The sequence below is a fragment of the Flavobacterium macrobrachii genome, from assembly GCF_014486675.1.
Classification (GTDB): Bacteria; Bacteroidota; Bacteroidia; order Flavobacteriales; family Flavobacteriaceae; genus Flavobacterium; species Flavobacterium macrobrachii.
Window position 1 is genome coordinate 57672 of sequence record NZ_JACTAC010000002.1, and the last position, 57671, is coordinate 115342.

60 protein-coding genes (2 of these 60 cut by a window edge) are annotated in these 57671 nt (G+C 31.7%); 48 read left to right on the forward strand and 12 right to left on the reverse strand.

Annotated elements, in window-relative coordinates; translation table 11 throughout:
* The 20 genes from IAI56_RS00910 to IAI56_RS01005 form a co-directional block, all read left to right on the forward strand.
* On the forward strand, window positions 1–582 hold the 3' portion of the coding sequence (locus tag IAI56_RS00910; protein ID WP_187656083.1) for a DUF6909 family protein. The gene continues 1110 nt to the left of window position 1, outside the view; the window shows 582 of its 1692 coding nt (coding positions 1111–1692); the start codon falls outside the window, past its left edge; its stop codon occupies window positions 580–582.
* A 2-nt stretch (window positions 583–584) separates the two neighbouring features.
* Window positions 585–1565: a hypothetical protein gene (locus tag IAI56_RS00915; RefSeq protein ID WP_187656084.1), complete on the forward strand. Its 981-nt coding sequence runs from the start codon at window positions 585–587 to the stop codon at window positions 1563–1565.
* Between the two features lie 3 nt (window positions 1566–1568).
* Window positions 1569–2426, forward strand: coding sequence for a glucose-1-phosphate thymidylyltransferase RfbA (gene rfbA, locus IAI56_RS00920; RefSeq protein ID WP_187656085.1), 858 nt, complete (start codon window positions 1569–1571; stop codon window positions 2424–2426).
* Complete coding sequence (rfbC, locus tag IAI56_RS00925; RefSeq protein ID WP_187656086.1) at window positions 2427–2978, forward strand: dTDP-4-dehydrorhamnose 3,5-epimerase; 552 nt, start codon at window positions 2427–2429, stop codon at window positions 2976–2978.
* Window positions 2972–3823, forward strand: a complete 852-nt coding sequence (rfbD, locus tag IAI56_RS00930) for a dTDP-4-dehydrorhamnose reductase (RefSeq protein ID WP_187656087.1) — start codon at window positions 2972–2974, stop codon at window positions 3821–3823. The genes rfbC and rfbD overlap by 7 nt, the downstream gene beginning before the upstream one ends.
* On the forward strand, window positions 3820–4926 hold the full coding sequence (locus IAI56_RS00935; protein ID WP_239107008.1) for an ATP-grasp domain-containing protein: 1107 nt from the start codon (window positions 3820–3822) through the stop codon (window positions 4924–4926). The genes rfbD and IAI56_RS00935 overlap by 4 nt, the downstream gene beginning before the upstream one ends.
* Window positions 4926–5852, forward strand: a complete 927-nt coding sequence (locus tag IAI56_RS00940) for a glycosyltransferase family 2 protein (RefSeq protein WP_187656088.1) — start codon at window positions 4926–4928, stop codon at window positions 5850–5852. The genes IAI56_RS00935 and IAI56_RS00940 overlap by 1 nt, the downstream gene beginning before the upstream one ends.
* A complete protein-coding gene (locus IAI56_RS00945; RefSeq protein ID WP_187656089.1) occupies window positions 5845–6462 on the forward strand; it encodes an acetyltransferase in 618 nt (205 codons plus the stop codon). The genes IAI56_RS00940 and IAI56_RS00945 overlap by 8 nt, the downstream gene beginning before the upstream one ends.
* Before the next feature lie 2 nt (window positions 6463–6464).
* The gene (rffA, locus tag IAI56_RS00950; RefSeq protein WP_187656090.1) at window positions 6465–7586 is read left to right on the forward strand and encodes a dTDP-4-amino-4,6-dideoxygalactose transaminase; all 1122 of its coding nucleotides are present in this window, start codon (window positions 6465–6467) and stop codon (window positions 7584–7586) included.
* Window positions 7586–8413 (forward strand): class I SAM-dependent methyltransferase, encoded by an 828-nt coding sequence (locus tag IAI56_RS00955; RefSeq protein WP_187656091.1) that lies wholly within the window; start codon window positions 7586–7588, stop codon window positions 8411–8413. Before rffA ends, IAI56_RS00955 begins: the two co-directional genes overlap by 1 nt.
* 2 nt (window positions 8414–8415) lie before the next feature.
* Window positions 8416–10284, forward strand: a complete 1869-nt coding sequence (locus IAI56_RS00960; RefSeq protein WP_187656092.1) for a glycosyltransferase family 39 protein — start codon at window positions 8416–8418, stop codon at window positions 10282–10284.
* A 36-nt stretch (window positions 10285–10320) separates the two neighbouring features.
* A complete protein-coding gene (locus IAI56_RS00965; RefSeq protein ID WP_187656093.1) occupies window positions 10321–10872 on the forward strand; it encodes a hypothetical protein in 552 nt (183 codons plus the stop codon).
* 122 nt (window positions 10873–10994) lie between these two features.
* Window positions 10995–12266: an oligosaccharide flippase family protein gene (locus tag IAI56_RS00970; RefSeq protein ID WP_187656094.1), complete on the forward strand. Its 1272-nt coding sequence runs from the start codon at window positions 10995–10997 to the stop codon at window positions 12264–12266.
* On the forward strand, window positions 12259–12936 hold the full coding sequence (locus IAI56_RS16340; protein ID WP_280527434.1) for an acyltransferase: 678 nt from the start codon (window positions 12259–12261) through the stop codon (window positions 12934–12936). Before IAI56_RS00970 ends, IAI56_RS16340 begins: the two co-directional genes overlap by 8 nt.
* Complete coding sequence (locus IAI56_RS00980; RefSeq protein WP_187656095.1) at window positions 12936–14159, forward strand: hypothetical protein; 1224 nt, start codon at window positions 12936–12938, stop codon at window positions 14157–14159. The genes IAI56_RS16340 and IAI56_RS00980 overlap by 1 nt, the downstream gene beginning before the upstream one ends.
* Window positions 14159–15325, forward strand: a complete 1167-nt coding sequence (locus IAI56_RS00985; RefSeq protein WP_187656096.1) for a glycosyltransferase family 4 protein — start codon at window positions 14159–14161, stop codon at window positions 15323–15325. The genes IAI56_RS00980 and IAI56_RS00985 overlap by 1 nt, the downstream gene beginning before the upstream one ends.
* 78 nt (window positions 15326–15403) lie before the next feature.
* The gene (locus tag IAI56_RS00990; protein ID WP_187656097.1) at window positions 15404–16513 is read left to right on the forward strand and encodes a DUF1972 domain-containing protein; all 1110 of its coding nucleotides are present in this window, start codon (window positions 15404–15406) and stop codon (window positions 16511–16513) included.
* Window positions 16452–17801 (forward strand): O-antigen ligase family protein, encoded by a 1350-nt coding sequence (locus tag IAI56_RS00995; protein WP_187656098.1) that lies wholly within the window; start codon window positions 16452–16454, stop codon window positions 17799–17801. The genes IAI56_RS00990 and IAI56_RS00995 overlap by 62 nt, the downstream gene beginning before the upstream one ends.
* Window positions 17802–17809: 8 nt before the next feature.
* A complete protein-coding gene (locus tag IAI56_RS01000) occupies window positions 17810–18793 on the forward strand; it encodes a UDP-glucuronic acid decarboxylase family protein (protein ID WP_187656099.1) in 984 nt (327 codons plus the stop codon).
* 5 nt (window positions 18794–18798) lie between these two features.
* A complete protein-coding gene (locus IAI56_RS01005) occupies window positions 18799–20166 on the forward strand; it encodes an undecaprenyl-phosphate glucose phosphotransferase (protein ID WP_187656100.1) in 1368 nt (455 codons plus the stop codon).
* On the opposite strand, the gene IAI56_RS01010 is transcribed toward IAI56_RS01005, so the two are convergent.
* From IAI56_RS01010 to IAI56_RS01020, 3 genes are read right to left on the reverse strand one after another with little or no spacing between them, the layout of a single operon-like run.
* The gene (locus IAI56_RS01010; protein WP_187656101.1) at window positions 20163–21347 is read right to left on the reverse strand and encodes a glycosyltransferase family 4 protein; all 1185 of its coding nucleotides are present in this window, start codon (window positions 21345–21347) and stop codon (window positions 20163–20165) included. The two genes, IAI56_RS01005 and IAI56_RS01010, sit on opposite strands and share 4 nt — an antisense overlap.
* Window positions 21340–22434 carry a non-hydrolyzing UDP-N-acetylglucosamine 2-epimerase gene (gene wecB / locus IAI56_RS01015; RefSeq protein ID WP_187656102.1) on the reverse strand — a complete coding sequence of 365 codons (1095 nt, stop codon included), beginning with the start codon at window positions 22432–22434 and terminating at the stop codon, window positions 21340–21342. Before wecB ends, IAI56_RS01010 begins: the two co-directional genes overlap by 8 nt.
* A gap of 1 nt (window position 22435) precedes the next feature.
* Window positions 22436–23752, reverse strand: coding sequence for a phenylacetate--CoA ligase family protein (locus IAI56_RS01020; protein ID WP_187656103.1), 1317 nt, complete (start codon window positions 23750–23752; stop codon window positions 22436–22438).
* A gap of 110 nt (window positions 23753–23862) precedes the next feature.
* On the opposite strand from IAI56_RS01020, the gene purD reads away from it, so the two are divergent.
* On the forward strand, window positions 23863–25134 hold the full coding sequence (gene purD / locus IAI56_RS01025; RefSeq protein WP_187656104.1) for a phosphoribosylamine--glycine ligase: 1272 nt from the start codon (window positions 23863–23865) through the stop codon (window positions 25132–25134).
* A 44-nt stretch (window positions 25135–25178) separates the two neighbouring features.
* Here the strand turns inward: purD and IAI56_RS01030 are convergent, their stop codons facing one another.
* Window positions 25179–25409 (reverse strand): DUF6341 family protein, encoded by a 231-nt coding sequence (locus IAI56_RS01030; protein ID WP_187656105.1) that lies wholly within the window; start codon window positions 25407–25409, stop codon window positions 25179–25181.
* A gap of 45 nt (window positions 25410–25454) precedes the next feature.
* Between IAI56_RS01030 and IAI56_RS01035 the strand changes: the two genes are divergently transcribed.
* Entirely contained in the window at window positions 25455–26384 is a 930-nt protein-coding gene (locus tag IAI56_RS01035; RefSeq protein ID WP_187656106.1) for a DUF6427 family protein, read from the forward strand.
* On the opposite strand, the gene upp is transcribed toward IAI56_RS01035, so the two are convergent.
* On the reverse strand, window positions 26379–27032 hold the full coding sequence (gene upp, locus IAI56_RS01040) for a uracil phosphoribosyltransferase (RefSeq protein ID WP_133532314.1): 654 nt from the start codon (window positions 27030–27032) through the stop codon (window positions 26379–26381). The two genes, IAI56_RS01035 and upp, sit on opposite strands and share 6 nt — an antisense overlap.
* 67 nt (window positions 27033–27099) lie before the next feature.
* Between upp and IAI56_RS01045 the strand changes: the two genes are divergently transcribed.
* The 3 genes from IAI56_RS01045 to IAI56_RS01055 all read left to right on the forward strand — a co-directional run bounded on the left by IAI56_RS01045 (window position 27100) and on the right by IAI56_RS01055 (window position 29630).
* The gene (locus IAI56_RS01045) at window positions 27100–27705 is read left to right on the forward strand and encodes a DUF4254 domain-containing protein (RefSeq protein WP_187656107.1); all 606 of its coding nucleotides are present in this window, start codon (window positions 27100–27102) and stop codon (window positions 27703–27705) included.
* A gap of 151 nt (window positions 27706–27856) precedes the next feature.
* Window positions 27857–28564: an NYN domain-containing protein gene (locus tag IAI56_RS01050; RefSeq protein ID WP_204158783.1), complete on the forward strand. Its 708-nt coding sequence runs from the start codon at window positions 27857–27859 to the stop codon at window positions 28562–28564.
* A 52-nt stretch (window positions 28565–28616) separates the two neighbouring features.
* Window positions 28617–29630, forward strand: a complete 1014-nt coding sequence (locus tag IAI56_RS01055) for a glycosyltransferase family 9 protein (protein ID WP_187656153.1) — start codon at window positions 28617–28619, stop codon at window positions 29628–29630.
* Between the two features lie 60 nt (window positions 29631–29690).
* Here IAI56_RS01055 and IAI56_RS01060 read toward each other — a convergent pair whose 3' ends face one another.
* Both IAI56_RS01060 and IAI56_RS01065 read right to left on the reverse strand, forming a co-directional pair.
* A complete protein-coding gene (locus IAI56_RS01060) occupies window positions 29691–29999 on the reverse strand; it encodes a hypothetical protein (RefSeq protein WP_169524473.1) in 309 nt (102 codons plus the stop codon).
* A 74-nt stretch (window positions 30000–30073) separates the two neighbouring features.
* Window positions 30074–31123, reverse strand: a complete 1050-nt coding sequence (locus IAI56_RS01065; protein WP_187656108.1) for a ferredoxin--NADP reductase — start codon at window positions 31121–31123, stop codon at window positions 30074–30076.
* Window positions 31124–31320: 197 nt separating this feature from the next.
* On the opposite strand from IAI56_RS01065, the gene IAI56_RS01070 reads away from it, so the two are divergent.
* The 21 genes from IAI56_RS01070 (at window position 31321) to IAI56_RS01170 (ending at window position 51061) form a co-directional block, all read left to right on the forward strand.
* The gene (locus IAI56_RS01070; protein WP_187656109.1) at window positions 31321–31653 is read left to right on the forward strand and encodes a PadR family transcriptional regulator; all 333 of its coding nucleotides are present in this window, start codon (window positions 31321–31323) and stop codon (window positions 31651–31653) included.
* Window positions 31654–31656: 3 nt separating this feature from the next.
* A complete protein-coding gene (locus IAI56_RS01075) occupies window positions 31657–32283 on the forward strand; it encodes a hypothetical protein (RefSeq protein WP_187656110.1) in 627 nt (208 codons plus the stop codon).
* Window positions 32280–32972, forward strand: coding sequence for a hypothetical protein (locus IAI56_RS01080; RefSeq protein WP_187656111.1), 693 nt, complete (start codon window positions 32280–32282; stop codon window positions 32970–32972). Before IAI56_RS01075 ends, IAI56_RS01080 begins: the two co-directional genes overlap by 4 nt.
* Window positions 32973–33138: 166 nt before the next feature.
* The gene (locus tag IAI56_RS01085; protein ID WP_187656112.1) at window positions 33139–34605 is read left to right on the forward strand and encodes a DUF5687 family protein; all 1467 of its coding nucleotides are present in this window, start codon (window positions 33139–33141) and stop codon (window positions 34603–34605) included.
* Window positions 34606–34659: 54 nt separating this feature from the next.
* Window positions 34660–35358, forward strand: coding sequence for an ABC transporter ATP-binding protein (locus tag IAI56_RS01090; protein ID WP_187656113.1), 699 nt, complete (start codon window positions 34660–34662; stop codon window positions 35356–35358).
* A gap of 142 nt (window positions 35359–35500) precedes the next feature.
* Window positions 35501–38353, forward strand: a complete 2853-nt coding sequence (gene porW / locus IAI56_RS01095) for a type IX secretion system periplasmic lipoprotein PorW/SprE (RefSeq protein ID WP_483400929.1) — start codon at window positions 35501–35503, stop codon at window positions 38351–38353.
* 1 nt (window position 38354) lies between these two features.
* Window positions 38355–38759, forward strand: coding sequence for a bactofilin family protein (locus IAI56_RS01100; RefSeq protein WP_187656115.1), 405 nt, complete (start codon window positions 38355–38357; stop codon window positions 38757–38759).
* Window positions 38728–38955: an AtpZ/AtpI family protein gene (locus IAI56_RS01105; RefSeq protein WP_187656116.1), complete on the forward strand. Its 228-nt coding sequence runs from the start codon at window positions 38728–38730 to the stop codon at window positions 38953–38955. The genes IAI56_RS01100 and IAI56_RS01105 overlap by 32 nt, the downstream gene beginning before the upstream one ends.
* A 16-nt stretch (window positions 38956–38971) precedes the next feature.
* The gene (locus IAI56_RS01110; RefSeq protein ID WP_187656117.1) at window positions 38972–39361 is read left to right on the forward strand and encodes a DUF6168 family protein; all 390 of its coding nucleotides are present in this window, start codon (window positions 38972–38974) and stop codon (window positions 39359–39361) included.
* Between the two features lie 115 nt (window positions 39362–39476).
* The gene (gene atpB, locus IAI56_RS01115; RefSeq protein ID WP_187656118.1) at window positions 39477–40628 is read left to right on the forward strand and encodes a F0F1 ATP synthase subunit A; all 1152 of its coding nucleotides are present in this window, start codon (window positions 39477–39479) and stop codon (window positions 40626–40628) included.
* A 33-nt stretch (window positions 40629–40661) separates the two neighbouring features.
* Window positions 40662–40853, forward strand: coding sequence for an ATP synthase F0 subunit C (atpE, locus tag IAI56_RS01120; protein WP_078212011.1), 192 nt, complete (start codon window positions 40662–40664; stop codon window positions 40851–40853).
* An 83-nt stretch (window positions 40854–40936) separates the two neighbouring features.
* Window positions 40937–41437 (forward strand): F0F1 ATP synthase subunit B, encoded by a 501-nt coding sequence (locus IAI56_RS01125; protein ID WP_187656119.1) that lies wholly within the window; start codon window positions 40937–40939, stop codon window positions 41435–41437.
* Window positions 41437–41970: an ATP synthase F1 subunit delta gene (atpH, locus tag IAI56_RS01130; RefSeq protein WP_187656154.1), complete on the forward strand. Its 534-nt coding sequence runs from the start codon at window positions 41437–41439 to the stop codon at window positions 41968–41970. The genes IAI56_RS01125 and atpH overlap by 1 nt, the downstream gene beginning before the upstream one ends.
* A gap of 22 nt (window positions 41971–41992) precedes the next feature.
* Complete coding sequence (gene atpA, locus IAI56_RS01135; RefSeq protein ID WP_187656120.1) at window positions 41993–43570, forward strand: F0F1 ATP synthase subunit alpha; 1578 nt, start codon at window positions 41993–41995, stop codon at window positions 43568–43570.
* 92 nt (window positions 43571–43662) lie between these two features.
* Window positions 43663–44523, forward strand: coding sequence for an ATP synthase F1 subunit gamma (gene atpG / locus IAI56_RS01140; RefSeq protein ID WP_187656121.1), 861 nt, complete (start codon window positions 43663–43665; stop codon window positions 44521–44523).
* A 99-nt stretch (window positions 44524–44622) separates the two neighbouring features.
* On the forward strand, window positions 44623–46083 hold the full coding sequence (locus IAI56_RS01145) for a lipopolysaccharide biosynthesis protein (protein ID WP_187656122.1): 1461 nt from the start codon (window positions 44623–44625) through the stop codon (window positions 46081–46083).
* Window positions 46084–46088: 5 nt separating this feature from the next.
* On the forward strand, window positions 46089–46523 hold the full coding sequence (gene dut, locus IAI56_RS01150; protein ID WP_187656123.1) for a dUTP diphosphatase: 435 nt from the start codon (window positions 46089–46091) through the stop codon (window positions 46521–46523).
* A gap of 97 nt (window positions 46524–46620) precedes the next feature.
* Window positions 46621–47631 carry a sugar phosphate nucleotidyltransferase gene (locus IAI56_RS01155; protein WP_187656124.1) on the forward strand — a complete coding sequence of 337 codons (1011 nt, stop codon included), beginning with the start codon at window positions 46621–46623 and terminating at the stop codon, window positions 47629–47631.
* A gap of 43 nt (window positions 47632–47674) precedes the next feature.
* Window positions 47675–49024 carry a tetratricopeptide repeat protein gene (locus IAI56_RS01160; protein WP_187656125.1) on the forward strand — a complete coding sequence of 450 codons (1350 nt, stop codon included), beginning with the start codon at window positions 47675–47677 and terminating at the stop codon, window positions 49022–49024.
* A complete protein-coding gene (lolB1, locus tag IAI56_RS01165; protein ID WP_187656126.1) occupies window positions 49024–49791 on the forward strand; it encodes a lipoprotein insertase outer membrane protein LolB1 in 768 nt (255 codons plus the stop codon). Before IAI56_RS01160 ends, lolB1 begins: the two co-directional genes overlap by 1 nt.
* Before the next feature lie 16 nt (window positions 49792–49807).
* Window positions 49808–51061 (forward strand): murein hydrolase activator EnvC family protein, encoded by a 1254-nt coding sequence (locus IAI56_RS01170; RefSeq protein ID WP_187656127.1) that lies wholly within the window; start codon window positions 49808–49810, stop codon window positions 51059–51061.
* A gap of 35 nt (window positions 51062–51096) precedes the next feature.
* Here IAI56_RS01170 and IAI56_RS01175 read toward each other — a convergent pair whose 3' ends face one another.
* A complete protein-coding gene (locus IAI56_RS01175) occupies window positions 51097–51606 on the reverse strand; it encodes an acyl-CoA thioesterase (protein WP_187656128.1) in 510 nt (169 codons plus the stop codon).
* A 59-nt stretch (window positions 51607–51665) separates the two neighbouring features.
* A complete protein-coding gene (locus IAI56_RS01180) occupies window positions 51666–52628 on the reverse strand; it encodes an HU domain-containing protein (protein WP_187656129.1) in 963 nt (320 codons plus the stop codon).
* Window positions 52629–52731: 103 nt separating this feature from the next.
* Here IAI56_RS01180 and dprA point away from each other — a divergent pair, with 103 nt between their 5' ends.
* On the forward strand, window positions 52732–53835 hold the full coding sequence (gene dprA / locus IAI56_RS01185; protein ID WP_187656130.1) for a DNA-processing protein DprA: 1104 nt from the start codon (window positions 52732–52734) through the stop codon (window positions 53833–53835).
* Here dprA and trpS read toward each other — a convergent pair.
* A complete protein-coding gene (trpS, locus tag IAI56_RS01190; protein WP_187656131.1) occupies window positions 53832–54815 on the reverse strand; it encodes a tryptophan--tRNA ligase in 984 nt (327 codons plus the stop codon). The genes dprA and trpS overlap by 4 nt on opposite strands.
* Before the next feature lie 69 nt (window positions 54816–54884).
* Here trpS and IAI56_RS01195 point away from each other — a divergent pair, with 69 nt between their 5' ends.
* Window positions 54885–55622, forward strand: a complete 738-nt coding sequence (locus tag IAI56_RS01195; RefSeq protein WP_187656132.1) for a lysophospholipid acyltransferase family protein — start codon at window positions 54885–54887, stop codon at window positions 55620–55622.
* Between the two features lie 85 nt (window positions 55623–55707).
* Here the strand turns inward: IAI56_RS01195 and IAI56_RS01200 are convergent, their stop codons facing one another.
* Both IAI56_RS01200 and IAI56_RS01205 read right to left on the reverse strand, forming a co-directional pair.
* Window positions 55708–57258 (reverse strand): outer membrane beta-barrel protein, encoded by a 1551-nt coding sequence (locus IAI56_RS01200; RefSeq protein WP_187656133.1) that lies wholly within the window; start codon window positions 57256–57258, stop codon window positions 55708–55710.
* Window positions 57255–57671, reverse strand: the 3' portion of a protein-coding gene (locus IAI56_RS01205) for an RNA polymerase sigma factor (protein WP_169524446.1). It continues 132 nt past the right edge of the window; only the last 417 of its 549 coding nucleotides appear in the window; its start codon lies beyond the right edge, outside the window; it ends in the stop codon at window positions 57255–57257. Before IAI56_RS01205 ends, IAI56_RS01200 begins: the two co-directional genes overlap by 4 nt.

The following is a 57671-nucleotide window of genomic DNA, read 5'->3' on the forward strand; positions in this document are numbered from 1 at the left end:
GCTCCGGTTTTAATTGTTATGGATTATGCATTTGGAGAGCAAGCTTTTGAAACTATCGATGAATTGTTAAAACCTTTCAAAGATGGAAAAAACAGAACGTTTTTAAATGTAGAATCGGTTTCAATCATGGGTAAAGCAGGAATTCTTGAAGGTGGAAAAGGTGATATTATGATACCATCAGCGCACATCAATGAAGGAACGGCTGATAATTATCCGTTTGAAAATGAGTTGACAGCTTCAATGTTTGAAGGACATGATATTCCCGTTTTTGCTGGACCAATGGTCACAGTTCTTGGAACATCGCTTCAAAATAAAGATTTATTGAAGTTTTTCCACGAATCAACATGGGAAGTTATTGGACTAGAAATGGAAGGTGCTTATTATCAAAAGGCAATTCAATCGGCATCAAAAATCAGAAAAAGCATTCCGCAAAATGTAAAAGTTCGTTATGCGTATTATGCTTCAGATAATCCATTGGAAACCGGAAGTACGTTAGCTTCTGGAGGTTTAGGAACTACTGGAGTAAAACCTACTTATTTGATTACGATTAAAATATTAGAACAAATTTTTAACACCAAATAATTATGAGTACAAACACTCAAAATGACGACAATCAAGAAATTGATTTATCACAGATTTCAAGAAAAATTGGCGATTTTTTTGAAGGAATAGCAACTAAAATTTTCAGAGTAATTTTATTCTTTAAAAGAAATATTATTTGGGTTGGAATATTGTTTGTTCTTGGAGCTGGACTTGGTTTTTATCTAGATAAAACAACTAAAGTATATGAACATCAGATAGTTGTTACACCAAATTTTGGTAGCGTTGACTATCTATATGCAAAGATTGAACTTTTAGAATCAAAGATAAAAGACAGTGACACAATTTTCTTGAAGGAAGTTGTTGGTATAAAAGACACAAAGAAATTCAAGGATATTGAAATTGAACCTATTGCAGATGTTTATAAGTTTATAGAGAACAAGGAACAAAACTTTGAATTAATTAAATTGATGTCAGAAGATGGAGATATTAAAAAGGTTCTAAGTGAAAGTTTAACGAGTAAAAATTATCCTTATCATTTGTTAAAATTCGTTACTTTAAATGAGACTGATTATGAAAAAACTGTATCGCCAATATTGAATTATTTAAATAAATCCGACTATTATTCACTTATTCAAAAAGAATACCTGAATAATGTTAAGATCAAAATGGCTGAGAATGATTCTATTATTGGACAAATAAATGGTGTGTTAAATGCCTTTTCTTCTAATGTAAACGGTTCACAAAAAAGTGATAAACTGGTTTATTACAATGAAAATTCTCAGTTGAATGATGTAATTAAAACAAAGGATCAGCTTGTGTATGAACAAGGTCAACATAGAATTTCGCTAGTAAATTTAGACAAAATAGTCAAAAATAATTCAGAAGTATTGAACATTAAAAATACAGAATCAATAAACGGAAAAATGAAATTAATACTACCGATACTTTTCATATCAATTTTTGTATTAGTTGGATATTTCAAATCTTTCTACAAAAAACAAATGGCAAAACATAACGCATAATTTATGAAAGGAATTATATTAGCTGGTGGATCGGGAACACGATTACATCCATTGACTTTGGCAGTAAGTAAACAGCTTATGCCAATTTATGACAAACCGATGATTTATTATCCATTGTCAACCTTGATATGGTCAGGAATTAGAGAAATTTTGATTATTTCTACACCACATGATTTACCATTATTTAGACAATTGCTTGGCGATGGTTCTAACTTAGGTTGTCGATTTGAATATGCTGTTCAAGAACATCCAAACGGATTAGCTGAAGCTTTTATTATTGGAAAGGAATTTATTGGAAATGATAAAGTAGCCTTGGTTTTGGGTGACAATATTTTCTACGGAACAGGACTTTCCGACTTGTTATTAGCCAATAATAATCCTGAAGGTGGAATTATTTATGCGTATCATGTTCACGATCCAGAAAGATATGGTGTAGTTGATTTTGATGATAATGGAAATGTTTTATCTATCGAAGAAAAGCCAGAAACACCAAAGTCAAATTTTGCTGTTCCAGGAATATATTTTTATGATAATGATGTAGTTGAAATTGCTGCCAATATACAACCAAGTCATCGTGGTGAACTTGAAATTACTGATGTAAATAAAGAATATCTACGTCGTGGAAAACTAAAAGTAAGCATACTTGATAGAGGAACAGCATGGCTTGATACAGGAACATTCAACTCGTTGATGCAAGCAGGTCAATTTGTTCAAGTAATTGAAGAACGCCAAGGATTAAAAATTGGAGCCATTGAAGAAGCTGCTTTCAAAATGGGTTTCATTGATGCCGAACAATTAAAAAAATTAGCCCAACCACTATTAAAAAGTGGTTATGGAAATCACTTATTAAGTTTAATATAAATGAATTTTGTTCCAACAAAATTAGCAGGTTGTTATGTAATTGAGCCAAAAATCATTCAGGATGAACGCGGTTATTTCATGGAAAGTTTCAATGAAAAAACATTTCAAGAAGGTGTAGAACAAGCGGTTCATTTTGTTCAAGACAATCAATCGTTTTCAACAAAAGGCGTTTTGCGCGGATTGCATTATCAAACAGGCGAACATGCGCAAGCCAAATTAGTTCGTGTATTACAAGGCGAAGTTTTGGATGTAGCCGTTGATATTCGTCCAGATTCACCAACATTTGGTCAATATGAAGCTGTGCTTTTATCAGATGAAAATAAAAAGCAATTTTTTGTTCCAAGAGGTTTTGCTCACGGATTTTTGGTTTTGAGCGAAACGGCAACTTTTTTCTACAAATGTGATAATTTTTATAACAAAGAAAGTGAAGGCGGAATAGCTTATAACGATAAAACTATCAATATTGATTGGCAATTTTCATTTGAAAATTTGATAATTTCTGAAAAAGATAAAGTACAACCTACAATAGAAAATGCCAAGAAAGCATGGTAGTTTTAGTTACAGGAAGTTCAGGACAATTAGGTCAAAGTTTGCAGTTTATTGCGCCAAATTATCCGCAAATAGACTTTGTTTTTTGTGATTCAAAAACTCTAGATATTACTAATCTTGAAAACTGTAATCAGGTTTTTGATCAATACAAACCCAATTTTTGCATAAATGCCGCAGCATATACTGCCGTAGACAAAGCCGAAAGCGAATTTGAAAAAGCTTTTGCTATTAATGTAACGGGTGTAAAAAACTTAGCCCAAGTTTCAAAAAAACACGACACTATTTTACTTCATATTTCTACTGATTTTGTTTTTGATGGAAGCAAAACTAAACCATATATTGAAACCGATATTCCAAATCCAACAGGAGTTTATGGACAAACTAAATTGGATGGTGAAAAAGTAATTCAGCAAATTTGGGAGAAACATTTTATCATTAGAACATCATGGGTTTATTCTCAATTTGGGAATAATTTTATGAAAACCATGTTGCGATTAGCTTCAGAAAGAGATACTATTTCAGTGGTAAACGACCAAATTGGAACACCAACAAATGCGGTAGATTTGGCTGAAATTTTGGTGAAAATTATACTAACCGACAACCGACAACCGACAACCGATAACTTCGGAATTTATAATTTCAGTCATGAAGGACAATGTTCATGGTATGATTTTGCTAAAAAAATATTTGAAATTAATAATATAAGTATAAATTTACTTCCTATACCAACAACAAGTTTTCCAACGCCAGCAAAAAGACCAGCTTACAGCGTTTTGGATAAAAGTAAAATTAAAAGTATTTTTGGATTGGAAATTAATAATTGGGAAGAGAGTTTAAAAACAATTTGAAAAAATTAGCAATAATTGGCGCTAGCTATTTACAACTTCCATTAGTAGAAAAGGCAAAAAAAATGGGTATTGAAACTCATTGTTTTGCTTGGTCTGATGGCGCAGTTTGTAAAGAAATTGCAGATTATTTTTATCCAATTTCAATTTTAGAAAAAGACGATATTTTACAAAAATGTATTGAAAACAATATTGATGGGATTACCACAATTGCTACAGATATGGCGGTTCCAACGATATGTTATGTTGCCGAAAAAATGAATTTAGTTTCTAATAGTTCTATTTCATCGTTTGCATCTACAAATAAAAGCGAAATGAGAAATGCTTTTAAAAAAGGAAATTGTTCCATGCCTAAATTTATAGAAGCAGATAATATTGATGTAAATACTAAAGATTTTAAATTTCCAGTTATAGTAAAACCTGTAGATAGATCTGGAAGTAGAGGTGTAACAAAAGTTTTGTTTGAGAACCAATTGCCAGAAGCAATACAGTATGCAATAACCGAATCGTTTTGTAAAAAAGCAATAATAGAAGAATATATTGATGGAGATGAAGTAAGTGTAGAAACTATTTCTTATGATGGCGAACACACTATTTTAGCTATTACAGATAAGGTTACAACAGGTGAACCACATTTTGTAGAATTAGCACACCATCAACCATCGAGTTTATCAAATGAAATCCAAGAAAAGATAAAATCAGAAACTATAAAATGTTTAAATGCTTTAGCAGTTAATTTTGGTGCAGGACATTCTGAATTTAAAATTACTCCTAATGGAGAAGTTTTTATTATAGAAGTTGGCGCTAGAATGGGCGGCGATTTTATAGGTTCGCATTTGGTAGAACTATCAACAGGTTATGATTTTTTAGAAGGTGTAATTAATATTGCTTTGGGTAAATATGAAAAACCAGTTTTAAAAAGCAATGCTTTTTCTGGAGTTTATTTTTTATGTAAAGAAACTGAACAAATTTTACCTTATTTTTACCAAAATAATAGTTTTGATATTCTTAAAGAAATTCAAAATATTGCATTGCAAGAAGTCATGAATAGTAATGAAAGATCAGGATACTTAATTTACCAGTCTAATGAAAGAATAAAGCTATAATGAAATTATCAATAGTTACTACTTTATATAAATCTAAAGGTTTTCTTGAAATTTTCTTGAAAGAAATTATTTCTGCTATTGAAATTATTAATGTTAAAGAGTACGAATTAATCTTTGTAAATGATGGTTCTCCAGACAATTCTGTAGAATATTTATTAGATAGAAAAAAAGAAATTTCACAAATAAAAATTATAGACTTATCTAGAAATTTTGGACATCATTATGCAATTCAAGCAGGTTTAAATTATTCTTCTGGTGAATATGTCTTTTTAATTGATAACGATTTAGAAACTCCTCCGAGTATTTTGGTTGATTATTATAAAGAAATTAAAAACGATACAAATTTAGATGTTGTTTATGGTTATCAAGAAGCCAGAAAAGGCAATTTTATTGAGAAAAAAGCAGGAAGTGTTTTTTGGGTTTTAATCAATAAGTTATCAGATACAAAAATACCACATAATATACTTACAGAAAGATTAATGACCAGACAATACGTAAATGAATTATTGCGATTGCAAGATGCAAATTTATTTATTGGCGGAATGTTTTATTGGGTTGGATTTAATCAAAAAGGAATTCCGGTAAAGAAAGGAATCCGAGAAGGAGCAAGCACTTATACTATAAAAAGAAGAGCCGAATTAATGCTTCAGGCTATTACTTCATTTTCAGGCAAACCTTTAGAATGGTTATTTTATATAGGAATATCAATCTCATCTTTTAGCTTTCTTTTTTTAATGTATTTAGCCGTTCAAAAAGTAATTCATCAAGATGATGTACAACTTGGTTGGACATCAATTGTAGCAATTAATGTACTAATTTTAGGAATTATTTCTACTTTTTTAGGTTTAATAGGTATTTACATTTTTAAAATATTTAAGCAAGTACAAGGACGACCAAATGCTATTATAAAAAAGGTATATGAATAAAATTTTAGCAATTTTAGGAGCTGGAGAACTTGGACAACAAATTGCCAATTTTGCTATTAATGACAATCATTACAGTGATGTATATTTTTATGATGATCTTAATGATGGAAAACAAATAAAAGGAAATACAATCCAATTAATATTTGATTTTGAGAACAATTTATTTGATGAAATGATAATTGGTATAGGATATAATCATTTAAAAGCAAGAGAAGAAAAATTCAACTTTTTACAAAAAAAAATAAAATTCGGAAGAATAATCCATTCAACGTCTTGGGTTGATAAATCGGCAACTATTGAAGAAGGATGTATTGTTTATCCAAAATGTGTAATTGATAAAAATGTAATTATAAAGCATAATTCAATTCTTAATTTAAATTGTACTATTTCGCATGATTCAACAATTGCATCAAGTTGTTTTTTAGCACCATCAGTTTCTATAGCCGGATTTTGTACTATTGGTAGTGAATGTTTTTTAGGAATAGGAACTACAATTATAGACAACATCAATATTGTTGATCAAACAGCCATTGGAGCTGGAACAGTAGTCGTAAAAAATATTATCAAAAAAGGAATATATGTTGGTAATCCAGCAAAACTTATAAAATAGAAATGATACCATTTAATAAACCCTATTTAACAGGAAAAGAAACAGAATACATCACAGACGCAGTTGCTTCTGGTAAAATATCCGGAAACGGAAAATATACCCAAAAATGCCAGCAGTTTTTTGAAAAGCAATTTGGTTTCAAAAAAACCTTGCTCACCACATCCTGCACCGATGCGCTGGAAATGGCAGCGATACTGATTGATATCAAAGAAGGTGATGAGGTAATCATGCCATCCTATACTTTTGTTTCTACTGCAAATGCTTTTGTATTAAGGGGAGCCAAAATTGTTTTTGCCGATAGCAGGAAAGATCATCCGAACATGGATGAAACCAAATTGGAATCACTGATTACATCAAAAACCAAAGCGATAGTTCCGGTTCATTATGCCGGAGTTGCCTGCGAAATGGATACCATTATGGATTTGGCGGCAAAACACAACTTATTTGTGGTTGAAGATGCCGCACAAGCAATAGATAGTTACTATACTGGTAAAGACGGAGTGAAAAGAGCACTTGGTTCTATTGGTCATTTAGCAGCTTTTTCTTTTCATGAAACTAAAAACATTATTTCTGGCGAAGGCGGAATGTTAGCCATAAACGATGAACAATTTATTGATCGCGCTGAAATTATTTGGGAAAAAGGAACCAATCGTTCTTTGTTTTTTAGAGGTGAAGTTGATAAATATGGTTGGGTTGATATTGGAAGTTCGTTTTTGCCATCTGAAATAATAGCAGCTTTTTTATGGGCACAATTAGAAAATCTTGAAGATATTCAGCAAGTAAGAAAACAGCATTGGGAGAAATACCATAACGGATTGAAACAGTTTGCGTCCGACAATGATATCGAACTGCCAATTGTTCCAGATTATGCAACCAATAATGCCCACATGTTTTACCTGGTTTGCCAAAGTATTGAGCAACGTTCAGCGTTGATCGAAAAACTTCGAAATCAGGATATCCATCCGGTATTCCACTACATAAGCCTGCATTCGAGCCCTTTTTATGAAGACAAGCACGATGGCAGAAATCTATCAGAAACAGACCGATTTACCGATTGTTTGGTAAGGCTGCCATTGTTTTACGAGTTAAATGTTGACACAGTAATAAACCAAATCTTAAAATAATGGCTTCTAATTTTCAGAACAATCCTAATTTGTACCTCAAAGACGGAATTTATTTTGCAAAAGAGCAATCGGCAATTTCTTATCCGGAAGAAGGAAATCAGGAATGTTTTCAATTGGAAGACAACAGCTTTTGGTTCAGGCACAGGAACAACTGTATTGCGGCTCTTGTAGAAAAATTCTCAAAGGATGAGGTTTTTTTTGATATTGGCGGCGGAAACGGTTTCTTTTCGGCAATGCTCCAGCAAAAAGGCTTTGAAAGCGTTTTGGTGGAACCTGGTATTGCAGGTTGTGTGAATGCTAAAAAAAGAGGTGTGCAAAGTGTAATATGTTCGACACTTTCGGATGCCAAATTTGAGAAGAACTCTATCGATAACATCGGATTGTTCGATGTGGTAGAACATATAGATGACCATATCGAATTCCTGACAGAAAATTACGAATACCTGAAAAAGGGCGGAAAAATATACATTACGGTTCCAGCCCTTCAAATACTTTTTTCGGAAGAAGATGTTTATGCGGGGCATTTCAGGAGATATACCGTAGCACAGATGGCGGGCATTTTGGAGAAAATCGGATTTAAGATAAAGTATAAAACCTATTTCTTTACGTTTTTGCCGATCCCGTTATTGTTGCTGAATGCCATTCCGTACCGAATGGGATTGAAAAAGAAAAAAAAGGAAGACCATTACGCCAACAGGCATTCGCTGGGCGATGGATTTGTATCCAGAATACTAAATAAGATTCTAAGATTTGAAAGTAACAGGATAAAAAACCTAAAAACAATGAGCTTGGGTAGTAGCTGTCTAATAGTAGCAGAGAAAAAATAACAATGAATATATCACTTAATATCAATATCAACAATTCGCAAAAAGTAGTTCAGTTCAATTATCTTCTTTTAGGGATCCTTGTTTTGAGCTGTATACTCAGATTTTATAATCTTGGTTTTCAGGGAGCATGGATAGATGAACTGTATACACTAAAGCAGGCAGATCCTGATTTGTCCTTCCAGAAGTTCAACGAGATGAACATGTTCTATGACGGGATTCCGCACCTGTACTTTTTAATCGTTAAGTTCTTCGGGATTATTTTTGGACATACTATTTATACCATCCGTTTGGTATCGGTGATTTTTGGAGTGCTTGGCGTTTTTGGAATGTATTTATTGGGTAAAGAAATCGCAGGTAAAAATGTAGGGTACATTGCAGCATTGCTGCTTGCCGTCCATCCATTCCACATCGAATATTCGCAGGAAGGAAGATCGTATGCCATGCTGGCATTTTTCGTAATAATGGCTTATTACAGATTGGTCATTTTCCTTAAAAATGTGAACTTGAAAAACGCCATTTACCTGGGGCTTTTCACGGGGTTGATAACCAATGCGCAGCCTATCGGCATCATCAGTGTGATCAGCATATTTCTTGTTGTTGGGATCATGCTTTTGTTTATGAAAGCCAAAAAGGAAAGGATCGATGCTTTTAAATACGGTTTTGCAGCCGGAATTGTCACGCTGTTGGTCTTTTTGCCGGTGTACCAAAAAGTAGTGAATGCTTCCAAAATAACGTCTTTCTGGGTATTGAAGCCAACATATGATTACGTAAAAATGGTAATGTCGCAGGTTACCGGCGGAAGCATATTGTTTGTTTATCTTTCAGTAGCTGCCCTAGCGGTAATCCTTATCATGGCGTTTGTCAAAAAGAGCACAAGCCAAAAGCTTTCTGAAAAGCCTTTCTTTAGTGCAGTCATTGTTTTGGTCTGGGTATTGTTTTATTTCCTGTTCATATTTATAAAATCGCTCGGAGAATCTTCGTTGTTCCTTCACAGGTATTTTATCCCTATGGTCCCGGGATTAGCGCTTGCTATTGCTTTGGCGGTTTCATACATCAAAAGCAATGCGGTAAAGGCCGTATGCGCAACATTGGTTTCGTGCGTATTCCTATACAACATGATAATCGAAAGAAGCTATTATACAACAAGGGTAAAATCGCAGTTCAATGACATCTGCCTTCAGATCAAAGAAGAAAACAAGCAAAACGAAACCATCATCTCGAGTTGGGGATGGCTGCTTTCTTTTTATCTTGATAAAGATTTTAAGATCAACAATGTCTACGAGAAGACTTTGGATGCCTACATCAATGATGTAAAAACCAATTCGGTTGTTCAGGAATCATTCTGGTATATTGATGGAAACTCAAAGCCGTATTCTGTCAGTGCGGAAACTCAGGAGTTCCTTGATAAAAACTATCAAGTTGAGAAAACCATCGAACTGCATGATTGCTGGGCGAAACATTTCATCTCAAAAAAAGCAGCCGATAACAAGGTAAAAGCCATACGCCTGAATCAATTCCAGAATGCCAAATTTGACGGAAGCGGTAACCTTGCCTTTTTCGAAAACTCCAAATCGGCGTCGTTGCCGGTTTATCTGACCACAGGCAATTATCAGCTGACAATAGCAGGGATAAGCCTTCCGGGAACCAAGATCAAAAACGAAAATGCCAAGGTCAATATTTATCTGAACTCTAAACTATCAAGAACCATTGAGCTGGATGAAAAGGAGACCAAAGAGTTTACTATTGATTTTATACAACAGAAAGACGAAAACCTGACTGTGGAAATCGAATTCATAAACGATTTCTGGCTGGATGGTTTAGACAGAAATGCGCTAATTTCAAATATTAAATTAAAGAAAGTTGATTTTTAAGAAAAACCTATTACATTTGCCAAAAAAAGTAAAAAAATGAGAAATAAATTTTTAATAGTTTTATTCGCAGTAAGCTCAGTTTTAGTTTCTTGTAAAAAAGAAAAAGAAGAAACAGTGGTAGAAGACAAAAATGTTAAAAAATTCTTTAGCGTAGAAGTAGAGGCAGCCGCTTCTAAAGCAGATAATTTCGCTGTGTATTTTTCTGAAGACAACACGGTTGACTTTAAAGGAGCAAACGCTGTTTGGTCTGGAATAAAGGGCGGAAATGCATTTGAAACCTTGAATTTCGCTTTGTCTGAAGAAAAAATCCCAACACACATAAGATTGGATTTCGGAATGAAGACGGATCAGGATTCGGTAGTGGTTAAAAACATTAAAGTAGGCTACTACGGAAACGATTACCAGTTCAAAGGTTCTGATTTCTTCCAATACTTTATTGAAGACAAGCAATTCAACACAAAAATTGATGCAGCTAAAGGAACGATCACCTTCCTGAAAAAAGACGGTGCTTATAAGACACCTTATTACTACCCAACTCAGGCAACGATTGATAACATCAAGAAAATCACAACTACGACTAAGAAATAATTAGCCGAAAGACAATAACGAAAATCACAAAATGTTTTAGGGCATTTTGTGATTTTTTAGTTTAACCAATCCTGTAAACCCCGTTTTTAGTTTTTATATTTGACAAAGCAAATCCGCAAAGTTTGAAACAAAAGATTCAAAGTGCCATCAAAAGCGACTTTTTTAAAAAATTCTCAATATATGGTTTTGGGCAGTTTTTTAATTTAGTTACACCATTACTGTTGATTCCTTACATTGTTAAAGTATGTGGTGAAGAAAATTTCGGGAAGGTATCGGTAGCTTTAGCAATAAGTTTCGTTCTAATTGTTTTTATTGATTATGGTTCTGAGTTAGTTGGTGTTCGCGACATTACAATAAATAGAAATGACAAGAAGGAATTACAACGAATTTTTTTAACAAATCTTGTTTCAAGGTTTTTAGTCTTGATTTTGGTTTTAGTTATATCGTTGGTGCTTATTATCTGCTTTCCTTTTTTGCAATCAGAAACTATTTTATTTGCGTTATCGCTTTTGATTATTCTTGGGCAATATTTAAACCAATCTTGGTTTTTACAAGGTGTTGATAACATCAAGTGGATTTCAATATCAAATATTATTTCAAAAATTATTTATGTTATTGGTGTTTTGGTCTTGGTGGTTAAAAAAGAAGATTACATCTATGTTAATTTTTCTTTCGGTTTAGGAACAATTATTTCCAATGGAATTTTCACTTATTTAATTTTTAAAAAGTATGATTTCAAATTTGAAAAAATAAGTAAAAGAGAAATTAAAGATTTTCTAAAAAGAGATTTTAAAATGTTCTCTTCACAAATATTTGTTGCCATTCAGCTTTATTCGCCAGTAGTTTTAGTCAGTTTTTTTGGGAACAACTTTATGGCAGGACAATATCGGATAGTAGAACAAATCATAGTTACTTTTAAAACGTATATTTTTTTATTCTTCAACTTTACTTATCCAAGAGTTTGTAATGACATTAATAATAATCCGTCTAAAACAAAAAGAAATTGGCTAATCATAAACACTGTCAATGTTTTATTTATAGTTTTTTTAATGTTGATTTTATATTTTAATTCAGAATTAATTGTAACTTTTTTTAATGCAACAACGGTCTTTGATTTAAGTAACTTATTAAAGATAGCTGTTTTTATACCAATTTTATTAGCTATTTCAATAAGTTTAAAGCAATTAGTTCTTGGTTATAATTTTCAAAAACAATATGTATTGATAACAACAGTTTCTGTGATTATAAGTTTAATTCTAATTGTTTTATTTCTTCCTATTTATAAACTTCAAGGTGTTTTTTATTCTCTTATTATAACTGAGGTAATTGTCATTATATTTTACTTATTTTGTATCAGAAAGCGACCAAATCATTTTTTAGCCAAAGATGTTTAGAAATCAGTTACAAAAAATAATAAACAAAGCCGGAAAATCATACCAAATTGATCCGAGAATTCCTGAACGATTAATCGTTCGGTCTTTTTACATAAGAGGAATAATGCTATTGAGAGGTTTACTAAAACTAAGAAAAAAAGTTTTTTTAGGAAAAAATGTAACCGTTTTGAATAAATCAAACTTTGTTTTAGGAAAAAATGTAACCATCGAAAGCTATACAATTTTAGATGGCTATGCATCGGGAAAAATAGTTTTAGGTGATAATGCTAAGATTGGAATGTATTCAAAATTACTTTCTACAAGTCATTTAGCAACCTTTGGGAAAGGCTTAAAAATGGGAAATAATTCAGCTATTGGAGATTACACTCATTTTGGTGCGCCAGGTGGAATTGAAATCGGAAACGATGTAATTATGGGTTCCTATATTTCGTTCCATTCAGAAAACCATAATTTCTCAGACACAACAAAGCTAATTAGAGAACAAGGTGTAACTTCAAAAGGAATAAAATTAGGCAATAATATATGGGTTGGTGCTAAAGTAACCTTCCTTGATGGATGTGTAGTTGGTGATAATTCAGTTGTTGCAGCTGGAGCAGTTGTTAACGGAATTTATCCTGATAATTCGGTTATTGGTGGTGTTCCGGCTAGAGTAATAAAAAAAATTGAATAATGAAGATTATCATTCCAAATAATTGGTTTTATCAACTGCTTTTTATACTCTGTATAGGCGTTACATATTTAGACAATTTTGAATTAACATTTGGAGTTTGGTCTTTGTCTTTTTTACTCACAATTTCAAGAAATTATTCCATATCATTATTCAAGTTAATAATTCCTTATCTATTAATTCTACTAATTGCTTTTGTGGTTATGTTGAATTATGATTATAAAAACTACTTCATAATTAGAGATATAACCTATCTTTCTAAACCTATCCTAGGATTTTTACTCGGATACCAGTTGTGTAAAAAAAATTTAAAGAATGCATTAGATTTAATTATCAAGACAGGATTTTTTATAGCGGTTTGCCATGTAATAATTATAATAATTGCAATTGTTGTTCATAAAGCTAGAACGGTTGCCGATTTACGATTGCATTCAGGATATTTTAGTGACTATGAAATTTACACATTTATCATTCTACTTTTTCACAAAAAATTCGAATTAAACTATTCTAAAAAACGACTTTTGATATATACAATTGTCATTGGTTTTTCTGCATTTATGTATTTAGCAAGAACAAACTTTATTCAGTTTTTAATCTTATTTTTGGCATTAAAAGGGTATTTTATAATTAATAAAAAGTCTGTTATTATAATTGGAAGCATTTTAGCAATATCTACTATAAGTTACACTTTAATTTATTATTCCTATCCAAGGAGAAGCGCTGAAGGAATAGAAGGATTTTTGTATAAAATTAAAAATGCTCCAATAGAAGCATTTAAAACAAAAGTTAATCTCGATGATTGGAAAGATTTTAATGACAATTATCGCTCACACGAAAATATTTCAACAATAAGACAAGTAAGTAATGACGGGATTACATCTATACTTTTTGGTAAAGGATTAGGTTCACAAATTGATTTAAAACAAGAAGTTTATCTTGGCGATATGAAACTCCGATTTATATCTATTTTGCATAACGGTTTTATGATTGTTTTTTTAAAATCAGGATTGTTGGGCATATTCATTTATTTATTTACCATTATTTATTTTTTAAAAAATAGAGATAGCAATATTAATATTGTAAATCAAATAAATTATATTTTCCTTGGAACTGGAATATTTTTGTTTGTATCCAATTGGGTTTTCTTGGGCTTTTATAATCTTACCGAATCTAAATCAATTCTCATTGGTTTTTTAATTGCTTATAAGCAAAAATTTTTAAAATAATGAAAAGCATTCTTTTTATTCATCAATCAGCCGAACTTTATGGTTCTGACAAGACTATGTTATACTTTCTTTCAGAGTTAGACAAAACAAAATACTTTCCAGTTATTGTTTTACCATTTGATGGTCCGTTAAAAGTTGAACTTGAGAAAAAGAATATTAAAGTTGTTATTGCTCCTGTTCTTAAATTGTATAGGAAGATGTTTACACCTAAAAATATGCTTTTATTTTTTAAGGAATATAAAAAAGGAATAAAAGTACTGGATGAACTTAACAAAGAACATAATTTTAAATTAGTTTATTCTCATACTTTGGCAGCTTTGATAGGAATTATTTTTGCTGAGAAAAGACAAATAAAGCATTTATGGCATGTTCAAGAGATTATTGCTAAACCAAAAATATTTAATCTAGGGTTTAAAAAATTACTTTCAAAAAAATCAAACCACAAAGTTGTCTATGACTCAATTGCAACAATGAATTTTTGGATTAAAGGGAATAAAAGTTTAGCAGCAAAATCTGAAGCTGTTTGGAATGGTATAGAAACTGATAATGTTCCCACATTTTCTATAGAAAGAATACAGGAAGTTAGGTGTAATTTTTTTACAGCTAGTGAAGATGAAATAGTTATTGCATTAGTGGGAAGAATAAATAGTTGGAAAGGACAGCAATTACTTTTAAAAGCATTCAATATTTTATCTAAAACAAATAAAAACATAAAACTTGTTTATTTAGGTTCAGCTCCACCAAATCAGGAAATATTTGAAATAGAACTTAACGATAAAATAAAGGAGTATAAATTAGATAAAAGAGTTATTATAATACCATTTCAGAAAGAAATTTCTAAATTTTGGAACTCAATAGATATTGCAGTTGTACCATCGACAGAACCCGAACCTTTTGGAATGGTTGTTATAGAAGCAATGCTTGCTAAAAAACCAGTTGTAGCGTCCAATCATGGCGGACCAACAGAGATTGTTATTGATAATTATACAGGTTTTTTGTTTGAGCCTAATAATTTTGAAAGTTTAGCTAATGCTTTGAATAAGCTAATTTACGATAAACAAATGAGGATTGATTATGGAAAACATGGATACCAAAGGGTTTTGGAAAAGTTTTCACTAAAAAGTCACGTGAGTCATTTTGAGAAAATTTTTGAGGAATTGATATGATCTCAATTTTAGATTTTAAAAGACTTTATTCCATAAATTTCTTTTTCCTATTTTTGCCATCGAAAAGAAACTAGGTTGATGAAAATAGCTATACTCGGAACTCGTGGCGTGCCCAATTATTACGGAGGATTTGAACAATTTGCTGAATTTTTTTCAGTTTATTTGGTTGAACAAGGTCACGAAGTATATTGCTATAATTCTCATGATCATCCGTTTCAAGAGAAAACATTTCACGGCGTAAATATTATCCATAAACATGATCCAGAATATAAATACGGTACGTTTGGTCAGTTTATTTATGATTACAATTGTATCATAGATTCTCGCAAAAGGAATTTTGACATCATTCTTCAGTTAGGTTATACCAGCAATTCGATATGGTGTTTTCTTTTACCAAAAAAATCAATTATTATCACCAATATGGATGGTTTAGAGTGGAAACGTTCTAAATATTCGCGACCAGTTCAGCAGTTTTTAAAATTTGCCGAAAGATTGGCAGCTATTAGTAGTGATTATTTGGTTTCAGATTCTATTGGAATTCAAAAATTCTTGAAAGAAAAATATAAAAAAGATTCAACCTATATTGCTTATGGTGCGCATCCGTTCGATAACCCAAATGAGCAAATTCTTCAAGAATATTATGTTGAAAAAGGAAAGTACAACATGATAATGGCACGTTTTGAACCCGAGAATAATTTAGATATGGTTCTAGAAGGTGTATCTATTAGCGATGTTGAAACCACCATTTTAGTCATAGGAAAAAATCACACAAAATATGGCGAATATTTAAAGAAAAAGTACAAAGATTTTCCAAATATTCGTTTCATAGGCGCACTTTACAACTTGGAACACCTAGACAATTTGAGATATTTTTCAAATCTCTATTTTCACGGTCATTCCGTTGGAGGAACAAATCCATCATTACTAGAAGCAATGGCTTCAAAAGCATTTGTAATTGCGCATAACAACGATTTTAACAAAGGAATTTTAAAAGAAAATAGCTATTATTTCTCTAATCCTCAAGAAGTTAAAAATATTATCGAAACTATCAAAAAAAATGATAACTTGCATCTGGTTCAAGCCAACTTTAAAGCAATTGTAAATCAATTTAACTGGAGCAAAATTAATGGCGAATATTTACAACTTTTTGAAGAATGTTTTGCTAGACATAAAAAGTCAAACAAATAATAATATCCTTTTTTTATGGTCATTGTTGCTGCTAGTAACAATTCCGCTTCCATTTGCTGTTAACAATGTTGTTTTAGCAGTATTTTTACTTATCAGCATCCTAAAATTTAAGAAAGAAAATGTAAGTTTCAATCTGTTTTTGATTGTTCCAATTGTACTATTCTTTTGGATGGCTTTGTCCTATTTTTGGAGCATTGACCAAGAAACTACGTTAAAAGCAATTCCAAAAGAAATCACATTATTACTAATCCCGATTGCTTTTGCGGTAAACAAAAAATTTACTTCAATTCAAACCGAAAAAATAAAGCAATATTACAGCTATTCGATGGTTATTTTGGCTGTTTTTTTCATGTTGAGAGCAACGTTTAGATATTTCATAAATCAAGATTCAAGAGCATTTTTTTACCACGGCGAAGATTATGTTGATTATGGTTTAGTTCCAAAACTTTTAAATGCCATTCATGTATCGGTTTTTGCAGCTGTTGCTTTGTTTTACTTTGTTTCAAAAGAAGTTAAGACCAAATTTGAAAACGTAGCTGCTATTTTACTTTTTGCCTTTATAATTTTACTTTCCTCCAAAAATATAATCGTTGTAGTTTTACTGTTAGGATTATTGTATTTCTTTTATTTTTCAAAATCTTCTCAAAAATTACGACTGAGAAACTTGATAGTTTTTGGATTAGTATTAGGCTTAATCGTTTCGTTTGGAAAAATTAAAAACCGATTTAAAGAAGAATTTCAAAGTAATACAGACAAAAGTATTAGTGCAGATGTAATTAGTAATGTTCCTCAAGGTGTTCATTACATAAGTTTAAAAGAAGCTTGGACAAACGAAACATTTTCACCAAATGATTATTTTCCAGGAACAGCTTTCAGAGTGTATCAATTTAGGATTTTTACTGAAATTATTTCTGAGAATAATGCTTATTTATTAGGATTTGGATTAAATGCTTCCACCCAAAAAATTAAAGAAAAAGCAGTTCAATACAATTTATTTCTTGGAGATAAAGAGCATGAAGGTTATCAAGATAAGAATCTTCACAATCAATATATTCAAAATTTTTCCGATTTAGGGATTATAGGATTTGCATTATTGTTAATAATAGTACTGTTTAACATAAAAAATGCCATAAAAAACAAAGATTTTGTTCATTTTGCTTTTGCAATTCTAATGATAAGTTTATTTTTGACAGAATCATTTTTATGGCGACAAAGAGGTGTTGTGTTTTTCACACTTTTTTATTGTCTTTTCAATTCTAATGTATTGAAAGACAATCCTAAAAATTAAAAAATTATATGAAAAGAATTTTAATTACAGGTGCAGCAGGTTTTCTTGGCTCACATTTGTGCGATCGTTTTATTGCCGAAGGTTATTTTGTTATCGGAATGGATAATTTAATAACAGGCGATTTAAAAAATATTGAACATCTTTTTAAAGATAAAAACTTCGAATTTTATCATCATGATGTAACAAAATTTGTTCACGTGCCGGGAAAATTAGATTATATTCTACATTTTGCTTCGCCGGCAAGTCCGATAGATTACCTGAAAATTCCTATTCAAACTCTAAAAGTAGGTTCGCTTGGAACACATAATTTACTTGGATTAGCTCGAGTAAAAAAAGCTAGAATTCTTATCGCTTCAACTTCAGAAGTATATGGCGATCCATTAGTTCATCCACAAACCGAAGAATATTATGGAAACGTAAACACTATTGGTCCAAGAGGTGTTTATGACGAAGCCAAGCGTTTTCAAGAATCAATTACGATGGCATATCATACATTCCATGGTGTTGAAACCAGAATTGTTAGAATTTTCAATACGTATGGACCAAGAATGCGACTGAATGATGGTCGTGTAATTCCAGCATTTATTGGACAAGCACTTCGCGGAGAAGATTTAACCATTTTTGGAGATGGAAGTCAAACACGTTCTTTTTGCTATGTTACAGATCAAGTAGAAGGAATTTTTAGACTTTTACATTCGGATTACGTTTATCCAGTAAACATTGGAAATCCTGATGAAATTACCATCAAAGATTTTGCAGAAGAAATTATTAAATTAACCGGGACCAATCAAAAAGTAGTATATCATCCGTTACCAATCAACGATCCATTACAACGTCAACCTGATACTACTAAAGCCAAAGAAATATTAGGTTGGGAAGCCAAAGTAAATAGAGAAGAAGGAATGAAATTGACTTACGAGTATTTCAAATCACTTTCTTCGGAAGAATTGTTAAAAGAAGAACACAAAGATTTCAAAGGTTACATCCATTAAAAAATATGGTTGCACAACAAACAGGAAGATATTCAAAATACATTAGACCAATCAATATTGTTTTTGATCTAATAGTTATTACGACTTTAAGTTTATATTTCTTTAGAGATTTAAACCTTCCGTTGTTGTATTACATTATTTATCAAACTATTACATGGGTTGTCATAGCATTGATAGTAAAATACTATGAAGTTTTTCGTTTTACAACACCTGTTGAAATCATCAGCAAATTAGTAAAACAATTTAGCATTTTTTTGTTAGTTGTCATTGCTTTTTTCCCTTTTTCTAAGGAAACTATTTTCAGTGGAAAAGCCATCGCAATGTTTATGATAACAAGTTTTGTTGCTATTGTTAGTTTCAAATATTTTTGGTTTTTTTATCTAAAAAAATACCGAATAGTTACAGGAAGTAATTTTAGAAATGCTGTGATTATTGGTTATACAAGTGAATCCATTCGATTAAAAGGAGTTTTAGAAAACAGAAAAGATTATGGATATCGTTTCTTCGGTTTTTTTTCTGACAAAAAACAAAATTCTGAAATAAAAGGAAGAATAGAAGATTTAAAACACTTTGTGATTGAAAATAAAATTGACGAAATTTTTTGTTCGTTGAATGAAATTTCCAATGAGAAATTAAAGGATTTAGTTGAATTTGCCGATGATAATAAAAAAGCAATAAAATTCATTCCTGATACCAAAGAGATTTTTTCTAAAAACTTAAAAATCAATTACTATGAACTTTTTCCTGTACTTACATTACAGAAAACAGAGCTTCACAATCCTTTGATTAAAGGTTTTAAAAGAACATTTGATATAATATTTTCTTTGATAGTAATTCTATTTTTACTTTCATGGTTAATTCCACTTTTGGCAATTTTAATAAAACTTGAATCAAAAGGACCAGTTTTTTTCAAACAAGGAAGACCAGGTTTGGACGAAGAAGAATTTTTCTGTTATAAATTTCGTTCGATGCAAGTCAATCGTTTTACCGAAAAAGAAGCTTCCAAAAACGATCCAAGAGTTACCAAAATGGGTAAGTTTATGCGAAAAACAAGTATTGATGAATTGCCACAATTTTTTAACGTGCTTCTTGGTGATATGTCAGTCGTTGGTCCAAGACCGCATCTTTGGTCACAAAACAAAGCTTATGCCAGCAAAATCAAGAAATATATGGTTCGACATTATGTAAAACCAGGTATCACAGGTTTAGCTCAAGTAAAAGGTTTTAGAGGTGAAATTGAAACTGAAGAAGACATGATTAACCGAATAAAATATGATGTTTTTTATATCGAAAATTGGTCAATAATCATGGACTTAAAAATTATTTTTCAAACCGTGGTTAATATCTTTAAAGGAGAAGAAAAGGCGTATTAAAAAACATTTTTATCGATTAAATAATTCATTTGATTATCTAAATTGAAAACTTCTTTTGTTTCTTCAAAAATTCTTTTTTTCATCAAATTCAAATTATATTTATCTAAATTTGAAATCAATTTTAGTTTGTTATTCAAGTCATTATAATCTTCTACAGAAGCAACCCAACCTAGATTATTTTCTTCAACTATATTTTCTCCTTCTCCACCACCAAAATATAAAATTGGAAATCCTAGTGAACCATATTCAAATATTTTTGAAGGAACAGAACCATAAATTCTCGTTTTCAATGGAACCACTGCAATGTCAAAGGACTTAAGTTTTTCATGTAAATCATTGCGATTTAACATTCCATGAAAGAAGATATTTTTTCCTTTTTCGGTTAAAATTAATTCTTCAATTTGTTTTTTTTCAGCACCATTTCCAAATAAGTGTAACTCAATATTCAAACCATCTAATTCAATTTTTTCACACAGTTCATAAATACCTTGTGCAATACCTAAAAGCCCAGCGTAAAATATTCTAATAGGTTGATTTTCCAGAGATATTAAATTTAAATTTTCAATTTTATGATCAGGAAAGTTACGATATAAATAACAATTTTTATTAGGAAATAAAGTCTTTATATGAGTTAATATTTCATCAGATTGACCTAAAATTAAGGTAGCTTTTTTATAAATATATTGTTCTAAAAACAATGAAAATTTATGAGAAAATGAGCCTTTTTTCAACGCTTTCAACTCTACAGCAGCCAATGGCCACAAATCAGAAACATTAAGAATTATTTTTTTCTTTTTTAGGGAAAGTATAAAAACAGAAATAAATGAAAGTAATAATGGTGGCGATTGAACGATAACTTTATTAGGCGTTTTTTTAAAAGATAAATAGAAAAATAAACTCAAGGTAAACGATAATACTGATAAAAGTCTAATAAATAGATTTTTACTGATACTTGGATAAATCCAGAGCCTTTTAACTGTTATAGAATCTTTATTTTCTGTAAGTGAAAATTTCCCTTTATATTCTGGAAATAGTTTTCCTTCTGGGTAATTACCAAGTGGGCAAACTACGGTAACTGAGTAATTTTTTTCGTGTAGTTTTTTCGCTAATTGTTCAATTCTATTAGCGGCAGCACCTTTTTCTGGTGGATAATAATTGGATATAATTAAAATATCATTCATTATTTTTTGATAAGATAATATCAATTATTCTTTCTGAAGCTTTTCCATCCCAAAGCTCTGGAATTCCTGATTTTTTCGAACCATTTTTTAAAAATTCACCAAATATTTTTTCTAAATTATTTATTGATGTCCCAATTAGATTATTAGTTCCAATAGTTATAGTTTCTGGCCTTTCTGTTGTAGTTCTTAATGTAAAACAAGGAATATTCAAAACTGTAGTTTCTTCTGAAATTCCTCCAGAATCAGTAATTACTGCAAAACTGTTTTTTATTAAATACATAAAATTAAGATAGCCTTGTGGTTCAACAGTTATAATGTTTTTTAAACTCAGATTTTGTTCACCAAGAATAGATTTTGTTCTCGGATGAATTGGGAAAATTACCTTTTTTTCACCTACTATTTTATCAATTCCTTTTAGTAAATCGATTAATGAATTTTCTTCATCTACATTCGACGGACGATGCAATGTTAAAATAATATAATTTCCAGTTTCTAACTGATATTCGTTCCAAAAAGATGGAGCGGAAATTCGCTCTAAATTTTGATACAAAGTATCAATCATAACATTTCCAACAAAATGAATTGATGATGGTTCTGCACCATATTTTAAAAGGTTTTCTCCAGCCCAAGTTGAGGTTGTAAAAAAATAATCAGTTATGCTATCGGTTACAATTCTATTAATTTCTTCTGGCATTGTCATATCGCCAGAGCGAATTCCTGCTTCTACATGAGTAACTTTTATATTTAATTTTTTTGCTACAATCGCACACGCCATTGTTGAATTTACATCGCCAACCACCAATACTAAGTCACAAGGATTTTCTAGTAATTCTTGTTCAAATGCAATCATTATTGCAGCGGTTTGTTGCGCCTGTGTTCCACTTTTTACTTCAAGATTTGAGTTTGGATGAGGAATATTTAATTCTTCAAAAAAGGTATCACTTAAATTTTTATCATAATGTTGTCCTGTATGAACTAGTCTAAAAGAAATTGTCTTACCTTCACTTTGGTTCTTTTCAATAGCTTTGATTATAGGTGCAATTTTTATAAAATTTGGTCTTGCACCAGCGACTATGGTAATTTTCATTTTAGTTTTTTATTAGTGATACAAACTGTTTCAATTTTCCACTTTTAGAACGGGTTAATTTTTCTTTTCGTATGAAATTAAAATGTAAACCATTTTCTAAATATGTAGAAATAGCTTTTCCGATAGTTTTAATTTGATTGTTATCAAGTTCCTTTTGACTTACATATTCGATGTCAAAAGTATCAATTTTTGTTTGTTTTACCACAAATTCTTTTACATTTCCATCATCCTCAATAATACTTTTGGTAACGTAGTAAAAAGTTAATCCTGGTGATTTTTTTCCGCTTGGAAGAATCGCAATATCATTTGTTCTTCCAATTAGTTTTTTTAGAATAGGTTTTTTTAATGTACTTTTTTCATCAAGAATTCCAATATCACCAATGTCATATCTTATAAAAGAATGTGCTTTGTTGTACAAAGATGTAATTACAATTCGTCCTTCTTTTCCGTTGGGAAGCACGTTATCATTATCGTCTAAAATTTCTACAAATAAGGTTTCAGAATTTACTTGCCATTCATCTTGAGGATTTTGAAAAGCTATCAAGTCCAATTCTGAAGCACCGTATTCATTTATAATTGGTACACCAAACTGTTTTTCCATCAAAATTTTATCTTCATCAAATAACATTTCTGAAGTAACAACACAACATTTCAACGTTGGACAAACCGATGTTAATACAATGTTTTTCTTTTGAAGAAATTTAGCAAATAAAACGATAGAAGAAGTATAACCGTTAATGTAATCGAACTTTTTATTCTGAAATTTCAGCAACACTTTTTCAAGAATTTCATCGGATAAATCAAAAATAGTGAATCGATAACTGTTTTTCAAAACATCTTTTAATCGTTCTTTCTTGTTTCCAATAAAATCTAAAGGAATTCCATAAAATCTTGCTTGTTTAGACGAATTAAAATCAATTCCAAACCATCCAAATCTATTGATGATATTTGCCCAAGTCAAGGCATGACAAAATTTATCTTTCGCAAAAATAAACGGATCGCCACTGGAACCCGAAGTTTTATTGACGTAAACATTTTTTAATGTAAAGCCTTTAGAAAGTCTTTCAGATAAAGGTTTCTGAAATTCTTTTTTTGTCATTATCGGAAGTTCACTCCAATTTTGAATCTCCAATTTTCCAACAATTTCTTGATACGATTTATTGTTTTTTAGATGATATTCAACAATTTCTTTTCGTTTTAAATTAATATAATTTTCATATTCAGCATCAGAAATGGCTTGAATTTTTTCAAATTCAGCAATTGCTTCCTTCACAGGAAAACCATTTAATTTGAGCGATAAATTGAAAAGTTGAAACACAAAAATTCTATTTTGTTCAAAAATACAAAAACAAAAACTTTTCTACTGATTAGCTTTAAATTCTTTTGAAAACAAACTATTTTTGCAACACAACATAACAGCACAACACAATGACAATTTTACTACTTGGTTCTGGAGGAAGAGAACATGCTCTTGCATGGAAAATGTTACAATCTAACAAATGTTCTAAACTTTTTGTAGCTCCAGGAAATGCTGGAACATCGCAAATTGCAACAAACGTTTCTTTAAATATTTTAGATTTTGATGCCATAAAAACATTTGCTTTAGCAGAAAAAGTGGATATGGTTGTTGTTGGTCCAGAAGATCCTTTGGTTCACGGAATTTATGATTTCTTCAAAAACGATTCTGATTTAAATCATATTCCTGTAATTGGTCCGTCAAAAGTTGGCGCACAATTAGAAGGAAGTAAAGAATTTGCTAAAGAATTTCTTATCAAACATAAAATCCCAACTGCAGCTTATGATAGTTTTACCAAAGAAACAGTTGAAAAAGGATGTAATTTTCTAGAAACTTTACAACCTCCATACGTTTTAAAAGCAGATGGTTTGGCTGCTGGAAAAGGTGTTTTGATTATTCAAGATTTGGAAGAAGCCAAAACTGAATTAAGAAACATGTTGCTTCATGAAAAATTTGGAACAGCAAGCGCAAAAGTGGTTATCGAAGAGTTTCTTGACGGAATTGAACTTAGTTGTTTTGTTTTAACCGACGGAAAAAACTACAAAATTCTGCCAACTGCGAAAGATTATAAGAGAATTGGTGAAGGCGACACAGGTTTAAATACTGGTGGAATGGGTGCAGTTTCTCCAGTTCCTTTTGCAGATGCAGTTTTGTTGGAAAAAATTGAAACCCGAATTGTAAAACCAACAATTGCAGGTTTGCAAAGCGACGGAATTGAATATAAAGGTTTTGTTTTCATAGGATTAATAAACGTAAAAGGCGAACCAATTGTTATAGAATACAATGTAAGAATGGGCGATCCAGAAACGGAAGTTGTAATTCCGAGATTGAAATCGGATTTAGTAGAACTTTTTCAAGCAGTTGGAAATCAAACTTTGGATCAAGTTTCTTTAGAAATTGACGAAAGAAGTGCTACTACAATTATGGTAGTTTCTGGCGGTTATCCAGAAGATTACGGAAAAGGATTTGAAATTTCTGGATTGGAAAATATAGAAGGTTCAATTGCTTTTCATGCTGGAACAAAACTCGTAAATGGAAAGGTTTTGACTAATGGCGGAAGAGTTATCGCAGTGACTTCGTATGGAAATAATTTTGAAGAAGCCATAAAAAAATCTTATCAAAACATAGACAAGCTACATTTTGATAAGATGTATTTTAGAAAAGATATCGGTTTTGACCTCTAATTAAAATTGAGAATTTGTAATTCTAAAATCTAATTTCAGAATTCTTATTTTAAAAAAGAATGAGCCGTTGTATCTTGATTTTCAGTTCCAGCTTCGTCAAAAATACGTAATTGTTTAATCCAATATACCATATAATAACCACAAATAGCCATTAATATCCAACTGATAGAATTTGCTAACCACCAATTGTCTAATTCAAGTGCGCGTAACCAATCCAATGGTTTGAATAAAAAATCTACAAATAAAGACTGAATCGCTTCAAAAAATGCTTTCATTTTATAAAGTATTATATTTACACCACAAATGTATAAAATATCATTATGATTACAACGTTTTTTAGAAAATCTACACTTATAAATTATGCATTTTCGGTATTATTGCTGATTTTCTTTTTTACTTTTTCTCAATTTAATGCATCAACTAGTGTTTTAAATAGCAATACTATTTATGAAAAAGCATTGACTATTATAGTATTACTAAGTTCACTTTTCTTGGTTAACTTTATTGTAAAAAAGAATGGGTTGACCAAAAACAGTAGTTATGCAATTTTGTTTTTCCTGCTTTATTTAGCTTTATTTCCTTCTGTTTTTGGTAATTTGAAGCTGTTGTTAGCTAATTTTTTTGTCATTCTTGCCATCCGAAGAATGATTTCGTTACAAACTTTAAAATCTCCCAAAGAAAAAATATTCGATGCTTCGTTGTGGATTTTTATAGCAAGTTTGTTCCATTTTTGGTGTATTCTTTTCCTTTTTGTGATTTATGTTTCTATAATTTTTCACGTTTCACGAGATTATAGAAATTGGCTGATACCGTTTATTGCTATTGGAACTGGAGCAATAATTTTTGTTTTATTCTCATTAATTTTTGACCAAACGTGGATTTTACATAGTATCAAACAAACCGAAATGAACTTTCAATGGGATTATTTTGTGAATAATTATAAGAAGATTGCATTAACTCTTTTTGCGATTTTCGGAATATATTTTGTTTTTTCGATGATATTTACAGTTGGAAATAAACCACTTGTGCTTCAAGCTTCCTATAAGAAAATGATTGTCAGTTTTTTTATTGGCGTATTGGTTTTCCTTTTTTCACCAGATAAAAGTAATGCAATTTTAGTCTTCACATTTTTGCCTTTGGCTGTTTTGTCAACCAACAATATTGAGTATTCTCAAAACAAAACCTATCAGGAAATAGTATTGTTTACTGTAGCAATTATTACCATTACAACCTATTTTTTCAACTTATAATTTACTGCCATAAGCCAAATCTCCAGCATCGCCAAGACCAGGAATGATATAGTTTTTCTCGTTTAATTTTTCATCCAAAGCAGCAACCCAAAGATGACAGTTTTTCGGAAGATTTTCTTCTAGATAAGCAATTCCTTCTGGCGCAGCAATAACTACAGCAATGTGAATTTCTTTCGGTTTTTGTTCCAAATGTAATTTGTGCAAAACAGCAACAATCGATTGTCCTGTTGCTAACATTGGATCAATTAGAATTAAATTTTTTCCTTCAAACGATGGTGCAGCTTGATATTCGACCAAAATTTCAAATTTATCATCGTTGTCGTAATGATGACGATAAGCAGAAACAAATCCGTTTTCGGCATCGTCAAAAAAGTTCATAAAACCAGTATGCAAAGCCAATCCAGCACGAAGAATTGAACACAAAACCACAGGTTCGGCAACAGTTGTAGTATGTTTTATGCCAAGCGGCGTTTGCACGTCAATTGCTTTATAATCCAAAGTTTTACTTAATTCATACGCCATAATTTCGCCAATACGTTCAATGTTTTTCCTGAAACGCATGCTGTCTTTTTGGATAGAAACATCACGAATTTGTGCCAAAAAATGATTAAGAATACTGTTTTGCTCCGAAATATAATGAATGTGCATAAAGCTGAAAAATTTGTATGTTTGGGTAAAAGTATAAAAACTATCTTTGCAATAAAATTTTACTACTATGTTTTCACAATTTGCCTTCCCAATTTTTGAACAAAGCATCAAAGACTATCATATTATTGATGATGTATATCAACCAACACTAAATCCTTACGAAAAAGGAAGTATTGAGTATCTTTTATATGCAAAGAATTGGGTCGACACTGTTCAATGGCATTATGAAGACATCATTCGTGATCCAAATATTGATCCAGTTGCAGCTTTAGATTTAAAACGAAAAATCGATGCTTCCAATCAAGTTCGTACGGATATGGTAGAATATATTGACAGTTACTTTCTTCAAAAATATGCTTCGGTTCAAGTAAAATCAAATGCCAAAATCAATACCGAAAGTCCAGCTTGGGCAATTGATAGATTATCGATTTTAGCTCTGAAAATTTACCACATGAATGAAGAAGCAACTCGCGTTGATGCAACAGCTGAACACAGAGCAAAATGCCAGGAAAAGTTAAACGTTTTGTTAGATCAAAAAAGCGATATGTTTACCTCGATCAATGATTTATTAACTGATATTGAAAACGGTGACAAGTTCATGAAAGTGTACAAACAAATGAAAATGTACAACGATGATGATTTGAATCCGGTGTTGTATCAGAATAAGAAATAATGGTATAAAATTTGTATTTACGAATAAAATGTACTATTTTTGTAGTACATATAACGTCCAATGAGCGGATTTGTCAGCTTTAGATTGTTCCAGTCTAAAGTAATTATAGCGACAAATACTGACTTTGGACATTTTTTTTATCTATATTTTTATGAAAACAGCAATTTTAATTGATGGAGGCTTTTTTATTAGAAGGTATAAATATATCAAAGGTTTTGAAAGTTCAGATACTCCTGAAATAATGGCAAAAAACATAGTTTCGTATTGTTTTAAACATATTCAAAGAATTAATAATTACCGTCAAAAGTACAATCTTCCGCCTACGGAACTTTACAGAATATTTTATTATGATGCAGAACCTTTTGATGGAGATTCTAAAAATCCCATATCAGGTAAATCAATGAGTTTTAAAAATACCGATTTATATAAATTTAGACACTCTCTTTTTACAGAATTAAAGAAGCAGAGAAAAATTGCATTAAGATTAGGGTTTTTAAAAAATAGCTCGAGAGAATGGCAAATAAAGTCAAGGCATACTAAATCATTACTTGACGGAACTATAAGCATTTCTGATTTAAAATTCGATGATGTAGAATTTCCCTTAAATCAAAAAGGAGTTGACATGAAAGTTGGTTTAGATATAGCAACATTATCTTTTAAAGAACAGGTAAATCAGATTATTTTAATAGCTGGCGATAGTGATTTTGTCCCAGTAGCTAAATTTGCCAGAAGAGAAGGAGTTGATTTTATTTTAGATCCGATGTTAAATCCTGTTGATCCTAATTTATTGGAACATATTGATGGTTTGATGACAATAAAGAATATGACAAAAAAGGATATTGTTCCTAAAGAAATATAATTTTGTTTTGTCAAAACCAATCCAACATATCGCCGTTATTCGTCTCTCAGCAATGGGCGATGTTGCTATGACGGTTCCAGTTATTCGAGCAATGGTTGCACAATCCCGAAGTCTCGGGACAACTGTAAAAATCACAGTCGTTTCTCGACCGTTTTTCAAACCTTTTTTTGACGGAATTCCCAATGTAGAATTTTTTGCAGTTGACGTAAAAAAACGACACAAAGGTTTATTCGGATTATTGAAATTATATTCTGATTTGAAGAAATTAAACATCGATGCTGTTGCCGATTTGCATAATGTGTTGCGTTCCCAAATCATTCGAACTTTATTTTTATTGTCAGGAAAAAAAGTTGCCGCAACCGATAAAGGCAGAGCCGAAAAACGCGCTTTAACTCGTGCCGAAAATAAAGTTTTTCAACCCTTAAAAACAATGGTCGAAAGACATGTTGAAACGTTTAAAAAACTAGGTTTTTCTGTTGATTTATCTTTGCCAAATTTCCCTGAAAAAGCATTTTTATCTGAAGAAATTTTAAGTATTTCAGGTAAAAAAGACAATTTTAAATGGATTGGAATTGCGCCATTTGCTCAATATGAAAGTAAAGTCTATCCGTTGGATTTAATGCAAAATGTAGTTGATAATTTAGCATTGAAAAGCAACACTAAAATCTTCCTTTTTGGTGGAGGAAAAGAAGAAACCGAAAAACTAAATACTTTGGCAAAACAAAGAGAAAATATCGTTGTTGTTGCCGGAAAACTAAAATTTAATCAAGAATTACAGCTTATTTCTAATCTTGATATAATGCTTTCTATGGATAGTGGAAACGCTCATATTGCCGCAATGTTAGGTATAAAAGTCATCACACTTTGGGGTGCAACACATCCTTTTGCTGGATTTGCACCATTCAATCAACCGCTGGAAAATTGCCTAACTTCTGATAGAGAAAAATATCCACTATTGCCAACTTCGGTTTATGGAAATAAAAAAGTGGAAGGTTATGAAGATGTGATGCGAAGTATTTCTGTGGAAAGTATTGTGAAAAAAATTAATTTAGTTTTAAACCATTAAGAAATTAAGTTTCATTAAGATTTGCCTTAACTTTTCTTAATTTCTTAATGGTTTAATAAGTTATAAATAAATCTTATTTATTCTGCAAATCTCTAAAATATAACTTTTTAGATTAGAAATTGTAGCTTGATAATTTGGTGCTTCATAGCCAAATCGTTCGTGTTCCAACTGTTCTTTTTCAATAGCATTACAACCTTTTATGACTTCCTTAATCATGTCGAGCATAATGAGTTCTTTGCTTTTTTCTTTTTCAAATTTTAAGTCAACCAACTCGTCTTCCAATCGTTCGCAATAATCCAAAAGCTCCTGAACTTCGGGTTCATCCAAAAGATCAGGAGCTTTTTTAAATATCTCTAGTTTGTTTTTCATTTCCAATTACAATATCAATTGCAAAAATCAAAAGCAATTTTAAAATCTGAAATCATTAATCAACAATCTTCAATCTAAACATCATCAAAATCCACATAAATTTCGGCCGATGTTGGATGTGCTTGACAAGTTAAAATCAAACCTTCGGCAACTTCGCCATCGGTTAAAATGGAGTTCTTTTTCATTTCAGCTGAACCGTTTGTAATTCGTGCTAAACACGAACTGCAAATGCCACCTTGACAAGAGTAAGGTGCATCAATTCCTTGTTTTAAAGCCGCTTCGAGCACGGTTTGTTTCTGCGACATTTCAAAAGTGGTTTCTTCATCATCAACCATAATGGTGATTTTTGTGTGACCAGATTGATTGCCAACGTTAGTATTTTCAGCAGTTGAAGTGGAAAACAATTCAAACTTAATATCTTTTTCGGCTACATTGTGTTCTTTTAAAACATTGGAAACCACATTAATCATTTCTTCTGGTCCGCATAAATAGAATTTATCAAACTCTTTTTCTTTGTGTTTGTTATTAAGAATGAAATTCACAGCCGATTTATCAATTCTTCCAAAAAGATCGCCACCATTTGATTTGCTGTAAACAAAATGTACAAACAAACGTCCAACATATTTCAGTTGTAAATCGTGAAGTTCCTGATGAAAGATGGTTTCTTCGGGTGATTTATTACCATAAACTATAACAAAAGTACTGTTTGGTTCGCTTTCTAAAACCGATTTTAAGATGGACATTACTGGTGTAATTCCGCTTCCGGCAACGAAACCTGCATAATTTTTTTGTTTATCAGCATTAGGTTCAAATGTAAATTTTCCTTCTGGTTGACCAACTTCAATAATATCTCCAACTTTTAAATTGTCATTGGCAAATTTTGAAAAATGACCGTTTTGAACTGATTTAATGGCAATGCGAAGTTCGCCGCTATTTGGAGAAGAACAAATAGAATAAGCGCGACGAATTTCTTGTCCGTCAAGCGTTAATTTTAAATTAACGTATTGACCAGCAATAAATTGATAAGTTGATTTTAATTCGGATGGAATGTTGAATGTAATTGAAATTGCGTTGGCAGTTTCCCTTTTTAAATCTTTTATGGTTAGTTTATAATAAGTTGACATGAATAATAATTTTTACAAAGGTAATAATATCAAATTCAAAAATCAATTGCAATTTTAACTTCAAAAATCAACTTCAACTTCAAAAATCAATAGCAATTTCAAATTAAATTTTATACATAGAAGTCTTATGTATATAAAAAACTTATGTATATTTGTGCTGTTGCAAACGTAAGATTGCTTCATAAATCCTCAATGATATGAAAAACTCGCAATTATATAAAGGAAGTTTGACCACGATAGTGATGAAACTATTGGAAGAAAACGGTAGAATGTATGGATATGAAATTACCCAAAAAGTAAAAGAAATAACCAAAGGCGAACTAAAAATCACCGAAGGTGCATTGTATCCAGCGTTGCATAAACTGGAAGCCGAAGGCGTTCTTGAAGTAGAAATTGAAAACGTGGACAATCGACTGCGTAAATATTATAAACTCACTGAAAAAGGAACTTCGGAAACCGTAAATCGATTGGCAGAACTGGAAGAATTTATTAAAAATATGCAAAGTATTGTAAATCCTAAATTAACGTAATTTATGAAACTAAACAAAAACCAAATACAGTTTATTGACGGTTTTTTGCAACGCAATGATGTTATTTATGTTGATATTCGAGCTGAAATGATTGATCACATTGCCACTGGCGTTGAAGAAAAAATGAAAGTTGAAGATATTGAATTTCACGATGCTTTTGTTAGTTATGTCAATTCAAATCGAAAAGAAATTTTCAGTATGAATAAAAAAACGTGGCAGAGTACGTTATCAGAATTAAAAAATTATTTTCGTTTTTTTCTTAAACCGAAAAGTTTGTTTGCTGTAGTGTTGATTATCATGTTGTTTTTTACATTCCGGAAAACAATGGTTTATACTTTTCTAAAAGAAGATTTATCGTTTTACTTTTTGCTTATTTTCTTGAGCTATTCAATGTTGAGTATGATTTATTTTTTTGGAATAAAAAAAAAGAGGTATTATTTTATCGAGAGAAGCAATATTGTTTTATCGATTTTATACTGGATAAACCTATTTTTATTCAAACCGTTTGATAAACAAGAATACATATCAGATGTATTAACAATAGTTTTCATGTGTTTGTTTGTGGTATATGTTCTATATGCAATTAATCAGATAAATAAATTTTTTAATTCTAAGATGATTATTAAATGAAACTATCCGCCGAACAAATAGAAAAATTATACCAATTCACGCGTCAACATTACGTGGAATATTATGATTTACAAACCGAATTGGTTGATCATTTAGCCAATGCTATTGAAGAACAATGGCAACAAAATCCAAAATTATCTTTTCAAGAATCGTTACAAATTGAGTTCAAAAAATTTGGTGTTTTTGGGTTTATGGATGTGGTTGGACAAAGACAATCAGCATTGAACAAAAAATACAACAAATTAGTTTTAAACGAATTAAAAACTTTTTTTTCGGTTCCAAAAATCATAGGAACAGTCGCTGCTATTGGAATTGTATTTTATTTGATGAAACAACTTCAAGGAGATTTTTGGGTAGTACAATCATTCTTTTTCGTTTTAGTCATTTCCTATTTTGCTGGAATGGTAATTTTGACGCAAAGAAATAAAAAGAGAAACAAGCAAAACGGTAAAAAATGGTTGCTGAAAGAAATCATTTTTGGTTACAGTTCTTCGGCTGGATTGATAAATTTACCGATACAATTTTCACTTCATTTAAAAGGCGAAAATTATCATGACGGATTTTTATTGTTGTTCAGTTTTCTATTGATTTTATTAGGATTAACCGAATACATCATGCTGGTTTTAATTCCGTCAAAAGCTGAAGATTTTTTAAAAGAAACCTATCCTGAATATGAAATTGTAAATTAAAATTTGTGTTCTCGATACATTTTTTGGTTCGTCAGTTCGAGTTTTTTCTGGAAGAAAAAGTATCGAGAACCGAACCAAAAAATACTCGAATTGACGAATTTTTTACAGTATTTGTAACATTTTACTATCTTTAGAAACTAACTTTTACAACCAAAAACAAAAATCTATGTTCAAACATTTTATTTGGCTCGAGTGGAAATCATTTCTGCGTTCGGCATCATTCGGAACAAATCTCGCCATGAAAATCATCATGGGATTAGTTGCCGTTTATTTTCTAGCGTGTTTTGCTATTATGGGCTTGGGTGTTTATTTTATTCTTGAGGACGAAGGCATGAAACCGCTTGAAACCGTGAATAAATTTATGATTTATTATTTTGCAGTAGATTTAATGGTTCGTTATTTTCTGCAAAAAATGCCGGTAATGAACATTCGTCCATTGCTAACTTTACCTATCAAAAAAGGAACAATTGTGCATTTTTCGTTAGGAAAAACAGCTTTGTCTTTTTTCAATTGGACACACGCTTTGTTTTTCATTCCGTTTACCGTTGTTTTATTAGTAAAAGGTTATGGTTATCAAGCCATTTTGTGGAATATCGCCATGTTTGCTTTGGTGTATTTCAATAATTTCATCAATATTCTAATCAACAATAAAGATGCTGTTTTTTATAGTGTTTTGGCTGTTTTTGCCGGATTAGGATTGACACAATACTACAATATTTTTGACATTACAGCTTATACACAACCGTTTTTTCAAGGAATGTATGACACCAATTATTTGTTTTTACTTCCAGTACTTTTCTTAATTGCGGCTTATTATTTTTCGTTCCAATATTTCAAAAGCAATCTCAATTTGGACGAAGGTTTGGCTAAGAAAAGCGAAGTGGCTCAAACCGAAAATTATACTTGGTTAGAACAATTTGGAATTTTAGGAACTTTTTTAAAAAACGATATTCGGTTATTGAGAAGAAACAAACGCTCAAAAACGACATTGATTATGAGTGTTGTGTTTGTTTTTTATGGATTATTATTTTTCACTAGTTCGATTGAAGCTTATGATAATCCGGCGATGAAAGTCTTTGCAGGAATTTTTGTTTCGGGTGGATTTTTGTTCACGTTTGGACAATTTATTCCAAGTTGGGATAGTGCTTATTATCAACTATTAATGAGCCAAAATATTCCTTACAAAGAATACATCAAATCAAAATGGTGGTTGATGGTTATTGGAACAGTAATTTCAACACTTTTAGCATCATTCTATCTTTATTTTGGAATTCACACTTATTTAATCGTTGTCGTTGCAGCTATTTTTAACATCGGAGTAAATTCACATTTGGTAATGCTTGGTGGCGCATTTGTGAAAACACCAATCGATTTAACTACGAGCAAACAAGCCTTTGGAGACAAACAAGCCTTTAACGTAAAAACAATGTTGATTGCCATTCCAAAAATGCTTTTGCCAATGGCTTTATATGCCGCAGGTTATTATCTTTTTTCACCCAATATTGGATTACTTTTTGTAGCATTAGCTGGAGTTATTGGTTTTATGTTTAGAAACTATATGTTTACTAAAATCGAAAAAATCTACAAATCCGAAAAATATGCAACCATCGCCGCTTACAAACAAAAAAGCTAATATTTAGATATAAAGTTCATAATACAATATACAACAATACAATATACAGAAATCATGATACAAGTACATAATCTTTCAAAAACATATAACAACGGAGTTAAAGTATTAAACGTTCAATCGCTAGAAATTCCAAAAGGACAAAGCTTTGGTTTGGTTGGAAATAACGGTGCAGGAAAAACCACTTTCTTCAGTTTATTATTAGATTTAATTCAACCAAGCACAGGACATATTATCAACAATAATGTTCAGGTAAACACTAGCGAAGACTGGAAACCTTTCACGGCTGCTTTCATCGATGAAAGTTTCTTGATAGGTTATTTAACTGCCGAAGAATATTTTTATTTCATTGGCGAATTACGAAATCAAAACAAAGCCGATGTTGACACTTTATTAGCAAAACATGAAGAATTTTTCAACGGCGAAATTTTAAAAAGTAAAAAATACCTTCGAGATTTATCCAAAGGAAACATGAAAAAAGTTGGAATTATAGCAGCTTTAATTGGAAATCCAGAAGTGGTAATTCTTGACGAACCATTTGCAAATTTGGATCCAACAACCGTAAATCGTTTGAAAAAAATCATCAAAGAATTAGCCGATGATACTAATACAACTGTTCTAGTTTCTAGTCATGATTTGGTTCACACTGTTGAGGTTTGCAACCGAATTGTAGCTCTAAACAAAGGTGAAATTGTAAAAGATATTCAAACATCGCCAGAAACCTTGAAAGAATTAGAAGCGTTTTTTGCGGTGTAATATTGCTCATTTTTAAACAATTATAGCTGTATGTCATAAAAAACATACGGCTATTTTTTTGCCATATCAAAAAGAAACGTATTTTTACCCGTTAGTTATACTATTTATGACAAATTTACGTTATCGAACAAAACGTTTTACATTGAAAACCACTACTCTTAAATACTTTATATTTTTGGGAACATTTCTTTTTTTGATAGCTTGTTCTACCAAAAAAAATACATTTCTTTCCCGAAATTCTCATGCATTGAGCACCAAATACAATATTTTGTACAACGGAAATCTTGCGCTCGACAAAGGATTATTAGATTTAAAATCAAAATACCAAGACAATTTTTGGGAAATTCTTCCCGTAGAAAGGATGCAAATTTCGGAAGAACAATTGCAACCCAATGAAACCAAAAACCCCGATTTTGAAAGAGCTGAAGAAAAAGCAACTAAAGCTATCCAGAAACATTCGATGAATATTCAAGGTTCAGAGAAAAATCCACAAATGGATGAAGCACATCTTTTGTTAGGAAAATCAAGATATTACAGTCAGCGTTTCGTTCCGGCATTGGAAGCCTTCAATTATGTTTTATATAAATATCCATCGAGCGATAAAATTTATGAAGTAAAAATTTGGCGTGAAAAAACTAATATGCGACTAGAAAACGATGCTTTGGCAGTAAATAATCTTCGCAAATTGTTGAAAGAAATTAAATTTAAAGACCAAATTTTCGCTGATGCTAATGCTACTTTAGCTCAAGCTTTTATCAATTTAGAAGAAAAAGATAGCGCAGTTGCCAAGCTGAAATTAGCCAGAGATTTTACAAAATCCAATGAAGAAGTTTCGCGTTACCATTTTATTTTGGCGCAACTTTATGAAAAAATGGGTTATAAAGACAGCGCTTTTGCTAGTTATCAAGAAGTGATTGATATGAATAGAAAAGCGGCAAGACGATATGTAATTCATGCGCATATCAATCAAGCAAGACAAACCGCTATCCAAAAAGGTGACACAATTACATTTCTTAAAAAATTCAACGATTTAATCCAAGATAGAGAAAATCGACCATATCTTGATGCATTGTACCATCAAAAAGCAAAGTTCTATGAAGGTCAAGAGAATTTCAAAGAAGCAAAGAAAAACTATAATCTTTCTCTGAAAAAGAAAACGCTTGATCAGTATTTAATTGCCTCTAATTATAGAAATCTTGCTTCCATTTATTTTGACGATGCAAAATATGCAATCGCAGGAAAATATTACGACAGTACGTTGGTCAATTTAAAACCAAGAACAAGAGAATTTAATGCCATTAAAAAGAAACGCGAAAATCTTGAAGATGTTATTAAATATGAAGGAATTGCACAAAAAAATGACAGTATAATTTCGTTGTTTAAAATGCCAATGGCTGAAAAAACAGCTTATTTTGAAAAACATATTCTTAAACTTAAAACCGAAGAAGAAAAACTTAAAAAAGAACAAGAAAAACTTGATCGGATTAACCAAAATTCTCAAGTTGGAAACGAAGGAAAATTGGAAGCCAATAACGCAATCAAAACTCCAACTGTTGCAAAAGCTGGAACATCAAATCTTGGAGGAATTTTCTATTTTTATAATTCAACTACAGTTGCCTTTGGTAAAAAGGAATTTAGTAAAACGTGGGGAAAAATTAAGTTGACAGATAACTGGAAATCAACAAATGGACAAACCTTAGACAAAGGTAATGAAAATGCAATAGAAAAAAATGAAGAAGAAATTCAAAATGCCGAGGTAAAAGAAGAAGATAAAAACAGCCCGTACAATCCAGAGTTTTACATAGCGCAATTGCCAACCGATGCAACAGTAATTGATAGTCTATCGAAAGAAAGAAATTTTGCGTATTACCAACTTGGAATTATTTATAAAGAAAAATTCAAAGAATATGAATTGGCAGTCGATAAATTAGAAAAACTTTTAAAAAATCAACCCGAAGAACGATTGGTTTTGCCATCAATGTATAATTTGTATAAGCTCTATGAAATTTTAGACAAAAATAAAGCAGCATCAATGAAATCGCAGATTATTTCGCAATTTCCAGAATCGAGATATGCTCAAATTTTGCTCAATCCAAACAGCGATATTGCCGAGTCAAGCGACTCACCAAAAGTAGTTTATGAAGCTTTGTTTAAAGAATATCAAAATGGCGAATTCAAAACCGTTTTAACCAAGACCGAAACAGCAATTGATAGATTTACAGGCGATGAAATGGTGCCAAAATTCGAATTACTAAAAGCTAACATCATCGGAAAGTTGAAAGGATTGACAGAATATCAACAAGCATTAAACTATGTGAGTTTAAATTATCCAAACAGCGAAGAAGGAAAAACAGCCGAGAAAATTATCAACGTAAGCATTCCAAAACTTCAAGCCTTAGAATTAGGAAAATACGGATCTACTAATTGGAAGATTTTATATACTTCAAAAGATTTTGAGGACAAAAACACCAAACATATTTTGGAGAAAATTACTAAATTTATCAATGAAAGAAGTTTAGATAAATTGTCAGTATCCAAAGATATTTACACGATGACCGATAATTTTGTGGTTATTCACGGTATGAAATCTGAAGAATATGCTAAAGGAATTGCATCGATTTTAAAAGAGTTTAAAGAATATAAAATTCAAGATTTACCAATTATTATTTCAACTGAAAATTATACAGTTGTTCAAATAAAGAAAAACCTCGATGATTATTTGGCAGGAAAATTATCTGATAATCCACAACAACCAAATTGGGATGGAACAATTGAGAAGATAGTGGTTCCACAACAAGAACAACCAAAATCAGATCAACAAGAACAACCAAGAGATGTTCAATCAGAAAGACAAGCTATTCAAGAGCAAAAAAAGCAAATGAATCAGCTAAATTCTGGTAATCAAAATCAAAGCGAAATAAAAAGAAAAAACGACAATTCATTAGAGTTACCTCCAGTTCCAGGAATGATTCCTAATGATAAAAAAGGCAAATAAAATGTTTGAAAAAAGTCCAAAATCTTACACCGATTTATTGGGAAAAACCAATAGAATTGTAGAAGGTACAATCATTCAGGGAAATATAACTTCGCCTGCTGATTTTCGTTTGGACGGACATTTAATTGGTAATTTTCAATCCAAAGGCAAACTAGTTATTGGTCCAGCTGGAATGGTAAAAGGCGATGTAATTTGTAAAAATGCCGATATCGAAGGAGTTTTTGAAGGAAAAATCCAAGTACTGGAAATCTTAAATATAAAAGCAAAAGCACATATCAAAGGCGAAGTGATTTGCGGAAAACTATCCGTTGAACCCGGCGCCGAATTTAGTGCTACTTGTGTTATGAAACCACAAGTAAAAAACCTTCCAAACGATGGACAATCAAAAGAAGAAAAAGCAAGCTAACAAATGGTTACAGCTTATTAACATTCCTATCCAAATGGGGATAATCATATTTCTGTTTGCCGCTTTGGGCGATTGGCTCGACGAAAAATACCCTAATAAAAACGATTGGTACGTAAAGATTTTAGTATTAGTTGGTGTAGCCATTGCTTTTTACAACGTCAATCGTCAATTGAAAGAAATCAACAAAAACGAATAATTCCTCCAAGTTCATAATGACTTTCAAAACCTTTTTATACCTTTTTAGTATTTCAATAATTGCTTTTGTAATCCATTTTTTTCTGGTAGAAAATGTTGTTCCAAAGAATGAATTGGTAAAATGGACGTATTCTATAGCCAATTTATATACTATCTTTTTTGTGTTTTCAGTAGTTATTATGAGTTTGCTATTATTCGTTAGAACCAAAAATCTCGACTACGTTGGTTACACCTATTTAATAGCAACATCGATAAAAATGGGAATCGCCTATTTCTTGCTGCGACCAGTTTTAGCCACAACAACCGATGAAAATTCGACAGAGAAAATAAACTTTTTTATTGTTTTTATTTGTTTTTTGGCAATAGAAACACTTTTAACCATCAGAATTTTAAACAATAAGCAATAAATTCAAGAAAAATTGATAATTCAATTAAAAAAACAAAACTTATACTTTTTCATATTAATTAATATTGTACTTTTGCACCAAATTTGAAGAAATAAAATTTTAGATAAAATCAGATATGGTGATTTCAAAAAAACCACTCCATTTTATAGTTGCAACATTAGTAGCATTTTTGCCATTAGTAACGGTTGCAAATCCTACAAACGATTCAACAACTGTTGAGCACACTTCTGTTACTACTGAAGCAAAAACCGAGCATCACGAAGGAGAATCGAAAGACTTAAAAACCGAGATTAAAGAATTCATTAATCATCACTTGCAAGATTCTTATGATTTCCATTTGTTTTCTTATGAAGATGATGCAAAAGTAGAACACCATATTGGTTTTCCATTACCGGTAATTCTTTGGGATAATGGTTTACAATTGTTTTCTTCTTCAAAATTCCACCATGGAGAAAGTGCTGCGGAAAGCAATGGAAATTACTACAGATTATTTCATGGAAAAATTTACAAAGTAGCCAATGCTGATGAGCAAGTTGCTGTTGATGCAAAACATCACGTAACAAACGAAAAACCATTTGATTTTTCTATCACAAAAAATGTCTTTATGATGTTGGTGGTTTCAATAATCATGTTCTTGTTATTTACAAGTTTGGCAAAATCTTATGCTAAAAACGGCGGAATTGCAAAAGGTGCTGGTCGTTTCTTTGAGCCAATCATTCTTTATATTAGAGACGATATTGCTATTCCTAATATTGGAAAAAATTATAAAAAATACATGAGTTATTTGTTGACTATTTTCTTCTTCGTTTGGTTCTTAAATATTTTTGGATTAACACCGCTAGGAGTAAACGTAACAGGAAATATTGCTATTACAGCAGGTTTAGCTTTAATAACTTATTTGATTACAACTTTTACAGCAAATAAAAATTATTGGGGACATATTTTTTGGATGCCTGGAGTTCCAGCACCAATGAAATTAGTTTTAGCACCAATTGAGTTATTAGGAACAATTATTAAGCCTTTCTCATTGATGATACGTCTTTATGCAAACATTGTTGCTGGACACGTGGTTTTAATGAGTATAATAGGATTGATGTTTATTTTCAAAAATTGGTTAGGAAGTAGTTTATCTTTCGTACTTGCTTTTGCGTTATCATTATTAGAAATTTTAGTTGCCGCTTTACAGGCATATATTTTCACTATGTTATCAGCACTTTATTTTGGTGCTGCAAATGAAGAACATTATAACGATGATGCTCATCATTAATAAATTGAATGTTTAATTAAATATATATACATTATGCAAATTCCAACTATTGTAGGAGCAGGTTTGATCGTTATTGGTGCTGGTTTAGGTATCGGTAAAATTGGTGGTTCAGCTATGGACGCTATTGCTCGTCAACCAGAAGCATCTGGAAAAATCCAAACAGCTATGCTTATTGCTGCTGCTTTGATTGAAGGTATTGGTTTCGCTGCGTTATTCGCATCTTAATCTAAAAAAATTAACAACAGTTGCAACGGTTGGTTGTAACTGTTGTTTTTAAAAAAAAATTTCTAAAACAGAATTTATATATAATGGAAAAATTATTAGAACAATTTTCACTTGGCTTATTTTTCTGGATGCTTGTCATCTTCGTTGCGTTGATTTTCTTATTGAAAAAATTCGCTTGGAAACCAATTCTTGATGCGGTAAACGAAAGAGAAGAAGGAATTAAAAATGCATTACTTTCTGCTGAAAATGCTAAAAAAGAAATGCAAAATCTTAAGTCAGATAATGAGAAATTATTAGCTGAAGCTAGATTAGAGCGTGACACAATGATTAAGGAAGCGCGTGAAATCAAAGAAAAAATGATTAACGATGCTAAAACTGAAGCTCAACAAGCTGGAGAAAAAATGATTTCTCAAGCAAAAGCAGCTATCGAAAGCGAAAAAAATGCTGCTATGGCTGAATTAAAAGCTAAAGTTTCTAGCTTATCAGTAGAAATTGCAGAGAAATTATTAAAAGACGAATTATCTAACTCAGAAGCTCAAACCAAATTGGTTGAGAAAATGTTAGGTGATGTAAAATTAAATTAATCGTTATGTCAAGAGCTGCGATTAGATATGCAAAAGCAATTTTAGAAACCGCTGTTTCTTCTGGAAATACAATTAAGGTAAATGATGACATGAAGTCAATCGTTGCCTCAATTTCAAATAGCCAAGAATTAAGTGATTTTCTGTCAAGTCCAATCATTTCATCTGAATTGAAAATGAACGCTTTGTCAGAAGTATTTGCTTCAGTTCAAGCAGAAACAAAAATGCTTTTTAAATTGTTACAAGAGAACAAGAGATTTGGAATTTTAGAACCAATTGCTTCACAATTCAATGTGTTATTTGACCATATGAACGGTGTTGAGCTTGCCAAAGTAACTACAGCTTTCCCAATCACTGCTGATTTAGAAGGTAAAGTTTTGGCAAAAATTGCTACTTTTTCAGATAAAAAGATAACTATCGAAAACATTGTTGATCCATCAATTATTGGCGGATTTGTGTTGAGAATAGGTGATAAACAATACAATGCTTCTGTTGCCAACAGATTGCAAGAATTAAAAAGAGAGTTAAGTAATTAATTACCATTAAAGATATATCAAAATGGCGGAAATTAAAGCTGCTGAAATTTCAGCAATATTAAAAAAACAATTAGAAGGATTTCAATCTGGAGCAACTTTAGAAGAAGTTGGATCAGTACTTCAAGTAGGTGATGGTATTGCTCGTGTTTACGGGTTATCAAATGCGCAATACGGTGAGTTAGTTCAATTCGATAACGGATTGGAAGCTATCGTATTGAACTTAGAAGAAGACAACGTTGGGGTTGTACTTTTAGGACCATCAACTGGAATTAAAGAAGGTTCAATAGTAAAAAGAACGCAACGTATTGCATCTTTAAAAGTTGGTGAGCAAATCGTAGGTCGTGTTGTGGATACATTAGGTAACCCAATCGACGGTAAAGGTCCAATAGGTGGAGATTTATACGAAATGCCATTAGAAAGAAAAGCTCCTGGAGTTATCTTCCGTCAGCCAGTAACTGAACCATTACAAACAGGTATCAAATCTATCGACGCGATGATTCCTGTTGGACGTGGACAACGTGAGTTAGTGATTGGTGACCGTCAAACAGGTAAAACAACTGTTTGTATCGATACTATCTTAAATCAAAAAGAATTTTACGATGCTGGTCAACCAGTATTCTGTATATATGTAGCAATTGGACAAAAAGCGTCAACTGTTGCAGGAATTGCAAAAACATTAGAAGAAAAAGGAGCGATGGCTTATACAACTATTGTTGCGGCTAATGCTTCTGATCCAGCGCCAATGCAAGTTTATGCGCCAATGGCTGGAGCTGCAATTGGAGAATATTTCCGTGATTCTGGTCGTCCAGCTTTGATTATCTATGATGATTTATCAAAACAAGCAGTAGCTTACCGTGAAGTTTCTCTTTTATTAAGAAGACCACCAGGACGTGAAGCTTATCCTGGAGACGTTTTCTATCTTCACTCTCGTTTATTAGAAAGAGCTTGTAAAGTGATTGCTGATGACGATATCGCAAGAAACATGAATGATTTACCAGATTCATTGAAACCAATCGTAAAAGGTGGTGGTTCTTTAACTGCTTTACCAATTATCGAAACACAAGCTGGTGACGTTTCTGCCTATATTCCAACTAACGTAATTTCGATTACTGACGGACAGATTTTCCTTGATGGTGATTTGTTTAACTCTGGAGTTCGTCCAGCAATTAACGTAGGTATTTCGGTATCTCGTGTTGGAGGAAATGCTCAAATTAAATCGATGAAAAAAGTTTCGGGAACATTAAAATTAGACCAAGCTCAATTCCGTGAATTGGAAGCGTTTGCTAAATTTGGTTCTGACCTTGATGCAGTTACTTTAAACGTAATTGAAAAAGGAAAAAGAAACGTTGAAATCTTGAAACAAGCCGTAAACGATCCATATACAGTTGAAGACCAAGTAGCTATTATTTATGCTGGTTCTAAAAACTTATTGAGAAATGTTCCTGTAAACAAAGTAAAAGAATTCGAAAGAGATTTCATCGAATACTTAAACAACAAACATAGAGATACTTTAAACGCTTTAAAAGCAGGTAAGTTAGACGATAACATTACTGACGTTTTAGAAAAAGCAGCTAAAGAAATAGGAGCGAAATATAACTAAAAAAAGTATATTGTATAATTGTATACTGTAGTATGTGAAAATCAGATACAGTATACATTATACAAATTTTTACAATATACAATTTATAAAAAATGGCAAACTTAAAGGAAATCCGTAATAGAATTACTTCCGTTCAGTCAACGATGCAGATTACATCGGCGATGAAAATGGTTTCTGCAGCAAAGTTGAAAAAAGCACAAGATGCGATTACAGCAATGCGTCCTTATGCCGAAAAATTAACGGAATTATTACAAAGTGTTAGCGCAACTCTTGAAGGTGATGCAGGCGGACAATTTACATCACAACGTGAAGTAAATAAAGTCTTAGTTGTGGTAATCACTTCAAACCGTGGTTTGTGTGGTGCATTTAATTCAAATGTAATCAAACAATCAAAAATTGTAGCCGATAGTTATGCTGGAAAACAAGTAGATTTTTTTGCTATTGGTAAAAAAGGAAACGATGCTTTCAGAAAAGCAAATACGGTTATTGAAAACAAAAGCGAAGTATTTGACAATTTAACTTTTGATAATGTTGCCGAAATTGCCGAGGTTTTAACTAAAAAGTTTACTTCTGGCGAATACGATAAAATTGAAATTGTTTACAATCAATTCAAAAATGCCGCAACACAAATCGTTCAAACAGAGCAGTTTTTGCCGTTAGCTCCTGTAAAATCAGATAAACCTGTTTCAGCTGGAGATTATATTTTTGAACCTTCAAAAGAAGAAATTGTATTAACGTTAATTCCAAAATCGTTAAAAACACAGTTGTATAAATCAATCAGAGATTCTTTTGCTTCTGAACATGGTGCTCGAATGACTGCTATGCACAAAGCAACTGACAACGCAACCGAGTTGAGAAATCAATTGAAATTAACTTATAATAAAGCTCGTCAAGCTGCGATTACTGGAGAAATTCTTGAAATCGTTGGTGGTGCTGAGGCATTGAAAGGTTAATAATTAATTTATATAAAAAAAGAGCCAACATTTTGTTGGCTCTTTTTTTATTCATTCGATTTAATAGTTATTTTTGTTACAATTAGTACATAATATACCTTGAGTTTATACAAATCACTTTTTAAACAGACATTAATTTATGGCTTAGCTACGGTTTTGCCAAGGATGATTAGTTTTCTGTTGGTAATGTTACACACGGATAAATTAGTCAAAGCAGATTATGGCGAAACAACAATTCTAATGGCTTACATGGTTTTCTTTAACGTGATTTTATCATACGGAATGGAAACTGCTTTTTTTAGATTTTACAGTGCTGAAGAAGATAAAAAAAGGGTTATACAAACGTCAACGATTTCTATTTTTTGGTCATCAATAGCATTTTTATTTCTTTCTCTTTTATATAGAAACACACTTTCCAGTTGGATAAATGTCGAAGTAGAATTTGTTACTTACGCCATTTGGATTTTGGTTTTAGATGCTTTGGTGATTGTTCCTTTTTCAAAATTAAGAGCTGAGCAAAGACCAATTGTGTTTGCTGTAATAAAGATTGGAAACGTTTTGGTTAATATGATATTGAACTTGTTTTTCTTATTGTATTTGCCAAAGATTGCTCAAAATAATCCAAACGGATTTTTAGCAACCTTATATTTTGATAATTTTCAAATAGGATACATTTTTGTAGCAAATCTTGTAGCGAGTTTGGCTACTTTTGTCGTGCTTTCGCCAGATTATTTACGATTAAAATGGAAATTAGATTTTCAATTATGGAAAAAAATGATGTTTTATGGATTTCCAATTTTAATTGCTGGAATTGCCTTTGCGGTTAACGAACATTTAGATAAAATAATTTTGGAATTTCTTTTGCCAAAGAATATTGGTAAAGCCGAAGTTGGAGCTTATTCCGCTTGTTACAAACTTGGCTTATTTATGGTTTTATTTGCAACCGCATTCCGACTAGGAATTGAGCCGTTCTTTTTTAGTCATGCAAAAAACGAAAATGCCAAACAAACGTATGCTTTAATAACTAAATTTTTTGTAATTTTTGGTTCATTAATTCTTTTAGGTGTTATTGTTTTTGCCGATTTGCTAAAACAAATTATGATTAAAGACGAATCCTATTGGGAAGCTATGAAAGTTGTTCCATTAATTATTTTGGCAAACTTCTTTCTCGGGATTTATAACAACCTATCCGTTTGGTACAAACTAACCGATAAAACAAAAATCGGAGCTTACATATCAATCATTGGCGCAGTTTTGACATTATTCTTAAACTTTCTTCTCATTCCAAAATACAGTTACATGGGTTCAGCAATTGGAACAATTGTTGCCTATGGAAGCATGATGACAATATCCTATTTTCTTGGAAAAAAATATTATTCAATTCCATACGATATGAAAAGAATAGGAAGCTATTTATCGATATCAATACTATTTTCATTTATATCATTTTATTACTTTAGAGAAAATTATTTTGTTGGAATACCGTTAATTATAATTTTTTCAGCATTTATATACGTAAATGAAAAGACAACTATTCTAAAAATTATTAATAGAAATTAATAACCATGACCATAAAAATCATCAATAAATCACAACACGATTTACCTAATTACGAAACCATTGCCTCAGCTGGAATGGATTTACGAGCTAATATTCAAGAACCAATAACTTTGAAATCACTAGAAAGAACCATTGTAAAAACAGGACTTTTCATTGAATTGCCAATCGGTTATGAAGCACAAGTTCGTCCAAGAAGTGGTTTAGCTGCCAAAAAAGGAATTACCGTTCTCAATTCACCAGGAACAGTCGATGCCGATTATCGTGGCGAAATTGGCGTGATTTTAGTAAATTTATCCCAAGAAGATTTCGTTATCGAAAACGGCGAACGAATAGCACAACTAATCATCGCCAAACATGAACGCGCCGAATGGATAGAAGTTCAAGAATTAACCGAAACATCTCGTGGTGAAGGTGGATTTGGCTCAACAGGTGTAAAGTAGTGAGCAGCGTTCGGTCCCAATAAGCAGTTAAAATAAATAGTTAAAAGTATTCAGTCAAGTCTTAATACTTAATACACAAATCTTAATAATAAATAGAATGAAAATAATAGTACCAATGGCTGGTCGTGGTTCCAGATTAAGACCACATACGTTAACAATACCAAAACCATTAATTCCAATTGCAGGAAAACCAATCGTTCACCGTTTGGTTGAAGATATCGCAGGTGTTTTAAATCAACCGATTGAAGAAGTTGCGTTTATCATTCACGAAAGTTTTGGCAAAAAAGTAGAAGAAGAATTAGTTGCTATTGCTCAAAAATTAGGAGCAAAAGGAACCATTTATTATCAAAATGAAGCTTTAGGAACAGGTCATGCTATTATGTGTGCCAAAGAATCTTTGAGCGGTTCAGCAGTTATCGCTTATGCAGATACGTTAATTCGTGCCGATTTCGATTTAGATACATCAGCCGATAGCGTTATTTGGGTAAAACAAGTCGATCAACCCGAAGCTTTTGGTGTAGTAAACCTAAATGCTAATGGAGAAATAATCGAATTAGTTGAAAAACCAAAAGAATTCGTTTCTGATTTAGCTGTCATAGGAATTTACTATTTTAAAGACGTTGCGGTTTTGAAAAATGAGTTACAAGTTGTTTTGGATAATAACATTATTCACGGTGGCGAATACCAAATTAACGACGGAATTAAGCAAATGATGCAAAAAGGCATGAAATTTGTACCAGGAAAAGTAGACGAATGGATGGATTGCGGAAACAAAGACGTTACAGTTGATACAAACAACAGAATGTTAGGCTTTTTACATAATGATGGAGAACATTTGGTAGATTATGATGTGAAGTTAGAAAATTCAACGATTATTCCACCATGTTATATTGGAGAAGATGTAGTTTTAATAAACGCAACCGTTGGACCAAATGTTTCCCTTGGAAAAGGTTGTCACGTTGTTAATAGTACAATAAAAAACAGCTTGGTGCAAACGCATTCTAACATCAAAAACGCCAATTTAGACAATGCAATGATTGGAAATCATGCTACGTTTGATGGTAGTTTCAAAAGTATCAGCATCGGAGACTATTCCGTTTTAGAATAATTCCTAACAGGTTTTTTTAACCTGTTAGGTTTAGTAAAGTATTATGAGAAAATTAGCTTTTTATCAATTCATTTTCGGAATATTTTTTATTCCCAACATTCTTTTGGCTCAAACCGAACCCGAAGATGTTGCTGCGGTTTCTAGTGAGTTTCAAGACAATTATTATGAGTCGCTAAAGCAAAAAGGAATAGAAAATTATGATAAAGCTATCATTGCTTTGGAAAAATGTTTAGCATTGGAACCTAATAATCCAGTGGTGTTTTTTGAATTAGGCAAAAACTATTTGGCACAAAAAAAGTACAAAGACGCTTATGATAATTTTGAAAAAGTAACCAACATCGATTCTCAAAATCGTTGGGCTTGGGTTGGAATGTATGACGTTTGTTATGACACACAAGATTACAATCAAGCCATAATTTTGGTACAAAAACTAGTTGAATTCAAAAGCGAATACAAAGAAGATTTGGTTTCGTTGTACATGAAAACAGCGCAGTTTGACAAAGCTTTAGAATTGATAAACGAGTTGAATGAAACCGTCGGAAAATCAGACAAGCGAGAATTATACAAAGCCGATATTCTAAAAGATGCTAAATATCAGAGTGTTGAAAAAGTTGATTTGCTGAATAAAATCAAAAAAAACCCGAAAGAAGAATCCAATTATATTGCTTTGATTTATATGTATTCACAGAGCAATCAGGAAGAAAAAGCGTTGGAAATCGCTCAAAAATTAGAAAAAGAAATCCCAACATCCGATTGGGCACAAGTAAGTCTTTTCAAATTTCATTTGAATAATAATGATGGTGAAAAAGCCGTAAAATCGATGAATATCGTTTTGCCAAGTGATAAAATTGATTCTAAAATCAAGCACCGAATTTTAAATGAATTTTTGATTTTTGCTAAAAAAAATCCACAGTTTGAACCCGATTTAGACAAAGCCATAGGTTATTTTAATGACGATAAAGACGTAAAAGTTTCCAAAGAAATTGCCAAGTTTTATTACCTAAAAAAAGAATGGAACAAAGCGGAGAAATATTTGAAAATGCATTTGAAATCAGCTCAAGATGATATCGAAGCGCAATTACTTTTGTTACAAACATTTACCGAGCTAACACAATTTGAAAACGTTTCTAAAACGGCTGATGAATTGACGCAACTATTTCCTAATCAACCCGAGTTTTATTACTATGCAGGTTTGGGAAATAATCAGTTGGGTAATTTCAAAAAAGCCAAGGAGTTTCTTGAAACAGGAGTAGATTTAATCATTGATGATATGTCATTGGAAATCAATTTTTATGTACAAATGGGCGAAGCGTTCAATGGATTAGGTGACATGAAAAAGAAAGAAACCTATTTTACCAAAGCAGATGCTTTAATTAAAAAACAAAAAAGATAATGATAAAGAAAATTGCGCCAGCTCTTGTGTTTCTTTTTTTGATTTCATGTAAATCAAAAGCAGTACTTTCCGAAGGAAAAGCGGACGACGTTTTAAGTGCCAAAAAAATAATTGAAAATCATTACAACAATAAATTAGACTATAAAACGTTATACATTAAAGCATCGGCTCGATATGAAGATGATAAACAAAAGCAAAATGTTTCGGCTGATATTCGAATAAAAAAGGATGAAAAAATCTTGGTAAGCATTCGTTTTCTTGGAATAACAATGGCAAAAGCCTTGATTACACCTGATGAAGTGAAGTATTATGAAGTAATTAACGGAACTTATTTTGAAGGAAATTATGAATCGTTAAGTCAATGGCTTGGAACCGAATTGGATTTTCAAAAAGTACAAAACATGCTTCTTGGAAAACCAATGGACAATCTAGAAAACGGAAATTATAAGGAAGAAATCGCTAATAAATTATACCGATTGTTTGCTAAAGACAACAACATCGAAAAAGCATTTTCCTTTGAATCAGAACGATTTTTATTAAAAAAACAAGAGATTAGTCAATTTGATAAAAATAGAATGGTAACGGTTAGTTATCCAAATTTTCAAAATGTTGCTTCGTTAATTTTGCCAACAAATATGTCAATTTCAGCCAATCAAGGAGACAAAAAAACAAATATTGATATTGAATATAAATCAATAGCTGTAGACGAAAGTTTTAATTTCCCATACAGTGTTCCAGAAGGTTATGAAAGAATTTTTATTAAATAAAATACACCGATTTACTATGTCTAAATACGTTTTAGGTTTACTTTTTTTATGTTTTACTTCGCCAATGTGGAGTCAGCTTACGCAAGAACAACTCGAAGAGCGAAAGCTAAAAATTCAGCAAGAAATTCAGGAAAAACAAGAGCTTTTAAAATCTGTTAAGAGCAAAGAAAAATCAGTTGTTAGTCAGTTATTAATCCAGAAAGAAAAAATTGGATTAAAAGAAAAACTCATCCGAACTACTGAAAAACAAACCAAGCTTTTGAGTGATGATATTTATACCAATCAACTAAAAATTAATCAATTAAATAGAGATTTGGTTGAACTTAGAGAAGATTATGCCGAGATGATTCGTAAGTCGTATAAAAGTCGTTCTGAGCAAAGTCGCGCCATGTTTTTATTGTCTTCAGAAAACTTTTTGCAAGCATACAAGCGTGCACAATACATGAAGCAATATGCTAGTTATAGAAAAATGCAAGGCGATGAGATTAAGCAAAAATCAGCTCAATTAATTGCGTATAACGAAAAAATAGGCGCTCAAAAACAAGAAAAAGAAAAGCTAATTATTGAAAACGAAAAGGAAAAGCAAGAGCTTGAAAAAGAAAAACAAGAACAAGAAAAATTAGCCAAACAAATCCAAAAGGAGAAAGGGAAAATATCAGCTGAAATCAAGAAAAAGCAAGCTGAAACCAAAAAGATAGATGCCCAAATTAAGAAATTAATTCGCGATGCAATTGCCGCCGCCAATAGAAAAACAGCAGCTGAAAAAGCAAAATCTAACCCAAAAACAACTGCAACCGAGAAAAAAGCAATTGAATCATCAGACAAGATTATTTTAACACCAGAAGGAAAAATTGTTTCAGATAATTTTAAAGCCAACAAAGGAAGATTACCTTGGCCAGTTGAAAAAGGAGCGATTAGTTTAGGATATGGCGATCAACCGCATCCAGTTTTTAAATCGTTGACAGTTCACAATAGCGGAATTGAAATTTCTACGGAAAGCGGTGCATCGGCTAGAGCAGTTTTTGCTGGCGAAGTAACCCAAGTTCAATTAATCACACCAGTTAAAAAAGCGGTTGTGGTAAAACATGGAGATTTCTTTACAGTATATCAAAATTTAAGTTCGGTAAATGTTCAAGCTGGAGACAAAGTTTCTGCAAAACAATCTTTAGGAAAAATTAGAACTGATGGCGATGGACGAACAGTATTAAAATTTGTGGTTTCTCAAAACTCAAACTATTTTAACCCTACAACTTGGTTAGCGCCGAGATAAAAAGAAAAGTCCCGAAAATTTTCGGGACTTTTTCATTATACAAACAACGCTTTCAATTCGGTAGCATCGTGAGGTTTCATTTTTCCAGCAAGAACCAAACTCAATTGTTTTCTACGTAAAGCAGCATCATATCGAGCTTTTTCTTCTTCGGTTTCAGGAATAATTTGTGGCACTGGAACAGGATTTCCAGTTTCATTAACGGCAACAAAAGTATAAATCGCTTCGTTAGCTTTGGTTCTACTACCAGATTCTCTGTCTTCAATCCAAACATCCAAGTAAATTTCCATCGAAGAGTTGAAGGCACGCGAAACTTTGGCTTCAACAGTAACAACACTTCCCAGCGGAATAGATTTGTTAAACGCTACGTGATTTACCGATGCGGTTACAGTTATTCTACGTGAATGTCTTCGCGCAGCAATACTTGCAGCTCTATCCATTCTAGCCAATAATTCGCCACCAAATAGGTTATTTAAAGGATTGGTTTCACTCGGTAAAACTAAGTCGGTTAAAATCGTTAACGATTCTGAAGGATGTTTTGGGTTCATACTTTTTTTTGCAAAGGTAATTACTGCAAATAAAAAATCCTGATTTCTCAGGATATATTTTATAATTCTTCAATTAGTAACCAAGCATCTTTATTATCTAGCTTTTTGATGTCTTTCATCGCATCGTGAGCTTCGGCATAAGAAGAAAAACTTCCATAAAGAACAGGAAATAAACCGTGCTTATTTGCTGGCAAACGTTTCGCTTTAAAGCCTAATCGAAGTAATGTTTTATATGCGTTTTCGGCATTGCTTTCTATTCTAAAAGCACCAGCAACAACGTGATAAGGTTGTTTGTCTTCGCTTTTTGGAACAGTTAACGTTACACTCGGCAGCGGATTATCGATAAAAAAAGTGGCTTCTTGTATTTTTTGATTTACTTTTTTCTGAACATTAGTTTCTACTAAAAGTGTTTCTTGAGCAATTTGGTTTTCGTAGTTTTCATACAATTTAAAACCAACAGCACTTGAAATTCCAGCGGTAAGCACAAAAACAGCGGCATATTTTAACCAATTTCTATTATTGCTTTTTTCTGGAGTAATAGTAATTGGAGCAATTTCTTCCAAAGTTTCCACTTGTTCTTTATAAACTTCACGTAGTGTTTCTCTTTGAACTGATGGCGAAGTATAAGAACTTAATCCGAATGATTCTTTTAGATAATTAACATGATCAACAGGAATAAAAACTAGATTTTTTTCAGAATTTAAACTGAAACCCCCAACATTTTTCAACGTAAATTGACCAATTTCTTGAATGGTGTTTTTCCAAAGATTTACTTCATTTTGAATAACAGTTACAGCAACTTCATAGGTTATTTTTTCGGCTTGCGCCAAATGATTTGCCAGTAATCCGTCGTTATTTTTTAAATAAGGATTAAACGAAATAGATTTCTTTGGAGGAAAAAATGAATGTGAACTTTCGTCAATTTGTGCCGACTGAAATTCGGTTAAAAACGCACCAAATCCAGGCACGGTAACACATTGATAGCGGTATAATAATTGGGAAATATGGTGTTCAATCTTCATAGTAGCAAATTTAGATAAACAATACTTTTGACAAAAAAATATTCACAATATTTATTAACAATCGAAATAAAAAAATGTATATATTGCCTCACAAATAGTTAGGATGATTTTAGACGATTTACAGTATGTTTTAGCTTTACAAAAAGTAGAAGGTGTTGGTGATATTGTTGCCAAAAAACTCATTAACCATTGCGGTTCAGCCCGAGAAGTTTTTAATTCGAAATCGCAACACTTAAAAAGTATTGATGGAGTTGGCGATGTTTTGATTAAAAATTTGAAAGATAAAACCGTTCATGAAAAAGCGGAACAAGAATTAAAATTCATCGAAGCCGAAAAAATCAAATTTTGTTACTATCAAAACGAAAATTATCCTGATAGATTAAAACATTGTATCGATGGACCAATTCTTCTTTTCTCTGCAGGAAATATTGATTTCAATAACCGAAGAATGATTAGCATTGTTGGAACGAGAGAAATTACTTCGTATGGAACTGAATTTTGTAAAAAACTAATCGAAGATTTAGCGGTTTTCAATCCAATAATCGTTAGCGGATTTGCTTATGGCGTTGATATTGTGGCTCATAAAGCGGCAATGGACAACAATCTTCAAACTATTGGAGTTTTAGCACATGGATTAAATCAGATTTATCCTAAACCGCATAAAAAATATGTTGCCAAAATGGAACAAAAAGGTGGTTTTCTAACCGAGTTTTGGAGTAATTCCAATCCTGATAAAGAAAATTTTGTTCGCAGAAATCGGATTGTTGCTGGAATGAGCGAAGCCACGATTGTAATTGAAAGTGCCGAAAAAGGTGGCTCGTTAATCACGGCAAATATTGCTAATGATTACAGCCGAGATGTTTTTGCCGTTCCAGGAAGAACAACCGATAAGTTTAGTCAAGGTTGCAACGATTTGATTAAAACCCAACGCGCTAATTTAATGACATCGGCGGCAGATTTAATTTACAATCTCAATTGGGAATTGGAAAATAAACCAACAAAATCGATACAAAAACAACTTTTTGTTTCCTTAGATAATGACGAGCAAAAAATCTATGATTATCTCCAAAAAAATGGAAAGCAACTACTAGATGTAATTGCTCTCGATTGTGATTTTCCAATATTTAAAATCTCTTCTATACTGCTGAATATGGAATTGAAAGGTGTAATTCGTCCGTTGCCAGGAAAATTATTTGAAGCGGTTTAGTTTTTTTCAAACCCCAATTTTTCTCTTACTTTATTCAAAACGCCATCAGCAACTAGGGAAGCTTTTTTGGCACCTTCTTTTAAAAGTTCGTCCACTTCATTTAGATTATTGATGTAGTAATTGTATTTTTCTCTTTCGGTTTTAAAACGTTCTACGATAAGTTCAAACAATGCTTGTTTAGCATGACCATAACCAAAATCACGATTAACGTTTTGGTATTTCACTTTCATCTCAGCAATTTGCTCAGCATTGGCAACTAATTTATAAATCGCAAAAATTTTACACGTATCTGGATTTTTCGGCTCTTCAAGTGGCGTGCTGTCGGTTTCAATGCTCATAATTTGCTTGCGCAATGCTTTATCATCTAAGAAAATATTGATGATATTACCACGAGATTTACTCATTTTATGTCCGTCAGTTCCAGGAATGTACATGGTTTCTTCTTGCACTTTTCCTTCAGGAAGTACAAAAGTTTCGCCCATTTGATTGTTGAATTTAGAAGCAACATCACGAGTAATTTCGATGTGTTGCATTTGGTCTTTTCCAACAGGAACAAAATCGATGTCATACAACAAAATATCTGCAGCCATCAACATTGGATAAGAAAATAATCCGGCATTTACATCGGCTAATCTATCGGCTTTGTCTTTAAAAGAATGTGCTAAAGTCAAGCGTTGAAACGGAAAAAAGCAGCTCAAATACCAAGATAATTCAGCCGTTTGTGCTACATCACTTTGACGATAGAAAACAACTTTGTTTACATCTAAACCACAAGCAAGCCAAGTTGCCGCAACACTATATGTATTTGCTCGAAGCGTTTCGCCATCTTTTATTTGAGTAATCGAATGCAAATCGGCGATAAAAAGAAAAGTTTCATTTTTTTCGTCTTTTGATAACTCAATGGCTGGAATAATTGCTCCTAATAAATTTCCTAAATGTGGCGTTCCTGTACTTTGTACTCCGGTTAATATTCTTGACATTTTTTTGATTTTACCGCAAAGTTAATCGTTTGTTACAAAAATTGCATACGTTTTATTACATTTGACAACATGAGAACAGTAAAAATTATTTTTTGGACATTATATCGAGTTTGGTTTTATATCCTAATGGCGATTCCAATAATAGTGATGTTTCCGTTTTTGTTCATTTCGATACTTTCGGAAAAATGGTATCCTTATTTTTTTATCATGGCAAGAATTTGGGCAAAATGTATTCTTTTTGGAATGGGTTTTCCGACCAAAGTTACTTTTGACCAAGAAATAGAAGAAGGAAAAAGTTATATGTTTGTTGCCAATCATACTTCGATGACTGATATTATGCTGATGCTTTCTATTGCTAAAAACCCGTTTGTTTTTGTTGGAAAAAAAGAACTTTCAAAAATTCCGTTATTTGGATTTTTCTATAAACGAACTTGTATTTTGGTTGACAGAAGCAGTTCCAAAAGTAGAATGGAAGTTTTTCAACGCGCACAAAAACGTATCAGTCAAGGTTTGAGTATTTGTATTTTTCCCGAAGGTGGCGTTCCTGACGAAAGTATTTTGTTAGATGAATTTAAAGATGGTGCTTTTCGATTGGCACTTGAACACGAACTTCCAATCGTTCCAATGACTTTTTATGACAACAAACGTCTTTTTTCATATACTTTTTTTAGTGGAAGTCCAGGATTGATGCGAGCAAAAGTGCATCGTTTTTTTGAAACTAAAAATCAAAATCCTGAGTATAAAAAAACATTGAAAGAAGAAGTGAGAAATGTGATTTTAGTTGAATTGCAAAATGATTTAAAATAAAAAAGAGTTCCGAATTTCGAAACTCTTTTTAGTTATTGCTCGAAAGCCAATAACACCACTTAACTATCTTTAAACTAAACTAAACTTAAAATCGATAACTTACACCAGTGTAAATTCCAAAAATATAGGGTTTGAAATTTTGTGAATCTCGGGTGAAAGTATTGAGTTGGTATTTGAATGTTGGTTCAATTCGCGCTTGAAAATTCTTTAAAAAGCCATAGTTTAAACCAACACCAAAGTTGGTACTAAAATGGACAGAATTCAAGTTAGTCGCTTCGCCAATTTTCATCGTCATATCATCGGTTTGAAGAAAAACTTCGTTTTCATTAAGGAATAAAGTACTCATTCCACCAAGGATTTCTACGCCAAATTTTTTGTCAACTAATTTATAAGAAACCTCGAAAGGCATTTCGATGTAACCCATTTTTTGGTTTAATACACCAAGATTTTGTTCTCCTTGTGTTCGGTTAAAAGTTGTTACAACATTTTTAATAGGAACAATTTCTATTAATGAACCTTGAAGCGTTGGATCAACATTTCGCATCATTCTGGCATTACTATTTTGAAAAAATGTAATATCATTGGTGTTATAATTAACAGTAAAAGCATTAACTCCAGTTCTAATTTTTACTTTTTTGGACACAGCATAATCAACGGCAACACCATAACTAATGTTGTTATTGTAGCTTTTGGTATTTTCATCCAAAGCATTGTCAAGCGGCGAACCGTTCTCGAAAGAACCAAAGTAAATAGGAGCAAGATTAGGTGTAACTTGCCACCTATTTAATTTTTGTTCTTTGGCAATCTGTTTTTCTTTTTCATTTAGCAATTCTTCCAATTCGTTTTTTTCTACAGTAGCAACAGCTGTAGAATCTTTTGGAATAGTAATGTCACCTTTTATAGCAATATTGTCTTGATTTTTCATAGCAATTTTATCAGTTCCAATATTGTTTTCTGTTTTCAACGGATTTTGATTTTCAATCAAAGTTGAATTGTTTTTTTCTTTAGCATCTTTAGCCAAATTGTTTTCGGCTAAAGGATTTTTATTGTTTTCAAATGCAGCAGTGTTTTCGGATACTGTATTGAATTTGGTGTTTTTATGGTTCGATTTTTTATGTTCTGTTTTTGTTGCAACAGCTTCTTCTTTAGCTATAATAATTCCAGAATTTTTTTGTTGAACCGTTTTTTTCTTTTTGTTGTTTGTATTTAATTTTGTTGATTCCGATGAATTTGCTTCGTTTATAGTTTCGTCAGAAGAATTGCTTTCGGATGAACTACTATTTTCGGTTGAGACAATGGCGTTTTGATTGTTTTCGGATGCATTTTTGTTAAAAATAACATCAGATTTTTTATTGTCTAACGTATCATTTTCATCAGAACTTTGTTTGTTGTTGTTATTAACGACAATACCGTTAGAAGTATTTATGGTTTGATTAGTATTGGAATTCCAAACCAATAAACCAACCACGAAAAGTGCTGCAACACCAGATGATATCCACCAAAAAGGTATCACGCGGCGTTTTTTCTTTTCTTTTAGTTTTTCTTCTATGTTTTCCCAAACAAATTCTGGCGGACTGACTTCAAAATTTTGAAATTTCTCCTGAAAGAGTTGGTCTAAATTTTTTCTTGTACTCATTTTACGGATGGTATTTTTTTACTACCAGTATTTTGTTCTATTTTTTCTTTTAAAATCATTTTTGCTCTGGATAAATTGGATTTTGATGTGCCAATATTTATCGAAAGCATGTCTGCAATTTCTTGATGTGAATAGCCGTCGATAGTATAAAGATTGAAAACCAATCGATATCTATCGGGTAATTCCTGAATGATTTTGGTTAAAAACTCGATGGATATTTCCTCTTCGTTTTCAATTTCTACGTCTATTTCTTCGGGAACATTGTCGTTTACTAAACTCAAAAAGGTTTCTTTTCGATATTGTTGAAGAATGAAGTTAACCATTACTTTTTTAATCCAGCCATCAAAAGAACCTTTAAAAGAAAACAGATGAATTTTTTCAAAAATGAGTAAAAATCCATCTTGCAAATTATC

What these genes read in the sequence shown, in the direction of transcription:
- IAI56_RS01055 (WP_187656153.1), top strand. Translation starts at nt 28,617, where the DNA reads ATGGGCGATGTTGCTATGACGGTTCCAGTTATTCGAGCAATGGTTGCA.
- trpS (WP_187656131.1), bottom strand. Translation starts at nt 54,815, where the DNA reads ATGTCAAGAATATTAACCGGAGTACAAAGTACAGGAACGCCACATTTA.
- IAI56_RS01065 (WP_187656108.1), bottom strand. Translation starts at nt 31,123, where the DNA reads ATGTCAACTTATTATAAACTAACCATAAAAGATTTAAAAAGGGAAACT.
- upp (WP_133532314.1), bottom strand. Translation starts at nt 27,032, where the DNA reads ATGCACATTCATTATATTTCGGAGCAAAACAGTATTCTTAATCATTTT.
- rfbD (WP_187656087.1), top strand. Translation starts at nt 2,972, where the DNA reads ATGGTAGTTTTAGTTACAGGAAGTTCAGGACAATTAGGTCAAAGTTTG.
- IAI56_RS01100 (WP_187656115.1), top strand. Translation starts at nt 38,355, where the DNA reads ATGTTTGAAAAAAGTCCAAAATCTTACACCGATTTATTGGGAAAAACC.
- IAI56_RS01050 (WP_204158783.1), top strand. Translation starts at nt 27,857, where the DNA reads ATGAAAACAGCAATTTTAATTGATGGAGGCTTTTTTATTAGAAGGTAT.
- rffA (WP_187656090.1), top strand. Translation starts at nt 6,465, where the DNA reads ATGATACCATTTAATAAACCCTATTTAACAGGAAAAGAAACAGAATAC.
- IAI56_RS00965 (WP_187656093.1), top strand. Translation starts at nt 10,321, where the DNA reads ATGAGAAATAAATTTTTAATAGTTTTATTCGCAGTAAGCTCAGTTTTA.
- wecB (WP_187656102.1), bottom strand. Translation starts at nt 22,434, where the DNA reads ATGAAAATTACCATAGTCGCTGGTGCAAGACCAAATTTTATAAAAATT.
- lolB1 (WP_187656126.1), top strand. Translation starts at nt 49,024, where the DNA reads ATGATAAAGAAAATTGCGCCAGCTCTTGTGTTTCTTTTTTTGATTTCA.
- IAI56_RS16340 (WP_280527434.1), top strand. Translation starts at nt 12,259, where the DNA reads ATGTTTAGAAATCAGTTACAAAAAATAATAAACAAAGCCGGAAAATCA.
- IAI56_RS01090 (WP_187656113.1), top strand. Translation starts at nt 34,660, where the DNA reads ATGATACAAGTACATAATCTTTCAAAAACATATAACAACGGAGTTAAA.
- IAI56_RS00945 (WP_187656089.1), top strand. Translation starts at nt 5,845, where the DNA reads ATGAATAAAATTTTAGCAATTTTAGGAGCTGGAGAACTTGGACAACAA.
- IAI56_RS01170 (WP_187656127.1), top strand. Translation starts at nt 49,808, where the DNA reads ATGTCTAAATACGTTTTAGGTTTACTTTTTTTATGTTTTACTTCGCCA.
- IAI56_RS01180 (WP_187656129.1), bottom strand. Translation starts at nt 52,628, where the DNA reads ATGAAGATTGAACACCATATTTCCCAATTATTATACCGCTATCAATGT.
- IAI56_RS01125 (WP_187656119.1), top strand. Translation starts at nt 40,937, where the DNA reads ATGGAAAAATTATTAGAACAATTTTCACTTGGCTTATTTTTCTGGATG.
- rfbA (WP_187656085.1), top strand. Translation starts at nt 1,569, where the DNA reads ATGAAAGGAATTATATTAGCTGGTGGATCGGGAACACGATTACATCCA.
- atpA (WP_187656120.1), top strand. Translation starts at nt 41,993, where the DNA reads ATGGCGGAAATTAAAGCTGCTGAAATTTCAGCAATATTAAAAAAACAA.
- IAI56_RS01005 (WP_187656100.1), top strand. Translation starts at nt 18,799, where the DNA reads ATGGTTGCACAACAAACAGGAAGATATTCAAAATACATTAGACCAATC.
- IAI56_RS01110 (WP_187656117.1), top strand. Translation starts at nt 38,972, where the DNA reads ATGACTTTCAAAACCTTTTTATACCTTTTTAGTATTTCAATAATTGCT.
- IAI56_RS01195 (WP_187656132.1), top strand. Translation starts at nt 54,885, where the DNA reads ATGAGAACAGTAAAAATTATTTTTTGGACATTATATCGAGTTTGGTTT.
- IAI56_RS00995 (WP_187656098.1), top strand. Translation starts at nt 16,452, where the DNA reads ATGGCGAATATTTACAACTTTTTGAAGAATGTTTTGCTAGACATAAAA.
- IAI56_RS01000 (WP_187656099.1), top strand. Translation starts at nt 17,810, where the DNA reads ATGAAAAGAATTTTAATTACAGGTGCAGCAGGTTTTCTTGGCTCACAT.
- IAI56_RS01155 (WP_187656124.1), top strand. Translation starts at nt 46,621, where the DNA reads ATGAAAATAATAGTACCAATGGCTGGTCGTGGTTCCAGATTAAGACCA.
- IAI56_RS00960 (WP_187656092.1), top strand. Translation starts at nt 8,416, where the DNA reads ATGAATATATCACTTAATATCAATATCAACAATTCGCAAAAAGTAGTT.
- IAI56_RS01045 (WP_187656107.1), top strand. Translation starts at nt 27,100, where the DNA reads ATGTTTTCACAATTTGCCTTCCCAATTTTTGAACAAAGCATCAAAGAC.
- IAI56_RS01105 (WP_187656116.1), top strand. Translation starts at nt 38,728, where the DNA reads ATGGACAATCAAAAGAAGAAAAAGCAAGCTAACAAATGGTTACAGCTT.
- IAI56_RS01030 (WP_187656105.1), bottom strand. Translation starts at nt 25,409, where the DNA reads ATGAAAGCATTTTTTGAAGCGATTCAGTCTTTATTTGTAGATTTTTTA.
- dprA (WP_187656130.1), top strand. Translation starts at nt 52,732, where the DNA reads ATGATTTTAGACGATTTACAGTATGTTTTAGCTTTACAAAAAGTAGAA.
- IAI56_RS01075 (WP_187656110.1), top strand. Translation starts at nt 31,657, where the DNA reads ATGAAACTAAACAAAAACCAAATACAGTTTATTGACGGTTTTTTGCAA.
- IAI56_RS00990 (WP_187656097.1), top strand. Translation starts at nt 15,404, where the DNA reads ATGAAAATAGCTATACTCGGAACTCGTGGCGTGCCCAATTATTACGGA.
- atpG (WP_187656121.1), top strand. Translation starts at nt 43,663, where the DNA reads ATGGCAAACTTAAAGGAAATCCGTAATAGAATTACTTCCGTTCAGTCA.
- atpE (WP_078212011.1), top strand. Translation starts at nt 40,662, where the DNA reads ATGCAAATTCCAACTATTGTAGGAGCAGGTTTGATCGTTATTGGTGCT.
- atpB (WP_187656118.1), top strand. Translation starts at nt 39,477, where the DNA reads ATGGTGATTTCAAAAAAACCACTCCATTTTATAGTTGCAACATTAGTA.
- IAI56_RS01175 (WP_187656128.1), bottom strand. Translation starts at nt 51,606, where the DNA reads ATGAACCCAAAACATCCTTCAGAATCGTTAACGATTTTAACCGACTTA.
- IAI56_RS01160 (WP_187656125.1), top strand. Translation starts at nt 47,675, where the DNA reads ATGAGAAAATTAGCTTTTTATCAATTCATTTTCGGAATATTTTTTATT.
- purD (WP_187656104.1), top strand. Translation starts at nt 23,863, where the DNA reads ATGACAATTTTACTACTTGGTTCTGGAGGAAGAGAACATGCTCTTGCA.
- IAI56_RS00955 (WP_187656091.1), top strand. Translation starts at nt 7,586, where the DNA reads ATGGCTTCTAATTTTCAGAACAATCCTAATTTGTACCTCAAAGACGGA.
- IAI56_RS01070 (WP_187656109.1), top strand. Translation starts at nt 31,321, where the DNA reads ATGAAAAACTCGCAATTATATAAAGGAAGTTTGACCACGATAGTGATG.
- dut (WP_187656123.1), top strand. Translation starts at nt 46,089, where the DNA reads ATGACCATAAAAATCATCAATAAATCACAACACGATTTACCTAATTAC.
- IAI56_RS00940 (WP_187656088.1), top strand. Translation starts at nt 4,926, where the DNA reads ATGAAATTATCAATAGTTACTACTTTATATAAATCTAAAGGTTTTCTT.
- IAI56_RS00915 (WP_187656084.1), top strand. Translation starts at nt 585, where the DNA reads ATGAGTACAAACACTCAAAATGACGACAATCAAGAAATTGATTTATCA.
- IAI56_RS01200 (WP_187656133.1), bottom strand. Translation starts at nt 57,258, where the DNA reads ATGAGTACAAGAAAAAATTTAGACCAACTCTTTCAGGAGAAATTTCAA.
- IAI56_RS01060 (WP_169524473.1), bottom strand. Translation starts at nt 29,999, where the DNA reads ATGAAAAACAAACTAGAGATATTTAAAAAAGCTCCTGATCTTTTGGAT.
- IAI56_RS01010 (WP_187656101.1), bottom strand. Translation starts at nt 21,347, where the DNA reads ATGAATGATATTTTAATTATATCCAATTATTATCCACCAGAAAAAGGT.
- rfbC (WP_187656086.1), top strand. Translation starts at nt 2,427, where the DNA reads ATGAATTTTGTTCCAACAAAATTAGCAGGTTGTTATGTAATTGAGCCA.
- IAI56_RS00980 (WP_187656095.1), top strand. Translation starts at nt 12,936, where the DNA reads ATGAAGATTATCATTCCAAATAATTGGTTTTATCAACTGCTTTTTATA.
- IAI56_RS00985 (WP_187656096.1), top strand. Translation starts at nt 14,159, where the DNA reads ATGAAAAGCATTCTTTTTATTCATCAATCAGCCGAACTTTATGGTTCT.
- IAI56_RS01085 (WP_187656112.1), top strand. Translation starts at nt 33,139, where the DNA reads ATGTTCAAACATTTTATTTGGCTCGAGTGGAAATCATTTCTGCGTTCG.
- IAI56_RS01080 (WP_187656111.1), top strand. Translation starts at nt 32,280, where the DNA reads ATGAAACTATCCGCCGAACAAATAGAAAAATTATACCAATTCACGCGT.
- IAI56_RS01035 (WP_187656106.1), top strand. Translation starts at nt 25,455, where the DNA reads ATGATTACAACGTTTTTTAGAAAATCTACACTTATAAATTATGCATTT.